The sequence below is a fragment of the Streptomyces sp. TM32 genome, assembly GCF_004122755.1.
GTDB lineage: Bacteria > Actinomycetota > Actinomycetes > Streptomycetales > Streptomycetaceae > Streptomyces > Streptomyces sioyaensis.
Genome location: NZ_SDIG01000016.1, coordinates 1 through 55,026 on the forward strand (window position 1 = coordinate 1; position 55,026 = coordinate 55,026).

Annotated in this window: 60 protein-coding genes and 1 pseudogene (1 of these 61 only partly in view); 41 read left to right on the plus strand and 20 right to left on the minus strand. The window is 71.7% G+C overall.

Annotated features, from left to right (window positions below; genetic code table 11):
* The first annotated feature begins 5 nt into the window (after nt 1-5).
* On the plus strand, nt 6-269 hold the full coding sequence (locus tag EST92_RS31300; protein ID WP_129279957.1) for a hypothetical protein: 264 nt from the start codon (nt 6-8) through the stop codon (nt 267-269).
* 288 nt (nt 270-557) lie between these two features.
* Here EST92_RS31300 and EST92_RS06055 read toward each other — a convergent pair whose 3' ends face one another.
* A complete protein-coding gene (locus EST92_RS06055) occupies nt 558-1,448 on the minus strand; it encodes a pyridoxamine 5'-phosphate oxidase family protein (RefSeq protein WP_129279899.1) in 891 nt (296 codons plus the stop codon).
* Between the two features lie 234 nt (nt 1,449-1,682).
* Here EST92_RS06055 and EST92_RS06060 point away from each other — a divergent pair, with 234 nt between their 5' ends.
* Together EST92_RS06060 and EST92_RS06065 are read left to right on the plus strand one after the other, a co-directional pair.
* Nucleotides 1,683-2,357: a CBS domain-containing protein gene (locus EST92_RS06060; RefSeq protein ID WP_129279900.1), complete on the plus strand. Its 675-nt coding sequence runs from the start codon at nt 1,683-1,685 to the stop codon at nt 2,355-2,357.
* 339 nt (nt 2,358-2,696) lie between these two features.
* The gene (locus tag EST92_RS06065; protein ID WP_129279901.1) at nt 2,697-3,344 is read left to right on the plus strand and encodes a TetR/AcrR family transcriptional regulator; all 648 of its coding nucleotides are present in this window, start codon (nt 2,697-2,699) and stop codon (nt 3,342-3,344) included.
* Nucleotides 3,345-3,586: 242 nt separating this feature from the next.
* Here EST92_RS06065 and EST92_RS31540 read toward each other — a convergent pair whose 3' ends face one another.
* On the minus strand, nt 3,587-4,288 hold the full coding sequence (locus EST92_RS31540) for a DUF6214 family protein (protein WP_343283777.1): 702 nt from the start codon (nt 4,286-4,288) through the stop codon (nt 3,587-3,589).
* Between the two features lie 24 nt (nt 4,289-4,312).
* A pseudogene (locus EST92_RS32675) lies at nt 4,313-4,702 on the minus strand (DUF6214 family protein); the annotation flags it as partial.
* Between the two features lie 136 nt (nt 4,703-4,838).
* Here EST92_RS32675 and EST92_RS06075 point away from each other — a divergent pair.
* Nucleotides 4,839-6,212 (plus strand): FAD-dependent oxidoreductase, encoded by a 1,374-nt coding sequence (locus EST92_RS06075; protein ID WP_254068558.1) that lies wholly within the window; start codon nt 4,839-4,841, stop codon nt 6,210-6,212.
* 63 nt (nt 6,213-6,275) lie between these two features.
* On the opposite strand, the gene EST92_RS06080 is transcribed toward EST92_RS06075, so the two are convergent.
* Entirely contained in the window at nt 6,276-6,647 is a 372-nt protein-coding gene (locus tag EST92_RS06080; RefSeq protein ID WP_129248412.1) for a helix-turn-helix domain-containing protein, read from the minus strand.
* A 169-nt stretch (nt 6,648-6,816) separates the two neighbouring features.
* On the opposite strand from EST92_RS06080, the gene EST92_RS06085 reads away from it, so the two are divergent.
* The 7 genes from EST92_RS06085 (at nt 6,817) to EST92_RS06115 (ending at nt 13,932) form a co-directional block, all read left to right on the plus strand.
* Nucleotides 6,817-7,920, plus strand: coding sequence for an NADH:flavin oxidoreductase/NADH oxidase (locus tag EST92_RS06085; protein WP_129279903.1), 1,104 nt, complete (start codon nt 6,817-6,819; stop codon nt 7,918-7,920).
* Between the two features lie 140 nt (nt 7,921-8,060).
* The gene (locus EST92_RS06090) at nt 8,061-9,146 is read left to right on the plus strand and encodes an exo-alpha-sialidase (RefSeq protein WP_129279904.1); all 1,086 of its coding nucleotides are present in this window, start codon (nt 8,061-8,063) and stop codon (nt 9,144-9,146) included.
* Between the two features lie 206 nt (nt 9,147-9,352).
* Complete coding sequence (locus EST92_RS06095) at nt 9,353-10,030, plus strand: uracil-DNA glycosylase (RefSeq protein ID WP_129248415.1); 678 nt, start codon at nt 9,353-9,355, stop codon at nt 10,028-10,030.
* Between the two features lie 23 nt (nt 10,031-10,053).
* Entirely contained in the window at nt 10,054-11,139 is a 1,086-nt protein-coding gene (locus EST92_RS06100) for a phospholipid scramblase-related protein (RefSeq protein WP_129279905.1), read from the plus strand.
* Entirely contained in the window at nt 11,132-12,163 is a 1,032-nt protein-coding gene (locus EST92_RS06105; protein WP_129279906.1) for a BadF/BadG/BcrA/BcrD ATPase family protein, read from the plus strand. The genes EST92_RS06100 and EST92_RS06105 overlap by 8 nt, the downstream gene beginning before the upstream one ends.
* A gap of 181 nt (nt 12,164-12,344) precedes the next feature.
* The gene (locus EST92_RS06110; protein ID WP_129279907.1) at nt 12,345-13,211 is read left to right on the plus strand and encodes a hypothetical protein; all 867 of its coding nucleotides are present in this window, start codon (nt 12,345-12,347) and stop codon (nt 13,209-13,211) included.
* 379 nt (nt 13,212-13,590) lie between these two features.
* Nucleotides 13,591-13,932, plus strand: a complete 342-nt coding sequence (locus EST92_RS06115) for a nuclear transport factor 2 family protein (RefSeq protein WP_129279908.1) — start codon at nt 13,591-13,593, stop codon at nt 13,930-13,932.
* A 16-nt stretch (nt 13,933-13,948) separates the two neighbouring features.
* Here EST92_RS06115 and EST92_RS06120 read toward each other — a convergent pair whose 3' ends face one another.
* Both EST92_RS06120 and EST92_RS06125 read right to left on the minus strand, forming a co-directional pair.
* Nucleotides 13,949-14,992 (minus strand): lactonase family protein, encoded by a 1,044-nt coding sequence (locus EST92_RS06120; protein WP_129279909.1) that lies wholly within the window; start codon nt 14,990-14,992, stop codon nt 13,949-13,951.
* 151 nt (nt 14,993-15,143) lie between these two features.
* The gene (locus EST92_RS06125; protein ID WP_129279910.1) at nt 15,144-16,652 is read right to left on the minus strand and encodes an FUSC family protein; all 1,509 of its coding nucleotides are present in this window, start codon (nt 16,650-16,652) and stop codon (nt 15,144-15,146) included.
* A 332-nt stretch (nt 16,653-16,984) separates the two neighbouring features.
* On the opposite strand from EST92_RS06125, the gene EST92_RS06130 reads away from it, so the two are divergent.
* Nucleotides 16,985-17,464, plus strand: coding sequence for an Lrp/AsnC family transcriptional regulator (locus EST92_RS06130; protein ID WP_129279911.1), 480 nt, complete (start codon nt 16,985-16,987; stop codon nt 17,462-17,464).
* Between the two features lie 218 nt (nt 17,465-17,682).
* Here EST92_RS06130 and EST92_RS06135 read toward each other — a convergent pair whose 3' ends face one another.
* Both EST92_RS06135 and EST92_RS06140 read right to left on the minus strand, forming a co-directional pair.
* The gene (locus EST92_RS06135) at nt 17,683-18,765 is read right to left on the minus strand and encodes a substrate-binding domain-containing protein (protein ID WP_129279912.1); all 1,083 of its coding nucleotides are present in this window, start codon (nt 18,763-18,765) and stop codon (nt 17,683-17,685) included.
* A gap of 683 nt (nt 18,766-19,448) precedes the next feature.
* Nucleotides 19,449-20,327, minus strand: a complete 879-nt coding sequence (locus EST92_RS06140) for an SDR family oxidoreductase (RefSeq protein ID WP_129279913.1) — start codon at nt 20,325-20,327, stop codon at nt 19,449-19,451.
* Nucleotides 20,328-20,428: 101 nt separating this feature from the next.
* Between EST92_RS06140 and EST92_RS06145 the strand changes: the two genes are divergently transcribed.
* The 6 genes from EST92_RS06145 (at nt 20,429) to EST92_RS06170 (ending at nt 27,763) form a co-directional block, all read left to right on the plus strand.
* Nucleotides 20,429-20,902 carry a MarR family transcriptional regulator gene (locus EST92_RS06145; protein WP_129279914.1) on the plus strand — a complete coding sequence of 158 codons (474 nt, stop codon included), beginning with the start codon at nt 20,429-20,431 and terminating at the stop codon, nt 20,900-20,902.
* A 242-nt stretch (nt 20,903-21,144) separates the two neighbouring features.
* The gene (locus EST92_RS06150) at nt 21,145-22,314 is read left to right on the plus strand and encodes a lactate 2-monooxygenase (protein WP_129279915.1); all 1,170 of its coding nucleotides are present in this window, start codon (nt 21,145-21,147) and stop codon (nt 22,312-22,314) included.
* Nucleotides 22,311-23,324 carry an NAD(P)-dependent oxidoreductase gene (locus tag EST92_RS06155; protein WP_129279916.1) on the plus strand — a complete coding sequence of 338 codons (1,014 nt, stop codon included), beginning with the start codon at nt 22,311-22,313 and terminating at the stop codon, nt 23,322-23,324. Before EST92_RS06150 ends, EST92_RS06155 begins: the two co-directional genes overlap by 4 nt.
* Before the next feature lie 371 nt (nt 23,325-23,695).
* Nucleotides 23,696-24,985 (plus strand): MFS transporter, encoded by a 1,290-nt coding sequence (locus EST92_RS06160; protein WP_174243939.1) that lies wholly within the window; start codon nt 23,696-23,698, stop codon nt 24,983-24,985.
* Between the two features lie 282 nt (nt 24,986-25,267).
* On the plus strand, nt 25,268-26,584 hold the full coding sequence (locus EST92_RS06165; protein ID WP_129279917.1) for a hypothetical protein: 1,317 nt from the start codon (nt 25,268-25,270) through the stop codon (nt 26,582-26,584).
* Nucleotides 26,585-26,617: 33 nt separating this feature from the next.
* Nucleotides 26,618-27,763 carry a UDP-N-acetylmuramate dehydrogenase gene (locus EST92_RS06170; protein ID WP_275540844.1) on the plus strand — a complete coding sequence of 382 codons (1,146 nt, stop codon included), beginning with the start codon at nt 26,618-26,620 and terminating at the stop codon, nt 27,761-27,763.
* A 78-nt stretch (nt 27,764-27,841) separates the two neighbouring features.
* Here the strand turns inward: EST92_RS06170 and EST92_RS06175 are convergent, their stop codons facing one another.
* The 6 genes from EST92_RS06175 to EST92_RS06200 form a co-directional block, all read right to left on the minus strand.
* The gene (locus tag EST92_RS06175) at nt 27,842-28,108 is read right to left on the minus strand and encodes an acylphosphatase (RefSeq protein WP_174243940.1); all 267 of its coding nucleotides are present in this window, start codon (nt 28,106-28,108) and stop codon (nt 27,842-27,844) included.
* A gap of 62 nt (nt 28,109-28,170) precedes the next feature.
* Nucleotides 28,171-28,944 carry a DUF72 domain-containing protein gene (locus tag EST92_RS06180; RefSeq protein WP_129279919.1) on the minus strand — a complete coding sequence of 258 codons (774 nt, stop codon included), beginning with the start codon at nt 28,942-28,944 and terminating at the stop codon, nt 28,171-28,173.
* A gap of 71 nt (nt 28,945-29,015) precedes the next feature.
* Nucleotides 29,016-30,173, minus strand: a complete 1,158-nt coding sequence (locus EST92_RS06185; RefSeq protein ID WP_129279920.1) for an XdhC/CoxI family protein — start codon at nt 30,171-30,173, stop codon at nt 29,016-29,018.
* 61 nt (nt 30,174-30,234) lie between these two features.
* Nucleotides 30,235-32,379 carry a xanthine dehydrogenase family protein molybdopterin-binding subunit gene (locus EST92_RS06190; protein ID WP_129279921.1) on the minus strand — a complete coding sequence of 715 codons (2,145 nt, stop codon included), beginning with the start codon at nt 32,377-32,379 and terminating at the stop codon, nt 30,235-30,237.
* Entirely contained in the window at nt 32,376-33,368 is a 993-nt protein-coding gene (locus EST92_RS06195; protein ID WP_129279922.1) for a xanthine dehydrogenase family protein subunit M, read from the minus strand. The genes EST92_RS06190 and EST92_RS06195 overlap by 4 nt, the downstream gene beginning before the upstream one ends.
* Complete coding sequence (locus EST92_RS06200; protein ID WP_129279923.1) at nt 33,365-33,970, minus strand: 2Fe-2S iron-sulfur cluster-binding protein; 606 nt, start codon at nt 33,968-33,970, stop codon at nt 33,365-33,367. The genes EST92_RS06195 and EST92_RS06200 overlap by 4 nt, the downstream gene beginning before the upstream one ends.
* Nucleotides 33,971-34,358: 388 nt before the next feature.
* Between EST92_RS06200 and EST92_RS06205 the strand changes: the two genes are divergently transcribed.
* The 4 genes from EST92_RS06205 (at nt 34,359) to EST92_RS06220 (ending at nt 37,848) form a co-directional block, all read left to right on the plus strand.
* Nucleotides 34,359-34,937: a TetR/AcrR family transcriptional regulator gene (locus EST92_RS06205; protein ID WP_129279924.1), complete on the plus strand. Its 579-nt coding sequence runs from the start codon at nt 34,359-34,361 to the stop codon at nt 34,935-34,937.
* Between the two features lie 207 nt (nt 34,938-35,144).
* Complete coding sequence (locus EST92_RS06210) at nt 35,145-35,822, plus strand: DUF4232 domain-containing protein (protein WP_129279925.1); 678 nt, start codon at nt 35,145-35,147, stop codon at nt 35,820-35,822.
* Between the two features lie 478 nt (nt 35,823-36,300).
* Nucleotides 36,301-37,248 (plus strand): DUF5996 family protein, encoded by a 948-nt coding sequence (locus tag EST92_RS06215; RefSeq protein ID WP_129279926.1) that lies wholly within the window; start codon nt 36,301-36,303, stop codon nt 37,246-37,248.
* A gap of 114 nt (nt 37,249-37,362) precedes the next feature.
* Entirely contained in the window at nt 37,363-37,848 is a 486-nt protein-coding gene (locus EST92_RS06220) for a VOC family protein (RefSeq protein WP_129279927.1), read from the plus strand.
* On the opposite strand, the gene EST92_RS06225 is transcribed toward EST92_RS06220, so the two are convergent.
* Together EST92_RS06225 and EST92_RS06230 are read right to left on the minus strand one after the other, a co-directional pair.
* Nucleotides 37,834-38,487: a TetR/AcrR family transcriptional regulator gene (locus tag EST92_RS06225; protein WP_129279928.1), complete on the minus strand. Its 654-nt coding sequence runs from the start codon at nt 38,485-38,487 to the stop codon at nt 37,834-37,836. The genes EST92_RS06220 and EST92_RS06225 overlap by 15 nt on opposite strands.
* A gap of 32 nt (nt 38,488-38,519) precedes the next feature.
* Nucleotides 38,520-39,335, minus strand: coding sequence for a HipA family kinase (locus EST92_RS06230; RefSeq protein ID WP_129279929.1), 816 nt, complete (start codon nt 39,333-39,335; stop codon nt 38,520-38,522).
* Nucleotides 39,336-39,494: 159 nt separating this feature from the next.
* Between EST92_RS06230 and EST92_RS06235 the strand changes: the two genes are divergently transcribed.
* The 7 genes from EST92_RS06235 (at nt 39,495) to EST92_RS06260 (ending at nt 43,781) form a co-directional block, all read left to right on the plus strand.
* Nucleotides 39,495-39,725, plus strand: a complete 231-nt coding sequence (locus EST92_RS06235) for a hypothetical protein (RefSeq protein WP_129279930.1) — start codon at nt 39,495-39,497, stop codon at nt 39,723-39,725.
* Nucleotides 39,726-39,929: 204 nt separating this feature from the next.
* Nucleotides 39,930-40,106 (plus strand): hypothetical protein, encoded by a 177-nt coding sequence (locus EST92_RS31545; protein WP_174243941.1) that lies wholly within the window; start codon nt 39,930-39,932, stop codon nt 40,104-40,106.
* Nucleotides 40,103-40,594 carry a monovalent cation/H+ antiporter complex subunit F gene (locus EST92_RS06240; RefSeq protein WP_129279931.1) on the plus strand — a complete coding sequence of 164 codons (492 nt, stop codon included), beginning with the start codon at nt 40,103-40,105 and terminating at the stop codon, nt 40,592-40,594. Before EST92_RS31545 ends, EST92_RS06240 begins: the two co-directional genes overlap by 4 nt.
* A complete protein-coding gene (locus EST92_RS06245; RefSeq protein ID WP_129279932.1) occupies nt 40,587-40,856 on the plus strand; it encodes a DUF4040 domain-containing protein in 270 nt (89 codons plus the stop codon). Before EST92_RS06240 ends, EST92_RS06245 begins: the two co-directional genes overlap by 8 nt.
* Nucleotides 40,853-41,611, plus strand: a complete 759-nt coding sequence (locus EST92_RS06250; protein ID WP_129279933.1) for an MnhB domain-containing protein — start codon at nt 40,853-40,855, stop codon at nt 41,609-41,611. The genes EST92_RS06245 and EST92_RS06250 overlap by 4 nt, the downstream gene beginning before the upstream one ends.
* Complete coding sequence (locus EST92_RS06255) at nt 41,608-41,955, plus strand: sodium:proton antiporter (RefSeq protein WP_006601835.1); 348 nt, start codon at nt 41,608-41,610, stop codon at nt 41,953-41,955. Before EST92_RS06250 ends, EST92_RS06255 begins: the two co-directional genes overlap by 4 nt.
* Nucleotides 41,952-43,781 carry a complex I subunit 5 family protein gene (locus tag EST92_RS06260; protein ID WP_129279934.1) on the plus strand — a complete coding sequence of 610 codons (1,830 nt, stop codon included), beginning with the start codon at nt 41,952-41,954 and terminating at the stop codon, nt 43,779-43,781. Before EST92_RS06255 ends, EST92_RS06260 begins: the two co-directional genes overlap by 4 nt.
* A 77-nt stretch (nt 43,782-43,858) precedes the next feature.
* Here EST92_RS06260 and EST92_RS06265 read toward each other — a convergent pair whose 3' ends face one another.
* The 3 genes from EST92_RS06265 to EST92_RS31990 all read right to left on the minus strand — a co-directional run bounded on the left by EST92_RS06265 (nt 43,859) and on the right by EST92_RS31990 (nt 45,064).
* A complete protein-coding gene (locus EST92_RS06265) occupies nt 43,859-44,209 on the minus strand; it encodes a PRC-barrel domain-containing protein (protein WP_129279935.1) in 351 nt (116 codons plus the stop codon).
* A gap of 241 nt (nt 44,210-44,450) precedes the next feature.
* A complete protein-coding gene (locus EST92_RS06270) occupies nt 44,451-44,621 on the minus strand; it encodes a hydrophobic protein (RefSeq protein ID WP_129279936.1) in 171 nt (56 codons plus the stop codon).
* Between the two features lie 119 nt (nt 44,622-44,740).
* Complete coding sequence (locus EST92_RS31990; protein ID WP_254068560.1) at nt 44,741-45,064, minus strand: hypothetical protein; 324 nt, start codon at nt 45,062-45,064, stop codon at nt 44,741-44,743.
* 314 nt (nt 45,065-45,378) lie between these two features.
* On the opposite strand from EST92_RS31990, the gene EST92_RS06280 reads away from it, so the two are divergent.
* The 11 genes from EST92_RS06280 (at nt 45,379) to EST92_RS31995 (ending at nt 51,465) form a co-directional block, all read left to right on the plus strand.
* Entirely contained in the window at nt 45,379-45,675 is a 297-nt protein-coding gene (locus tag EST92_RS06280; protein WP_129279937.1) for a gas vesicle protein, read from the plus strand.
* An 89-nt stretch (nt 45,676-45,764) separates the two neighbouring features.
* Nucleotides 45,765-46,211, plus strand: a complete 447-nt coding sequence (locus EST92_RS06285; RefSeq protein WP_129279938.1) for a gas vesicle structural protein GvpA — start codon at nt 45,765-45,767, stop codon at nt 46,209-46,211.
* Nucleotides 46,212-46,213: 2 nt separating this feature from the next.
* On the plus strand, nt 46,214-46,927 hold the full coding sequence (locus EST92_RS06290; RefSeq protein WP_129279939.1) for a GvpL/GvpF family gas vesicle protein: 714 nt from the start codon (nt 46,214-46,216) through the stop codon (nt 46,925-46,927).
* A gap of 54 nt (nt 46,928-46,981) precedes the next feature.
* Nucleotides 46,982-47,239 carry a gas vesicle protein GvpG gene (locus tag EST92_RS06295; protein WP_129279940.1) on the plus strand — a complete coding sequence of 86 codons (258 nt, stop codon included), beginning with the start codon at nt 46,982-46,984 and terminating at the stop codon, nt 47,237-47,239.
* Nucleotides 47,240-47,265: 26 nt separating this feature from the next.
* A complete protein-coding gene (locus tag EST92_RS06300) occupies nt 47,266-47,823 on the plus strand; it encodes a hypothetical protein (protein ID WP_153189044.1) in 558 nt (185 codons plus the stop codon).
* Nucleotides 47,816-48,898, plus strand: coding sequence for an SRPBCC family protein (locus tag EST92_RS06305; RefSeq protein ID WP_129279942.1), 1,083 nt, complete (start codon nt 47,816-47,818; stop codon nt 48,896-48,898). The genes EST92_RS06300 and EST92_RS06305 overlap by 8 nt, the downstream gene beginning before the upstream one ends.
* Nucleotides 48,899-48,985: 87 nt before the next feature.
* Complete coding sequence (gene gvpJ, locus EST92_RS06310; RefSeq protein ID WP_254068561.1) at nt 48,986-49,420, plus strand: gas vesicle protein GvpJ; 435 nt, start codon at nt 48,986-48,988, stop codon at nt 49,418-49,420.
* Nucleotides 49,417-50,349 carry a GvpL/GvpF family gas vesicle protein gene (locus tag EST92_RS06315; RefSeq protein ID WP_254068562.1) on the plus strand — a complete coding sequence of 311 codons (933 nt, stop codon included), beginning with the start codon at nt 49,417-49,419 and terminating at the stop codon, nt 50,347-50,349. Before gvpJ ends, EST92_RS06315 begins: the two co-directional genes overlap by 4 nt.
* Nucleotides 50,346-50,570, plus strand: a complete 225-nt coding sequence (locus tag EST92_RS06320) for a gas vesicle protein (protein WP_129279943.1) — start codon at nt 50,346-50,348, stop codon at nt 50,568-50,570. Before EST92_RS06315 ends, EST92_RS06320 begins: the two co-directional genes overlap by 4 nt.
* 74 nt (nt 50,571-50,644) lie before the next feature.
* Entirely contained in the window at nt 50,645-51,073 is a 429-nt protein-coding gene (locus EST92_RS06325; protein WP_129279944.1) for a gas vesicle protein K, read from the plus strand.
* Between the two features lie 263 nt (nt 51,074-51,336).
* Nucleotides 51,337-51,465: an LPFR motif small protein gene (locus tag EST92_RS31995; protein ID WP_006601851.1), complete on the plus strand. Its 129-nt coding sequence runs from the start codon at nt 51,337-51,339 to the stop codon at nt 51,463-51,465.
* Nucleotides 51,466-51,578: 113 nt separating this feature from the next.
* Here the strand turns inward: EST92_RS31995 and EST92_RS06335 are convergent, their stop codons facing one another.
* Entirely contained in the window at nt 51,579-52,718 is a 1,140-nt protein-coding gene (locus EST92_RS06335) for a substrate-binding domain-containing protein (protein WP_129279946.1), read from the minus strand.
* Between the two features lie 605 nt (nt 52,719-53,323).
* On the opposite strand from EST92_RS06335, the gene EST92_RS06340 reads away from it, so the two are divergent.
* Nucleotides 53,324-55,026, plus strand: partial view of an ATP-binding protein gene (locus tag EST92_RS06340; protein ID WP_129279964.1) — the 5' portion only. 703 nt of this gene lie beyond the right edge of the window; only the first 1,703 of its 2,406 coding nucleotides appear in the window; the start codon lies at nt 53,324-53,326; its stop codon lies off the right edge, out of view.

Here is a 55,026-nt window from a genome sequence, read left to right on the forward strand (position 1 = left end):
GCCTTCTGGCACCTGCCTGGGGCGGCGGCTGGTTCATGATGGCTTTGCTGATGGTGGTGTTCTGGGGGCTGGTGATTGCTGCTGTGATCACGGTCGTCCATTACGTCCGTGGCGCCCCCCGGGGCGGCCGGCCCGGTCCGTCCGGTCAGCGGGGGTGGGGTTGGGGGCAGGAGCGCGCCGAGGACCTGCTCGCGGAGCGGTTCGCCCGCGGGGAGATCGACGAGGACGAGTACAAACGGCGGCTCACCCTGCTGAGGGAAAACCGGTGAACGCGAGGCGCCTGCACGGTGTGGGCGCCCGACGGTGATCCTCGCGGACGACCAGCCTCCGGCAACGATGCACGCTTCCGGGAAGTCGGCTCGTCCGGTCGCGTGCGACGGTCGCGATCAAGGTCCGCACGCACGTCGAAGGCGGCTGTGCTGCACCTATCGGGAGTGCCACGGCTGCGCGTGGTGCAGGGACGGGGCGGTGGCGGCGTCATCCGCCACCGCCGCTACGCGCTCCTCGGAGAGCGCTCGTGTGGTCACTGGAGGCTCCCTCGGCTCTCCCCCACCGACTCAGTCGTTCTCGATGCGTCGTCCGGTGACGCGCTTGGGTTCGATCAGCACCCAGAGCGGGCGTTCGCCTCCGGCCCAGGGCTTGGTGTGCGCCCCCTCGGTCAGCCGACGTACCGCCTCGGGTTCGGTGACGGCCCGGGCCGGGCCGAGGGCGAGCACGCTCCAGCCCTGGCTCATGGCGTCGTCCACGTGGTCGACCTCGAAGGCCACGTCCGTTCCCACGGCCGCTGCCGGAGCCGCGCCGGGCGCGGTCCGGAACGCGATCCCGTCCTCGACGACCTCGTAATTCACCGGGAGCACCGCCAGCCCGTCGGCCGTCGCCACGGCGACCCGTCCCACCCCGTGGGTGGACAGTCGGTCCCGGCACTCGTCGGGACCGAGTTCCCGCAGTTCGGGGTGGTAGCCGGCCTCGCCGCCGCCGGGCGGGAGATCGACTCCTCCGCCACGCAACCGGGTCACCGTCGTACCCAGCGCACCGGCCAGCCCGGTGAGCGCGGCGAGATTCGGATTCGCCGGCCGCTCCTCCAGGTAGGCCAGGTAGGACGCGGCCATACCGGCGCGATCGGCCACCTCCGCCCGGGTGAGCCGTTGCCGCCTGCGCTCATGGGCCGCACGGCGGCCTATGTCGCCGGGGTCGAGCGGCCGGCGGGAGGGCTTGTCGGACACCGGCCGCTCGACCCCTGTGGGATCGGCCTCGGGCCGGTACTCGAAGTGCTGGACATGTGCGTCAGCGCCCGGGAACACGAGTGTCACGTCATTCGTGTCCGACCAGCGCACCTCGTAGGGAGGAGTTCCGTCCTCGTGGTGAATTCCGACGATCTCCCCGTCCCGCCTGGTGGCGCCCGTGGCCGGACTTTCCACAACGAGTTGATCGCCCATGTGAGCCCGCATGTCCTCACCGCTCTCCGGCTCTGGGTCCCTGCCATCGATGTTCCTCCTCCAACCTGGCACGGCGGCCCGCCCCAGGCAGGTGCCAGAAGGCCTCATCAGAGGGCCGAACGGACCTGATGAGGCCGTCCGTCCCGGAAGGGGGCCGGTCGGCTCATTCGGCAGGGAACACCTCGGTTCAGGATGGAAGGGCGGCCGGGCGACCGGCTCTCACGATCCGCCCGGAGGGAGAAGGCCATGCAACACCGAACGGTCGGAGAACTCATGACCAGGGGCGTTGTCCGGGTGAGTCCGCAGACGCCGTTCAAGGAGATCGTCAAGACGCTGGCGGAGAACGACGTCACCGCCGTCCCGGTAGTGGATGCCACGGGCCGTCCGATGGGTGTGGTGTCCGAGGCGGACCTGCTCCGCAAATCGGCCGGTCAGGCCGACCCGTCCGGCCGGACGCCGATTCCCCATCTGGAGGCGTGGGAGCGCGCCAAGGCCGAAGGAGCACGGGCGGAGGAGCTGATGTCGGCTCCCGCCGTCTGTGCGCGAGCGGAGTGGACCGTGGTCGAGGCGGCCCGCCTCATGGAGGTCCAGAACGTCAAGCGGCTGCCCGTGGTGGATGAAGCCGACAAGCTGGTGGGCATCGTCAGCCGTGGGGACCTGCTGCGGGTCTTCCTGCGAAAGGACGCGGCGATCCGCGAAGAGATCACACAGGATCTGCTGCACCGGGCCCTGGGCCTCGCCCCTTCCGGGGTGACCGTCGAGGTGCGCGAAGGTCAGGTCACGCTCGCCGGAACGGTCCAGGAGAGAAGCCTGATCCCTCTCATAGAGCGGTTGTGCCGCAGCGTGGACGGCGTGGTCTCGGTCTCCGAACACCTTGCGTACGAGACCGACGACACCCGAAGCACTGTGTTCGGAACATGATCGGCACATGAGAGGTCACAGTGCTTCGTGGACCTCCTCCACACCCTGGCACTCCACGTAACTTGACGGCACGTCAGGAAGTCGGCAAGGAAGTCGGCAAGAGCGCGACCGGACATCGCCGGAGTCGCTCGACCTGCGTCTTGGCACGAGCCGGGATGGGCTTCGCGACCTGGACAGATGCAGGCCGCGAGGCCCACCCCGGCCTCGCCCACGCCCGATTCGGGCGATCCCCCGCGTCGCCCGAATCGGGCAGCTTGACCGGATTCCTGTCCTGGGACGGATTTCCGGAGTCGTCCTGAGTATATTGGCGCTCAGCCAGTCAACGCAGGAGTATTCAGCATGTCCCCCCGCAGCGCATCGGTCAACGAAGAATTGCGGCGGCGCTCCCGCGAGCGGCTGCTGCGGGCGACGGTCGAACTGGTCGGGGAGCGCGGCTTCGAGGCCACCACGCTCGGCGACATCGCCCAACGAGCCGGAGCCGCCCGGGGTTTGATCTCCTACTACTTCCCCGGCAAGCGCCAACTGCTCCAGTCGGCCGTGCACCGGCTGATGCATCTGACCCTGCAGGAGGCGCTGGAGCGGGAGCCGCGGCCGAGCGGACCGGACGCGGGGCGGGAGCTGCTGGCCCGTGCCATCGACGCCGTCCTGGGGCTCGCACATGACCGGCCGTTGCTGATGCGGACGCACATGGCGGGAATTCTGACGGCCGAGGGGTTCATCCAATGCCCCGAGCAGCAAAGGCTGGCGCACTTGCTGCGCGAGACGGTCGTGGCGTACGGATCCCCGGCCCCCGACACCGACTATCCGCTGCTGAGGGCCCTGCTGATGGGCGCGGTGGTGCCGATGCTGCTGCCGGGCGCGCCGATGCCGCGCGTACGACTGCGCGCGGAGTTGTTCCAACGGTACGGGCTGGACTGGGAGTTGGGACTTCCTCCGGGCGAGGAACCGTCCCGGGTGACGCGCTCGCACGGACCGGTACGGGGATAGCCGGTCGGCGATGGGCGGGCAAAGCGGGCGGTCGGCGGCGCGGATCACCGCGCTCCGCGCACGCCGAAACCGGCGCCACGGAAGGTGAGTCGGGCGGCCATGGCACACCCGCACGGCACCTCGACCGATTGATCGTCACGGCGCGGGCGGATGCGTACGGGCGCGGACGGGTACAGGGCGCGGACGGGTACGGACTCAGACGGCCCGGCGTCCCGCCGTCCTGGCGTCGTCGCGGCGCTGCCCTAGCGCTTGTTGTGACGTGGCGTCAGGAGACCCTCGTCGCGGGCGCCGGCGATCAGCCGCAGCGACCTCCGGCGGTTCCGGCCGGTGGCCAGCATGACGGCCAACACCGGATCGTTCCCTTCCCGCTGGGCCTGACGGTAGGCGTCCGCGGCGATCCTGCGGCGCTCACCGGACCGTGACCGGGCCAGGACGGCGGAGCGCGTCCGCTCGGCGGGCGGGACGACGGCGGGGGACGCGGACGGTTCCGGGGAAGTGCCAGGCGTGGCCGACACGGACGACGCGGACGGCGCGGCCGAGGCGCACGGAGGGGACGGTTCGGCGGACGGTCCGGTGGACGGCTCGGCGGAGGTGTCAGCGGGCAGTTCGGCCGACGACCCGACGGAGGGCGTCTCGGCGAAGCGCCCGGCGCCCGATGCCGTCGAGTCGGCCGCACCGTCACCCGGAACCGTGCCCGTCGATGCCACCGACGCCTCCCCCACTGCCGCCGCCTCCGTCCCCGAAGGTGTCGGGCTCTCCCCCACCCCGGCACCGGCCGGTTCCGGCGCGCGCTCCGGGAGCGGCTCGTCCACCGGCTGCGGTGGCGGCGCCGGTTGGTGCGGCGAAGGCGGCCGCGGGTCCGACACCGGGCGGGGCGCCGCGCCGTCGGCCGGCTCCGGGTGCGGCCCGGGCGGCAGTGCCTCGTCGCCCGCCGGGACATCCACGGGGCCGGGCTGACGGGGCGCGGGCCGGGCCTTTTGCGGCCGGCCGGTGGCCGCCCGGAAGGCGTCGTCCAGGGGGCCTTCGATCCAGCGGGCCAGGCCGGCGAGCGCGGCGAGGGTCAGCGGCGGGTCGGCCCGTACGTCTTCGACGGTGAGGCGTTCGTCGGAGACCGTCACCAGCACATCGATCCGGGCGCCGTCGGCGAAGGTCAGCCGGGCGCTGCACCACGGGCCCAGCGGATCGAGCCGGGGTGGCCGGCAGCCGGAACCGTCGGAGCCGGCCGGATCGTAGGGGGTGGCGGACTCGGGGACGGGCGCGGCAGAACCGTGCGCCCGCACTTCCCATGTGGGCCACTCCAGTGGCGCGCCCTGGGCTTCATATCGGTGATTAACGGTATAAAAGTCACTTTCCGACACATTGAAAACCTAGCCTCCAGCTCACCCGGCCCAGTAGCGCGGCACGCTCATCCCACCGGGAGCAACCCCGATAGCGCATCTCCCGTCGCGCGCCCACCGGTGCGACCCTGGGGGTATCCCGCGGAAGGGGCCACCCGTGCTTCGTGTCGCAGTGATCGGTTCCGGACCCAGTGGCGTCTACACCGCCCAGTCCCTGATCGAGCAGCAGGCCGTCCCGGACATCGAGGTCTACGTTCTGGACCGGCTGCCCTGCCCGTACGGCCTGGTGCGCTACGGCGTCGCGCCCGACCACGAGAAGATCAAGTCGCTGCAGAACAATCTGCGGATGGTCCTTGAGCACCCCAGGGTGCACTTCCTGGGCAATGTGGAGGCGGGGGCGCCGGGGCTGGGCGTCGAGGAGCTGCGGGAGATCTTCGATGCGGTGGTGTTCTGTGTGGGCGCCGCCACCGACCGGCATCTGGGCATCCCCGGTGAGGAGCTGCCCGGCAGCCATCCGGCGACCGAGTTCGTCGCCTGGTACAGCGCGCATCCGGATGCGGCCGCGGTCCGCTTCACGCTCGCGGCGCGGTCCGCGGTCGTGATCGGCGTGGGGAACGTGGCGGTGGACGTGGTGCGGATGCTCTCGCGCGGCGCCGCGGAGCTTGCCGCCACCGATATGCCGCAGGGACCGCTCGGCACGCTCGCGGACAGCCGCGTCGAGGACGTCTGGATGGTCGGCAGACGCGGCCCGTCCCAGGCCAAGTTCACCACCAAGGAGCTGCGGGAGCTGGGCTCCCTGCCGGATACGGAGGTATGCGTCCGGCCCGACGAGCTGGCGCTGGATCCGGCGTACCGGGATCCGGGCGAGCTGCCCGCGGTGGCGCGTCGCAACGTCGCGGTGCTGCGCGGCTGGGCGGAGCGGACGGCGGCCGGACCGGCGGACGCGGGGCCGGCGGCCCGCGCCCGGCGCCGCATTCATCTGCGGTTCTTCCTGCGGCCGACCGAGGTGCTCGGGGACGCCTCGGGGGTGCGCGCGGTCCGGTTCGAGCGGACCGCGCCCGACGGGCGTGGCGGGATCACGGGAACCGGTGAATTCGAGGAGATCGAGGGGCAGTTGGTGCTGCGCTCGGTCGGCTACCGGGGCACGCCGCAGCCGGGCCTGCCGTTCGACGAGGCCACCGGGACGGTGCCGCATCTGGCCGGCCGGGTGCTGCGGGACGGGGCACCGCTCCCCGGCGTCTACGTAGCGGGCTGGATCAAGCGCGGGCCCACGGGCGTGATCGGCACCAACCGGCCGTGCGCGAAGGAGACCGCATCGTCGCTGCTGGCGGATGCCCCGATGCTGGCGGAGCGGCACACTGCGGGGGATCCGGTCGCGGCGCTGGCACGGGCGGGACAGCGGCCGGTCCCCTGGCCGGGCTGGCTGGCCATCGAGGCCGCCGAGGCCGCTTGGGGACACGGCCTGGGGCGGGGCACCGTCAAGCTGCCGGACTGGGCGGGGCTGTTGGCGGCGGCACACGCGAACGGGTGAGCCGCCGACCGGACGCGCGGGCCGGGCCGATCCGCCCCGGATCACCGGACCGGAACGGTCCGCTCACTCCTCCCCGAGGCGGCCGGCCTGAAGATCCGCGGCCCGCAGCACGCTGTCGACCAGGCCGGGGAAGAGCTCCTCCAGATCGTCCCGGCGCAGCCCGTTCATCTTGGCCGTGCCGCGGTAGAGCTGGTGGATGACGCCGTGCTCGCGCAGTACCCGGAAGTGGTGGGTGCAGGTCGACTTGCTCACCGGGAGTTCGATGTCGGCGCAGTTCAGCTCGTCCTCGGCGGCCGCCAGCACCCGGACGATCCGCAGCCGCATCGGGTCGGCCAGCGCATGCAGCACATCGGCCAGCCGGATGTCCGCCCGGTCCGGGTGCTCCAGCGACCGGGCACCCGACGGCGCACGCGTGGAGGTCGTTTCGGTCGGCATCACGGCTCCTGACTCGTTCCGCGGGCCCGGTCCGGCCTGGTGCGTTGCCCGCGCGCCCATTGTACGAGAAGCGTCGTAGTTTGACATCCACCGTAGTACGACGCTTATCGTATGAGCCATGGGCCTGGATCCGACCGGACCCGCTCCTCCCCAGGTACAGGAGTCTGTTGTGAGCGCACTGTTCGAGCCCCTCTCCCTCCGCTCGCTGACCGTCCCGAACCGCGTCTGGATGGCACCCATGTGCCAGTACTCCGCGGCCCCCGAGGGTCCGGACGTGGGCGCGCCCGGAGACTGGCACTTCCAGCATCTGGCCGCGCGGGCGGTGGGCGGCACCGGCCTGATCCTGGCGGAGGCGACCGCGGTGAGCCCCGAGGGGCGCATCAGCCCGTACGACCTCGGGCTGTGGAACGACACCCAGAGCGAGGCATTCCGGCGCATCACCGGCTTCCTCAAGGCGCAGGGGACGGTTCCGGGAATTCAGCTCGCGCACGCCGGCCGGAAGGCGTCCACCGAGCGCGGCTGGGTGAACCGTGGCGGGCCGATCCTCCCTGGTCAGCGCTACGGCTGGGAGCCGGTCGGGCCGAGCCCGGTGCCGTTCGACGAGGGGTACCAGGCCCCCGCGGAGCTGTCCGTGGCGCAGATCGGCGAGATCGTCGCGCAGTTCGCCGCCGCCGCGCGGCGAGCGCTGGCGGCGGGCTTCGAGGTGGTCGAGATCCACGGTGCGCACGGCTATCTGATCAATGAGTTCCTCTCGCCGTTCACGAACCGGCGCACCGACGAGTACGGCGGTTCGTACGAGAACCGGACCCGCTTCGCACGGGAGGTCGTGGACGCCGTGCGCGCGGTGTGGCCCGACGAACTGCCGGTCTTCTTCCGGATCTCGGCGACCGACTGGCTCACCGAGGACGAGAGCGATGCGCGCGTGGGCTGGACCGGCGACGACACCGTGCGCTTCGCCCGTGATCTGCGCGAGCGCGGCATCGACCTGCTGGACACCTCCACGGGCGGCAACGCGCCGGACGCGAAGATCGCCACCGGACCCGGCTACCAGGTGCCGTTCGCGGAGCGGGTGAAGAAGGAGAGCGGTCTCGCGGTGGGCGCGGTCGGTCTGATCACCGAGGCGCGGCAGGCGGAGAAGATCCTCGCGGACGGCCAGGCCGACGCCGTGCTGCTCGGCCGCGAGCTGCTGCGCACCCCCAGCTTCGCGCGGGACGCGGCACGGGAGCTGGGGGCGCGGCTCACGGTGCCGCCGCAGTACCTCCGGGCCGCCTGAGCACGCCGACCGCGCGGGCCCGCGGCAGGAGCGGGGCGCACCGTGCGACCTGCGCGGACATCCTTCGGGGCGCCATTGTCAGTGGTCGGGTGCAGACTTGCCACTGTCTGAGACAACGGCGTCCCGGAGGTGTTTCCGGCATGACTGACGTACTCCTCGCGGTGGGCACCCGCAAGGGCCTCTTCCTCGGCCGTCGACGGGGCAGAAGCTGGGAACTGAGCGGTCCGCATTTCCCCGCCCAGGCGGTGTACTCCCTCGGCATCGACACCCGGCGCGCGACGCCCCGACTGCTGGCCGGAGCCGACAGCGCCCATTGGGGCCCGTCGGTGTTCCACTCCGACGACCTGGGCGACACCTGGCACGAGCCCGCCCGCGCCCCGATCAAGTACCCGTCGTACACCGGGACTTCCCTGGAGCGGGTGTGGCAGCTGCATCCGGCCGGCCCCGCCGCCCCCGATGTGATCTACGCGGGCACCGAGCCCGGCGGCCTGTTCCGCTCCGAGGACGCCGGCGAGACCTTCGACCTCGTCCGGGCCCTGTGGGACCACCCGAGCCGGGAGAAGTGGGTCCCGGGCGGCGGCGGACTCGCGGTCCATACGGTGCTCACGGACCCGCGGAACGCCGACGCGGTCACCGTGGCCGTCTCGGCGGCCGGGGTCTTCCGCACCCTCGACGGGGGTGCCAGCTGGGCACCGTCCAACAAGGGAGTCAAGGCGGTCTTCCTGCCGGATCAGCATCCGGAGTTCGGCCAGTGCGTCCACAAGATCGCACCGGACCCGGTCGACCGCGACCGGTTGTATCTGCAGAACCACTGGGGCGTCTACCGCAGCGATGACGCGGGCGCGACATGGCAGGACGTCGGCGGCGGGCTGCCCTCGGACTTCGGCTTCGCGGTGGCCGCTCATCCGCGCACCGGAAACGTGGCCTACCTCTTCCCGATCACCGCCGACATCGACCGGGTGCCTGCCGGGAACCGCTGCCGGGTCTACCGCACCTCCGACGCCGGCGGAAGCTGGGAGCCCCTGAGCGACGGCCTGCCCAAGGAGAACCACTACGGAACAGTGCTCCGGGACGCCTTGTGTGTCGACGACACCGATCCCGCCGGGGTGTATTTCGGCAACCGCAACGGCGAGGTCTACGCCAGTGCGGACGACGGCGACAGCTGGCAGCAGCTCGCCTCCCATCTGCCGGATGTGCTGTGCGTACGGGCGGCCGCCGTGGCCTGAGGAGAGACGGGCCCCAAGGGCCGTGCGGGCGGGGCGATCCGTGTGCCGGACGGCGAGCCGTGTGCCGGACAACGAGGCGTGAAGGAGCGGCAGTTGGGGTCGGAGGCGTGGGAGAGCGGCGGTGCAACCGGGGTCGCGTCCTCATGGGCGACCTGGGCACAGCCATCGATTGAAGGGGAGCGGGTCCGGGCCAGTAGGGTGATCCCGTGGCTGCACGACCTCTCCAAGACATTGTCGAACCAGGCTGGGCCAAGGCACTTGAGCCCGTCGCCGACCGGATCGCCGCGATGGGCGACTTCCTGCGGGCGGAGATCGCCGCGGGACGGAGCTATCTGCCGGCCGGCAACAATGTGCTGCGCGCCTTCCAACAACCCTTCGACGAGGTGCGGGTGCTCATCGTGGGGCAGGACCCCTACCCCACACCGGGGCATGCGGTCGGGCTCAGCTTCTCCGTGGCGCCGGAGGTGCGCCCGCTGCCGCCGAGCCTGGAGAACATCTTCCGCGAACTGCACTCCGACCTCGGACTGCCCCGGCCGTCGAACGGCGACCTGACCCCGTGGACGCGCCAGGGCGTACTCCTGCTGAACAGAGCGCTGACGACGGCGCCCCGCAAACCGGCCGCGCACCGCGGCAAGGGGTGGGAAGAGGTCACCGAGCAGGCCATCCGCGCGCTGGTGGCCCGCGGGCGCCCGCTGGTGTCGGTGCTGTGGGGACGCGATGCGCGCAATCTGCGGCCGCTGCTCGGCGATCTGCCGGCCGTCGAGTCCTCGCACCCCTCCCCCATGTCCGCCGACCGCGGCTTCTTCGGCTCGCGGCCCTTCAGCCGGGTGAACGACCTGCTGGTACGACAGGGCGCCCAGCCCGTCGACTGGAGGCTGCCCTGACACCGGGCGATAGTGTGCCTGGCATGACGAATGCGAACATCCCTGCGGGTTGGTACGCCGACCCTCAGGGCACCCCCCACCAACTGCGCTGGTGGGACGGGTCCCAGTGGACGGAGCACACCCACCCGGGACAACAGCCCACGGCCCCGGCCCAGCACCAGCCACCGCAACCGGGCCCCGGGCCAACTCCCCAGCAGCAGCCGATGCAGCAGCAGGCGCCGCACCAACAGGCCACCCAGCAGCCCCCGCAGCAGATGCCGCACCAGCAGGCGCCGGGCCAGCAGGCGATGCCGCCGGGGCAGCCGGCCCCCGGTCAGGCCCCGGGCCCGCAGCAGGGCGGCGCACCGTACGGGCAGCAGGGCTACGGGCACCCCCAGCAGGCGCCCGGCCAGCCGATGCAGCAGCCGTACGGACAGCAGCCGATGCCGGGGCAGCCCGTCGGGAACCCGGGCGCCGTGCAGCGGCAGGTGCAGCAGCAGGCCGGGGTGGCGCCCGGCGGGCCGGGCGGCGGCAGCCTGTTCACCGAACCGGTGCTGGTGGTCAACCAGAAGGCCAAGCTCATCGAGGTCAGCAACGAGTACAGCGTCTTCGACCAGCACGGCAACACCATCGGTACGGTCGTCCAGGTCGGCCAGAGCACGGCCAAGAAGGTGCTGCGCGTCGTCTCCAGCCTCGACCAGTACATGACCCACAAGCTGGAGATCCGGGACGCCTACGGCCAGCCGCAGCTGGTGCTGACCCGGCCGGCGAAGATCCTCAAGTCCAAGGTGATCGTGCAGCGTCCGGACGGCTCGCCGGTCGGCGAGATCGTGCAGCAGAACGCCATCGGAAAGATCAACTTCGGGATGATGGTCAACGGCCAGCAGATCGGCGCCATCAAGGCCGAGAACTGGCGCGCCTGGAACTTCGCCATCGTCGACCACGCCGACACCGAGATCGCCCGGATCACCAAGACCTGGGAGGGCCTGGCCAAGACGATGTTCACGTCGGCGGACAACTACGTCCTGCAGATCCACCACCAGCTGCCCGACCCGCTGCTGAGCCTGGTCGTCGCCACGGCCCTGACCGTCGACACCGCCCTCAAGCAGGACGCCCGCGGCCTTGGGTGAGCCCTCCGGGCGCGGCCGGGGGGCCGTCGGCGCCGGTCATGTTCTCGGGGTCGACTCGGGCGGGTCGGGCCTGCGGATCGCCGTCGCCCACGCCGCCGACGAGGTGGCCCACCCACTGGCCGTACGCACCTCCCGCGAGCCGGTGCGCCTCGGCCCCGCGGGGATCGACGCCGGACATCTGTTGTCCCAACTACTGCCCGCGGCCGAGGAGTTGCAGCGGGAAGTGGGCGCGGACGGGTTCACCGCGGTGTGCGTGGGCGCGGCCGGTGCGGCCACGCTGGGAGACGAGTTGCGCACCCGGCTGCCCGCCGCGTTGGCCACCGCCTTCGGCGCGCGGCAGTGTGCCCTGGCCGCCGATGCGGTCACCGCGTACGCCGGGGCACTGGGACAGCGGCCCGGTGCCGTGATCGCCGCGGGCACCGGCCTGATCGCCCTGGGCACGGATGCGACCGCGGCGGGCGGCTGGCGCCGCGCGGACGGCTGGGGACATCTGCTGGGCGACTGCGGCGGCGGTGCCTGGATCGGCCGCGCCGGACTGGAGGCCGCGCTGCGGGAGTACGACGGTCGGCCCGGTGGCTCGGCGGCCCTGTTGGCGCGCGCGGAAGCGGTGTTCGGGCCGGCCCGCGCACTGCCCGGCGCGCTCTATCCCCGCGCCGACCGGCCCGCCGTACTCGCCTCGTTCGCCCCGGAGGTGGTCGGCTGCGCCACCCGCGGCGACACGGTGGCGCTCGGCATCCTGCGGGCCGCCGCGGGCCATCTCGCCGATGCCGCGGCCGCGGTCTGCCCGCCGGCCGCGGACAGCGTGGTGGCCTGCACCGGCGGGTTGTTCGGCCTGGGCGAGCCGCTGCTGGCGCCGCTGCGGGAGGCGCTCGCCGAGCGGCTGCCGCGGGCGCGCCGGACGGTCGCCGCCGGGAGCCCGCTCGACGGGGCGCTGGCCATCGCCGCCGCACTGGCCGGTGACCGTCTGACGCTCCCCGCCGACGCCGAGTTGTTGCAGATCACCCGGCCTTCGCCGGGCCCGTGACCCCTGACCCGCGGGATAAAACGGGACGGATACCTCGTCACCGAACCCTCCCTCCGCGCGGGTACGACCCGAGGCGTTAGCATGCGGCGCCATGAGTTCCCCCACTGGGCCCGCACCTGGCTCGCCCCATTTTGACGCCGCACCCCCGAGCCCGGGAGCCGCACCCGGCCTGCCTGTACGAATGCCGCGCGCGCGGCAGTCCGGCCGCCACCGCAAGCCGGAACCCCTGGCCGCGCCCGAGGGCGCGCCCGCCCTGGTGCTGGCCGTGCCCGGCACCCCCTCGTCCGCCGCGCGCAGCCTGGCCGACGAGGTCTCCAGCATCGCCCGCTCCGAACTCCCCGGCCTCGACGCCCGTATCGGCTACGTCGACGGCGGCGACGACGAGTTCCCGTCGCTGGAGGCCGTGCTGGCGCACGCCGCCACGGAGCACAAGGCGCGCGAGGACGCCGACGGACAGCCCGACCCCGGCCCCGTCGCCGTGGTGGTGCCGCTGCTGGCCGGCCCGGACAGCGCCCTGCTGCGCCGGATACGCCAGGCCATCATGAACAGCGGCTCCGGCGCCGAGCTGACCGATGTCCTCGGCCCGCATCCGCTGCTCGCCGAGGCGCTGCACGTCCGGCTCTCCGAGGCCGGTCTGGCGCGCGCCGACCGCGCCCGGCTGTTCACGGTCGCCACGGCCGCCGACGGCATCATCCTCGCCACCGTGGGCGGCGAGGAGGCCGTGCAGGCCGCCGGGATCACCGGCATGCTGCTCTCCGCGCGGCTCGCGGTGCCGGTGCTGGCCGCCGCCCTCGACGAGGAGGGCGCCATCTCCCGTACGGCCGACCAGCTGCGCGAGTCCGGTTCGCAGCAGCTGGCGCTGGCCCCGTACCTGATCGGCCCGGAGATCGCCGACGGCCTTCTGGGGGCGGCCGCGGCGGAGGCGGGCTGCGCCTCGGCCGAGGCGCTGGGCGCCTACAGCACGGTGGGCCGGCTGGTGCTCTCGAACTACGCGGCGACGGTGGGCATCACCCTCCCGACGCAGTCGCAGGGGGTACCGGTCCGCTAGACGACATACTCGTCCAGGACCCCTCCCCTCCCGGAGGCACGGCTTCGAAGGGCCGTCCTCGCGCGCCGCGCGGGGGCGGCCCTTCGCCCTGTCCGGTCGGAGGCGCGGCAAGGCGGCGACGCATGCCGGCGGAGGCACGGAATCCGTTCCCCGTCCCGAGCGGCGCAGATGCCCGTCAGGCGGCCCGGGAGGGCAGTGTCCGAGGCGTCGAGCGACCGCCGGCCGTACGGCTGCCAGAGGAGCACGCAGGGCGCCTGCCGTACGCCTGACGCGCCGGGCGAGGAGTGCGGGCATCCTCCAGCCACTAGCGTCCTGCACAGGTCACTCGCCGGCCGCGCGCTCTCCGGGGCGCGAGCGGGCCGCCCACGGGAGGAAGTTCATGTCGCACGTCGATGTCGTCCGCGCCGCCTTCGAGGCCTATCTCGCCCAGGACCGCACGGCAATGGACCGGCTGCTCGCCGAGGACTACGTCTTCACCAGCCCACAGGACGACCACATCGGCAAGGCCGCGTTCCTGGAGTTCTGTTTCCCCACCGCGGACCGGCTGCGCCGGCAGGTGATCCTCGATGCGGTGCCCCTCGACGACGAGCAGGTCTGCGTGCGCTACGAATACGAGCTGAAGACGGGCGAGCGGCATCGCAATGTCGAGGTGACGACGGTGCGAGGCGGCCGGCTCGCCGAGACGCAGGTGTACTTCGGCGGGCGCTTTCCGCAGGGCTGAGCGGTCGCGCGGCCGCTCAGGCGAAGACGACGCAGGAGGCCGCGGGCGCCGCGACGGATCCGGTGCGGGCGGGGATGCCGGTCGCCGGGTCGACGGTGAACCAGGTGACGTCGCCGGAGCGCTCGTTGGCGGCGTACAGGTGCCGGCCGCCGGGGTGCACCGCCAGGTCCCGGGGCCAGTGGCCGCCGCAGGGGACGGTGGTGACGAGGGCTGCGGCAACGCCGTCGAGGGCGAGGACGGAGAGGCTGTCGTGGCCCCGGTTGGCGGCCCAGGCGAACCGGCCGTCCGGGGAGACGACCAGTCCGGAGGGGAAGGTGCCGTCCGCGGCGGCGCCGTCCGGCAGCAGGCCGGTCTCCGCCACCGGCGTCAGCGCACCGGTGCCGGCGTCCCACCGGCAGACGGTCACGATCGGAGCCAGCTCATGGATGACGTAGGCGAGGTCGCCGCGCGGGTGGAAGGCGAGGTGGCGCGGGCCGCTGCCGGGCCGCAGCCGGGTCTCGCCGCGTACGGTCAGCGCGCCGTCGGCAGCGGTCAGGGTGCAGCTGCGGACCGAGTCGGTGCCCAGGTCGACGCTGAGCAGCCAGCGGCCGCTGGGGTCCGGCAGCACGGCGTGCGCGTGCGGGCCCTCCTGGCGGTCGGTCCGCGGGCCGCTGCCCTCGTGGGCGAGCACGGTGGCGGGGCCGCTCAATGTCCCGTCGGCCCGTACCGGGAGCGTACTGACGCTGCCGGAACTGTAGTTGGCGGTGACGAGATGGCCCGCGGCCAGGGTGAGATGGGTGGGGTCGGCGCCCTGGACGGGCACAGCGGGGGTGAGCAGTTCGGGTCCGCCGGGGGTGAGCGCGAAGGCGGCAGCGGCGCCCTCCGGGGTCTCGCTGACCGCGTAGAGGTACCGGCCGTCGGGACTCGGCACCAGGTAGGAGGGGTTGGGGACGGCATCGGTGGAGTGCAGCGGAGTCAGGGCGCCGGACTCCGGGTCCACGGCCGCAGTGGTGATGCCCAGGCCGCCCGCCGAGGTGAACGATCCGATGTACGCCCGTAGTCCGCGCTCGCCCGTCGCCACGGCTCCACCCTTCGTCCGCCTGCCCGTTGAGGTGCTCGGGCGACGCTAACAGGCGCGGACGGCGCGGACGGGGTGATGACCGGTTCCGCTCACGGGCGCACGCCGCCGTATGAGGCGCGCGCCGCCGTATGAGCGGGACCGTGGCCGTGGATCAGGCGTCGACCAGCGGGGCGCGCGGGGAGCTGCGCAGGGGTGTGGAGAGTTCGGCCAGCGCCCGCTCCAGGCCGTGCAGATGCATCAGCGCGGGTTCCGCCTCGGGAGGGTGCGCCACGGACACCGTGGTGGCGGCCGCGTCGCCCGGCAGCTGTGGGGTGGTGAGCGCCTCGACGGCGGCCTCCACCCGCCGGCAGGCCGCGGTGAGCCGGGCGTCGTGGGAGGCCTCCGGGTCGGCGGCGATCGCAGCCAGCCCGCGCACCTCACGGGCACAGTCGTCGAGCAGGGCGAGCACCTGACGGGCCCGTGCCTTGCGGGCACGCAGCGGGCTCAGGGGGTGCACGAGCGGGGCGAGGGAGAGCCGCACCCTGCTCAGCAGGGGCTCCAGTGCGGCGACGTGCGGGGTGGGGTCGGCGGTCCCGGAGCCCGCGAGGCGGGCGGCGGCCTCGGCGGTGCAGAGGTGCACACAGCGCAGGGCGCGCTGGATCCAGGCATCGGTGGTCGCGTGGGTGGTGACGGGCAGCACGCAGAGCACGGCGAGCGCGGCACCGAGCGCCCCGACACCGGTCTCCGCGAGGCGCAGCGCGAGCAGCGCGGGATCCAGCACCCCCAGGAGCCCGTACAGCAGCCCGGCCAGCAGCGTCACCGCGAGCATCATCCAGGTGTAGGACACCGCGGCCGCGTAGAAGATCCCGAATACGCTGACCGCGAGCAGGGCCACCGTGGGGACGACGGCGCCGTGCAGCGGGACGGCGACGAGCAGGCCGAGGGCGATGCCGAGCACCGTGCCCAGGGCCCGGCGGAAGCCCCGGACCAGGGTTTCGCCGCGCGAGGTGGTGTTGACGAAGATCCACCAGGTGGCGCCCACGGCCCAGTACCAGCGCTGGTCGGAGAGCAGCTGGCCGGCCACGAGGGCGAAGGTGGCGCCGGCGGTCGCCTGGATCGCCTGGCGGGTGGTCGTCCGGGCGAGCCCACGGCCCCCCGGCGGGGCGGGTACGGCAGCCGGGGGCAGCCGGCGCTCGTAGCACCAGAGGCCGAAGCGGACGGTGGAGGAGGCGAGCAGGGCGAGGGTGACCGCGCCGTACAGCACGGGCAGCCGGCCCGGCTCGGTGTGCAGGAACTGCGCCGCGAAGAACGTCATGAACGCGAAGACGCCCAGGGCGTGCCCCCGTGGCCCCCACCTGCGGGCGTAGACCCCGGCACCGACCACGGCGAGGAAGACCGTGTCGCGGGTCACCGGGTGGTCGTGCAGCACCGCCGCGGCGGCGAGCACCGGGAAGCCGACGGCGGGCAGCAGTGCCGTGGTGACCAGCTGGCCGCGGACCGTCGCGTCGGTGACCGTGAAGAGGGCGAGCAGGGCCGCCAGTCCGCCGGTGACGGCGCCGACGAGCGAGTGACCGGCGAGACCGCACACGGTGACCGCCAGGCCGATGCCGAGGACGGCCCGCACGGCGCCGCGCAGCCGCAGCCGCCCCGGATCCGGAGCCACGAACACCCTCTTCAGCACGGCTTTTGCCCCTTCGACGGTTCGGCATGAAAAAGGCGCCGCGGAATCCGCAGCGCCATCGACGGGGACATCAGAGCATCACTACGACAGCTTGCTCAACAGGGGCTGGAATCGCTGTGCCATTGGTATAGAGAGTGCCGGTTCCGTGGGGCCGGAAGGGGGCCATTGGCGGGAGTGCGGCCATCGGCGGCCTCTTCCCGCGGATCGGCACCAGGCGGCCGGGACGGACCCTTGGAAGCAAAGCAGGACCACTGGCCCAGCCATTACCCACATCTCTGAGCCATTGGTAGCGTCATCAGCAGATTTCGCCGACCGTGAGGAGCCCTGGGGCCATGGCCGTGGATGCGCTGGACGCCAAGATCCTTCGGCTGTTGCTGGAGCAGCCGCGCACCAGTGTGCGGGAGTACGCGCGCCTCCTCGGGGTCGCCCGGGGAACCGTGCAGGCGCGCCTGGACCGCCTCGAACGGGACGGTGTGATCACCGCGTACGGCCCCCGACTGTCCCCGGCCGCGCTCGACCACCCCGTACTGGCCTTCGTCCATATCGAGGTCACCCAGGGGCATCTGGAGGAGGTGGCCGACGCACTGGCGGAGGTGCCGCAGATCATCGAGGCGTTCTCGACGACCGGCGGCGGGGATCTGCTGACCCGGGTGGTGGCCCGGGACGCGGCGCATCTGGAGGATGTGATCCAGCAGCTGATCAGCATGCCGGGCGTGGTCCGCACCCGTACGGAGGTGGCGCTGCGCGAGCGGGTGCCGCACCGGATGCTGCCGTTGGTCGAGGCGGTGGGCGGCGCCGCCAGGTCGCGCTGAGGGAGGCGGACGGGCCCGCTGCGCCGGTCGCCGCGTACGGGGACGGAAGCCGCGTACGGGGGACGGGCCCCACAGACGGCTTCGCCCCACAGACGGCTTCGCCCCGCACACGGCTTCGCCCCGTCGGCGGCCGGATGCCGGGCTTGCCGGCATCGGCTGTCGACGGGGCGGTCATCACCTGAGAAATCCGGCACCTACCGAAGGGGGCCGGTGTGCGCTCAGTTCAGGCCGAGGGACTTGCACTGGGCGCTGAGGCCGTTGGCGCAGAGCAGGTCGGTGCGCACGACGCCGTCGCGGACGACGGTGTCCTTCATGTTCTTACGGGTGACGATCTGCGCCTTGAAGAGCTGCGCGGGGATACCGGACTTGCTCTTGCTCTGGGCGGTGGTCGAGGTGAAGGACGTGATGCTCTTCCCGCGCAGGAGGCGGAACGCGATTTCGGCGGCGGTTTCGGCCTCCGGCCGGACTTCCTTGTAAATGGTGAAGGACTGAGTGCCGGCGACCAGCCGCTGCAGAGCGGGGAGTTCGGCGTCCTGACCGCCGAGCACCACGTTCTTGATGCCGGCGGACTTCAGCGCCTCGGCGATGCCGCCCGCCATGCCGTCGTTGGCGGAGTAGACCGCGTCAAATCCCGCCGCTCCGCGAGCGTCGATGAGGTCGCCCATCTCCTTCTTTGCCTTCGCCGCGGACCAGTCGGGGATGCTCTTCTCGTAAACAATCTTGTGGACCTTGCCGTCAAGGACCTGATGGGCGCCCTTCTTGTAGGACGGCGCATTCGGGTCGGTCGGCGAACCGTTCATCATGACGACGTCGGAGGCGGCCGCCTGCGAGCCGAGCGCGGCGAGAATTCCCTGCCCCTGGAGCCGGCCGATCTTCTCGTTGTCGTAGGAGACATAGGCCGCGACATCGCCCTCGGCGAGCCGGTCGTACGCGATGACCTTGACGCCCTTCTTCGCGGCCGAGTCCACCCAGCTCTTGGCCGCCTCGGCGTCGACCGGGTCCAGGATGATGACCTTGACGCCCTTCGTCACCAGGGCTTCGAACTGTCTCTTCTGGGCATCGACCTGCTGCTCGGCATTGCGGTAGTCGACTTTGCATTCGAGGCAGAGGGACGCAATGCGTGCCGAAATGATACGGCGGTCGAACTTCTCGTAGCGGGCCGCTTTGTTTTCCGGGAGCAGCAGACCGACGGTGTCTTTGCCCGCACCGGCATCCTGATGATCACTTCCGCAGGCCGCCAAGGGCGCTGCGAGCGAAAGCGCCATCGCGCCGGTGAGGGCGCGCCGCATTATTGCATTCATTCCCGGTACCTCCAAAGGGGCCTCCTGACCGGCCCAGAACTGCTGAAGTGAACGTCACCCACGGCACATTCGTCAAGAATCGAACCAACAACGATATGAAAGCGAGTTGTGATGTCGCTCTCCGAAGAGGCGTCACTCGACGGGCGTTCCGGACAGTCCCGAAACGTTCAGTTCGTTCCGTATAGCTCCGGAAATTCCGGTTACGGCGACGTCATGCGGTCCGGGGAACGGCAGCGGCGACACGGCAGGTCGGGCGGCTCCCGGGGCGCTCCTGCACCGGTCAATCAGGGGCTGGTGGAGGTGGGTTGTGCGGCGACTGTCGCGCGGTGACCTCCGCCGCGGGCGCGGATTCGGCCCCGGCCCCTGCCTGCCGGACCGAGAGAAGCGAGAGGAAGAGAGGGAAATGCGTGCTGGGCACAGCTTTCCCGGGGCGAGCGCGGCGCCGGTGCGGGCACGGACCGCGCACCGAAGTGGCAGTCCGCGGCGCACCGGCGACGACCGCGGCGAATTTTCCCGCTCCGCAACCAAATGCGGCGGGGATTATGGGGAATCCCTGGCAATCTCTTCAGCTTGATTCCGCGCCGATCGGCCGGGCCGGAAAGCCTCCCGGAGTGACCGGACCGGAAAGCCGCGCGGATTCCGGGTGCGAAACGCAGGTGACGAACAGAGGGCCGCGAAAGTGGTCAGCTCACCCACTGGGCCGTGAGGCCGAGCACCGCCGAGCCGTCCAGGTCGGCGAGCTTGGTGCCGGTGAAGCCGCGCGCCCAGTCCGACGTGTGGATCCGGAACGCGGGCCGGTCCGCGGTGAGCGCCTCCACTACGGCCTCGGCGGCCTCGGCCGGGGACTGTGCGCCGTTGAGGAACTGCGCGGTGGTGCGGTCCAGGTAGGCCCGCAGCGGCTTCGCGTACGGGCCCGCGGCGTCGACCTCGGCCTGCAGATCGATCCCGATGTTGTTGACGAACTCGGTGGCCACGGCGCCCGGTTCGACGACGGACACGGACACCCCGAGGGTGGCCGCGACCGGCGCCAGGCTCTCCATGTAGCCCTCGACGGCGAACTTGGCCGCGCAGTATGCCTCGTTGAAGGGCTGACCGACGACCCCGCCGACGCTGGTGACGGTGATCAGACGGCCACCGGTCGCGCGCAGATGCGGCAGCGCCGCCTTCGACACATGCAGCACGCCGAAGAAGTTGACCTCCATGACCGCGCGGACGTCGGCCACCGACTCGTTCTCCAGGGTGCCGAGGTGCCCGGCACCGGCATTGTTGATCACCGCGTCCAGCCGGCCGTGGTCGGCGATCACCCCGCTGACCGCAGCAGCGACGGAGGCCTCGTCGGTGACGTCGAGCTGCCGGACATCGAGCTCCACCCCCGCCTCGGCGGCGGCCGTGCGCAGCGCCCCCGCACGGCCGGTGTCCCGCAGCGTCGCCACGACCTGCCAGCCGGCCCGCGCGGCGGCGATCGCCGCGGCCAGGCCGATGCCGGAGGACGTACCGGTGATCAGAGCAATCTTGCGAGCGGCGGAAGCGGTGGCAGAGGAGGTGGACGAGGTGGAAGCCATGGTGGTGAGGCCTTTCGGTCTGCTGCGAGGAGCAAGTTAAGTGCGTGTACACACACCTTAAGCATTATGTGTGCGTACACGCAAACGGTAGTCTTGCCCGCATGGCGAAGAGGAAGCTCACCCAGACCGAGATGCCGGCGGCCGATTACGCCTTCTACGGGCTGGTCTGGGCCGGGACCGTGCTGACCGAACGCGTGGACCGCGCCCTGAGCAAGGCCCATGATCTGCCGGTCTCCTGGTTCGAGGTGATGCTCTGGCTCGCCTCCAGCCCGGACCCGGTCCCGGCCTCCGTGCTCGGCAACAGCACCATGCTCAGCCGCAGCCAGGTCTCCCGCGTGGTCGATGCCCTGCAGAGCCGTGGGCTGGTCGTCCGCACCCCCTCGGCGCGTGACGCACGCTCCGTCGAGGTGTCGCTCACGCCGGAGGGCCATCAGCTCTTCCAGGAGGCCGATGCCACCCGCCGCAGCTGCCTGGCACCGGTGTTCACCGACCTCCTCGACGAGGAGGACCTCGAAGCGCTGAGCGCGGTGTGGAAGAAGCTCAAGGCCAATAAGGACGGTCAGGACGGGCCGTAGGGCGGGTTCCGCGAACCGGCTCCGCCACCAACAGGCAGTAAAGGCACGGGAGTTGACTGCCCAGCCGGGCCGCCCGCGCGGTCAGGGCACCGACCGAGGCACGCCGGCTGCGCTCCCGTTCCTTCATCACAGGGTGATGATGTCAGCCGCGCGTTGTGCGCACCGTGGTGGACGGGCCTTGTCACTGTCGCCAGGATCTCGGTGAGCATGCGGTCTCAGCGAACGAGAGGCGGGACGTACGGATGGCGAAGCACTGGGCGGACTTTCAGTACGAGATCTATCTCCGCGGGATGACGGGCGCCGTCCCACGGCTGCCGACCGATCTGTCGCGGCTGGAGGAGCTCACCGAGCAGCGGCTCGGCCCCGGCCCGGTCGGCTATGTGGCCGGCAGCGCGGGTACCGGCAGCACCGCCGACGCCAACCGGGCCGCACTGGACCGCCGGCGGATCGTCCCGCGGATGCTCCGGGACGTGGCCGAACGCGACCTGTCCGTGGAGGTCTTGGGCCACTCGCTGCCCGCGCCGCTCGCGCTGGCTCCGGTGGGCGTGCTGTCGCTGATGCATCCGGACGCCGAGCCCGCCGCCGCCCGGGCCGCCGCCGCGCTGGGCGTGCCGTACATCCTGTCCTCCGCCTCCAGCACCCCCATGGAGCAGGTCGCCGAGGCGATGGGAGACGGGGAGCGCTGGTTCCAGCTGTACTGGGCGAAGGACCGCGAGGTGACCCGGAGCTTTCTGCACCGGGCGAAGGCAGCGGGCTTCACCGCGCTGTTCGTCACCCTCGACACCCCGCTCCTCGCCTGGCGGCCACGCGATCTCGACCAGGCGTACCTCCCGTTCCTGCGCGGCGTGGGCACCGCCAACTACTTCACCGACCCGGCGTTCACCGCCGGGCTCGCCAAGCCGGTGCACGAGGACCCCGACGCGGCCGTGATGCACTTCGTGGGGATGTTCGCCGATCCCGCGAAGACCTGGCCGGACCTGGCCTTCCTTCGCGAGAACTGGGACGGCCCGATCGTCCTCAAGGGCATCCTGCACCCGCAGGACGCGCTGCTGGCCGCCGAGGCCGGTATGGACGGGGTGGTGGTGTCCAACCACGGCGGCCGCCAGGTGGCGGGCTCGGTCGCCGCCGCCGACGCACTGCCCCGGGTCGCGCAGGCGGCCGGGGACCGGCTGACCGTCCTCTTCGACAGCGGGATCCGCACCGGCGACGACATCCTGAAGGCGCTGGCCCTGGGCGCGAAGTCGGTGCTGGTGGGGCGCCCTTACGCCTACGGTCTCGGCCTCGACGGCCAGGCCGGCGTGGAGCACGTCATCCGCTGTCTGCTCGCCGAGTTCGATCTGACGCTCGCCCTGTCCGGGCACTCCCGCCCCACCACCCTGACCGCCGACGACCTCATCGAGGAGCCCGCATGACCCCCACGACAGATCCGGCCGCGGACCCCGGGACGCGGCCGGTGAAGAATGTCCTCGCCGTCATCTCCCCGCACGTCGGCGGCCGTACCGCCGGCGCCGCGCTGACCGGTCTCTTCCCCGGGCAGGCCCGGGTCACGGTCGTCGAGACGGCCGACGAGGACCCCGCGGCCCTGCGCGCGGCGAATGTCCTGATCACCGGTCTGAGCCCGGTCACCGCCGCACACCTCGCCGCCGCGCCGGATCTGGAACTCGTCCAGTGCGCCAGCCACGGCTTCGACTACGTCGATCTGGACGCGGCCCGCGCGCGCTCCGTCCCGGTCTGCACCATCGGCTCCAGCAGCGCCGAGAAGCAGAACGTGGCCGAGCAGACCTTCGCCCTGATGCTCGCCCTCGCCAAGCAACTGGTCCCCGCGCACACCGCCCTGGTCGAGGCCGACTGGGCACTGCCCCGCCTCCAGCAGTCCCTGACCGAACTGTCCGGCAAGACCCTCGGCATCATCGGGCTCGGCCAGATCGGTACGGAAGTGGCCCGGCGCGCGGTCGCGTTCGACATGAGCATCGTCTATGCCGGGCCGAGTCCGCTCGCGCCCGAGGACGCGGCCCGGCTCGGCGGCGCCCGTCATCTGAGCGTCGACGAACTGCTGCGCACCGCCGACTACATCAGCCTGCACGCCCCGCTCACCGAGCGGACCCGCCACCTTCTCGACGCGGAGCGCCTCGCCCTCGTCAAGCCGACCGCGTTCGTCATCAACACCGCCCGCGGCGCCCTCATCGACCAGGACGCCCTCGCGGACGCGCTGGAGGCCGGCACCCTCGCCGGCGCCGGCCTCGATGTCTTCGACCCCGAACCGCCCACGGCGGCCCTGCGCCTGCTCAAGGCCCCGAACGTGGTCCTCTCCCCGCATGTCGCGGGCGTCACCCGCGAGACGCTCGTCCGCATCGCCCTGGCCGCCGTACAGAACGTCCTCGACCATCTGGCGGGCAAGCCCGTGCGGGACGTCGTCACGTAATCGTCTCCTAGTCGTCTCCCAGGGGGAGGCCCGCAGGGGCGTTGGCCCTGGGACGGTGCGCACCGTGCCAGGGCCCTGCCCCGAATTTCGGCCATTGTTTCGACGCGTGGGGTGCGCGGCGTCGCCCACCCGGCGGGGAGAGGCGACGGCAGCCTCCTGACCGGACACCGCCAATTCTCGACACCCCGCGGCTGCCGGCCGCTGCCACAGGAGTAGCGTCCGCCCGGAATCCGGGCGTCCCGCCGGTCGGTTCGGGCCGTCCGGTCCGTTCGTCAGCGGACCGCTGTGCCCGGCGGGACCTCCGGCCCGGACATCCGAGGGCCGTCCCGGTAACCGGCGACGGACGCACCAGGAAAGGCGGACGCACGCTCGTGGAACCCCGTGGACGCACCCGTTGGGCGATCGGCGGATTGCTGGCCGGCGGTATCGTCGTCAACTTCCTCGACCGCACGGCGATATCGGTGGCGAGCTCCTCGATCGCCGAGGACTTCGGGCTGGATCTCCAGCAACTCGGGGTGGTCCTGTCGGCCTTCACCTGGTCGTACTGCCTGGTCCAGTTACCCGCCGGGATGCTGGTCGACCTCCTGGGCGTCTCCCGGCTCACCCGGATCGCCTCGGCGTTATGGGCCGTTGCCGGCCTGCTGACCGCCGTGGCCAGTGGGGTCGGCCCGCTCATCGTGGCCCGGCTGCTGCTCGGGGTGGCCGAGGGGCCGTCGATGGTCGGCGCCTCCAAGGCGACCGCTGCCTGGTTCCCGGTCGGTGAGCGCGGCATGGCGACGGCTCTGTTCGACGGAGCGACCAAGCTCGCCAACATGATCGCTTTCCCGGTGCTCGCCCTCGTGATGAGCGAGTGGGGCTGGCGGGCCGGGTTCCTGTTCAGCGCCGCGGTCAGTGTGCTGTTCACCGCCGTGTGGTGGTGGGGCTACCGGGACCCTTCCGCGCTGCGCTCACTGCGTCCGGCAGAGCGGGACTTCATCCTTGCGGGCGGGGCGCGGGACACCGACCGGGGCGGCGCCCGGCAGTTCCTCGTGGCGCTGCGCTCCGGCAGGATCTGGATCCTGTCCTGCGGCTTCGCCTGTTACGGCTACACCATCAACATCGTGCTGACCTGGATGCCGGAGTTCCTCCAACGGCAGTTCCACGTGCGGCTGCTGCAGTCCGGCCTGTACTCGATGATTCCGTGGGCGGTGGCGACGGTGGCCGAACTCGCCTTCGGTGGCTGGCTGGTGGACCGGCTGGTGCGCCGGGGCCGTCATCCGTGGCGGGTGCGCAAAGCCGTACTGACCTGCGGGCTGGCGCTCGGCGCGACCATCGGCGCCGCGGGGAGCGCGGCCTCGCCGGCGGTCGCGGTCTGCTGGATGTCGGCCTCCCTCGCGGGGCTGGCGATCGCCGCGCCCGTGGCCTGGAGCCTGCCCGGCCTGCTCGCCCCGCCGGGGACGGTGGGGGCGGTCAGCGGGCTGATGAACTTCCTCAATACGGCGGCCACCGCCGGCGGTGTGCTGCTCACCGGCCGGCTGGCGCACGTGACCGGGTCGTTCGCCGCGCCCTTCCTGTTCGCGGTCGCCGTCCTGGCCGTCGGCGTCGCGCTGTACTGGTGGGCGCTGCACCCGTCCTCGGTGCCGGACGACGCCCCGCCGACCCGGCAGCCGGCCCGCGTCTGAGGCCGCGAAGCCGCACTTCCCGCACTGGAAGTGCGACTGCATCGCCCGGGCAAGAGCTGTGGCTGTCGTCACAGATTCCGTGTCCCGCCCCGGGGCATGCCTTGTACGCACCGGTAGTTCTGGCAGGGGAGCGTGGAAAGCAGCTATGCACACCGTCGGCCCGATCCGGCTCAGGTCCGGCCTCACCCGGGGACCGGCCGGGCAGTCGCCGGAAGCGGCCGTCCCCGCTCCGGCGACCAGTGCACCGGCGCCGAGGGCAGCCGCGGCCGAAGGTGTCCGCAGATGACCGATACTTCCTTCTTAGCCTCGTGTCTGGCGCGATTATCCTGGCCGCCGGAGCGGCTGGCCCGTGAGATCAACAGACGCTGCGGCAGCGGCACCATCAGCAGCAAGGCCCCCTACAACTGGCTGAAGGGTTCCTGCCCCCGCCGCCGGCTGCCGCACATCGTCGCCCGGATCCTCTCCGAGCAGCTCGGTGAGCCGATCGCGGTCGAGGCGCTGTGGCCCCAGCACTTCCCGGCCGGCACCCCGCCGCTCCCCCAGGGCCCCGCCCATCGTCCGGTGGCACCCCTCCCTCTGCCCTCCGATCAGGACCCGTTGACGGCATCGGTGGACTGGCTGGTGACCGACGACGCGCCACCGCCCTCGCGCAGCCGCGGCGACGAGGTCCCCGATGCCGCGGTCGGCATGCTGACCGTCCGGATCCAGCAGCTGCGTCAGCTCGACGACAGCGCCAGCAGCGGACTCGTACTGGACTGGGCGCTCCAGGACCTGCAGTGGGCGCAGAAGCTGGCCGCCAAGTACTCCTACGGCGCCGAGACCGGGCTGCAACTGCACCGCATCATCGCCGAGCTCGGCCAGCTCACCGCGTGGCTGACCGCCGATCAGGGCATGGACGCGCTGAGCACCACGCGCTTTCTGAACGCGCTGAGCGCCGCCCGTGCCGCCGGCGACCGGCCGCTCGCCGCGTACATCATCTCCTGCATGAGCTACCGCGCCGGCTGGGCCGGCCGGGCGGAGGAGGCGCTGCGGCTGAGCCGCATCGCCCGCAAGGGGGCGGCGCACGAGGACATGGGCATCGGCCAGGCGCTGCTGGCCACCCGCGAGGCCAGAGCCCATGCGAGCCTCGGCGACGAAGCGGGCTGTCAACGCGCCCTGGAGGAGGCCGCCGAGCTCAGCCGGGCCGGCCGGCCCTCCTGTGAGCCGCCCTGGGCGTACTGGCTCACCCCGGCGGTCATGGTGGCCGACGCCGGACGGGCCTGGCTGGAGCTGGGGCGCCCCCAGCGGGCGGAGTCCCATCTGACCCGCGGGATCGACATGCTCAAGGGCAGCCAGCCGCGCAACCTGCTGCTGCACAGCGCCTCGCTGGCCGAGGCACGGCTGGCGCGCTGTGAGCTCGACGGTGCGGCGCAGGCCACCGCGGACGCGCTGGCGCTGACCGGGAACGTCACCTCACAGCGCGCCCACACCCGGCTGATGAGCCTGCGCCGGAGGTTTCTGCGGTACGACAGCGCGGTGGCGCGCGAGATCGTGCAACGGGCGGACGATCTGCTGCATGCGGGCCGGCCACCGGCGGTGTGCCAGGGCCGGACACCATGAACGCCTTCGGCAGGTCGGCGGCGCGCGCATACAGTGCACGTACGCGCGAGCTCCCCGTGGTCGGCACGGACTGAGCGCGGGCCGAGCCCCGCCGCTGCGCGACCGCGCCCCCCTCTGACACGGAACGGCATCCAGGAGAAACAGGACCCTATGCGAGTCACTCACGCGGTACCGCTTGCCCCGATGACGACACTGGGCATCGGAGGACCGGCCGCGGCCCTGATGGAGCTGCACGATCCGGCGGACTTCCCCGAGTTCGTCGCGCTGGCCGACACCCTGCCCGGCGAGCCGGTCTGCCTGGGCGAGGGCAGCAATGTGCTGGTCGGCGACGCCGGATGCGACTGCGCCGTGCTGCGGATGAGCACCAAGGGCGTACGGATGGCGGGGAACACGGCGGACGGCCGGGTGCGGGTCGAGGTGCAGGCCGGTCATCTGCTCTCCGACCTGGTCGACACCACCATCGCCGAGGGCCTCACCGGTATGGAGATGCTGGTGGGCATTCCGGGGACCGCCGGCGCCACGCCGGTCCAGAACGTCGGTGCCTATGGTCAGGAGACCGCCGACACCCTGGTGGAAGTGACCGCGTGGGACTGGACGTTGCGCCGTATGGTCACCATGGATGCCGCGGCGTGCGGGCTGGGCCATCGCACCAGCGTCTTCAAGCGCTCCCGCCGCTGGACGCTGCTGACCCTGGTCTTCGCGCTGCGCCGGTCCGAACTCAGCGCGCCGGTCGGCTACCGTACGGTCGCCGCCGAGCTCGGCGTGCCGGTCGGGACCCGGGTCCCCCTGGAGGAGGTGGCGCAGGCGGTGCTGGCCGTCCGGCGGAGCAAGGGCATGGTGCTGGGCTGCAGCGGCACCGACGACCGGTCGGTCGGCAGTGTGTTCCTCAGCCCCGAGATCTCCCCCGCCCAGGCCGACAGCCTGCGGGCGCAGAACGCTCCGGTGAACCACTTCCCCGACGGCTCGGTGCGGGTCAGTGCCAGCTGGCTCATCCGGCAGGCCGGCTTCGAGCTGCGCCGCCCGATCGTGCCGGGCGTCCGGCTGTCCTCGCTGCACTACACGCTGGTCGCCGACGAGGGCGCGAGCGCCGCCGGCTTCACCGAGGCGATCGACATCGTCTTCCAGGAGGTCCTGCGCCGCACCGGGGTACGGCTGACCTCGGAGATCGACTTCCTCTGAGCACGGTGTGGCGGCCGGGCACCGGCCGGCGCGATTGTTGGGAGCCGGTGAGCGAGCGGCTACCGAAACTTCGGGCAGCTAGCGGACGGCGAAGCCCGTCAGTCCCTCCGGTTCCTCCTCCTGGACGGAGACGGCGTCGACAGTGGCCAGCGGCGGGCCGTCGTGCGCCCAGTCCACCAGCTTCTGCACCCTCTCGGGCGGCCCCTCGAACACGGCCTCCACCGTCCCGTCCGGGCGGTTGCGCACCCAGCCGGCCACGGCGTGCTCCTCGGCCGTGCGCCGGCAGGTGTCGCGGAAGAACACCCCCTGTACGTCCCCGGAGACCACCACATGTCGGCGGATCATCCGTGTTCTCACCTCGCTTCCTCGCCCTGCGGTACCCGCGCAGATATATCCCGGCACCGTGGTCAGCCAGCGGCGCCACGCCCGGTCGGCGTACGGCTCACACGGCGGCCGGCGGCCGCGACGGCGCGGCCGAAGTGCGCGGCGTCCAGGACGGCCGCGCCGTACACGTCGTTGTTGAAGTACGCATAGATGTCGGCCCGCTCCGGCCAGGTGTCGGTGAGCCGCCGCGCCCAGGTGGTGAGCGCCTGTCGGCCGTAGCGCGGCCAGGGTTCCGCACGGCCCGCGTGGAAGCGCAGATACCCCCAGTCGGCGGTCCGCCAGAGCGGCGTCACGGGCCGGGAGCCGCGGTCGGCCCAGCACAGCGCCGCGCCCCGCCGCTCCAGCACCGTACGGATCTCCGCGGTCCACCACGAATCGTGCCGGGGTTCGACCGCCACCCGTGTGCCGGCCGGGAAGCAGCCGAGGCAGGTGTCGAGCAGCCGGGCGTCCGCGGGCAGGGTGGGCGGCAGTTGGAGCAGGACGGGGCCGAGCCGGGGGCCGAGGGCGGCGGCCCGCGACATCAGCCGCCCGACCGGCTCCTCGGGATCGCGCAGCCGCTTGATGTGGGTGAGGTAGCGACTTGCCTTGACGGCCATCACGAACCCGTCGGGGGTCCGCTCCCGCCAGTCGGCGAAGGTCTTCTCCTCGGGCAGCCGGTAGAAGGCGGCATTGCTCTCGACGGTGGCGAAGTGCCGCGCGTACTCCTCCAGCCACAGCCGCTGCGGCCGGTCGGGCGGGTAGAGGACCGTACGCCAGTCCTTGTACTGCCAGCCGGAGGTTCCGACGAGGACGGTCATGTACGGATCCCTGCCCGGTCGGGGCCCGGTCGTATCAGCCGCCGCCCTTAGGGCGTGCGGCCGGGTGGGCGTCAGGCCGCGGCGGGTGACCCGGCCGCACCGGATCCCCGCTGGTCCGCGTCATGGTGAATCGGTCGCCGCGAGCCGGTCAGCGGCACGCCCGTGCCGCCCCGCCGGGCCGCGACGATCTCCGCCGCGATGGACAGGGCGGTCTCCTCGGGGGTACGGGCGCCCAGGTCGAGGCCGATCGGGGAGTGGAGCCGGGCGAGTTCGGGTGCGGTGAGGCCGGCTTCGCGGAGTCGGCGGTTGCGGTCCTCATGGGTACGGCGTGAGCCCATCGCGCCGACGAACCCGACCGGCAGCCGCAGGGCCACCTCCAGCAGGGGGATATCGAACTTGGCCTCGTGGGTGAGCACGCACAGCACCGTGCGGCCGTCGGTCTCGGTGCGTTGGAGATAGCGGTGCGGCCACTCGACGACGAGCTCGTCGGCCTCGGGGAAGCGGGCCCGGGTGGCGAAGACGGGGCGGGCGTCGCACACGGTGACGTGGTAGCCGAGGAACCTGCCGGCGCGCACCAGCGCCGCGGCGAAGTCGACCGCACCGAAGATGATCATGCGGGGCGGTGGGGCACTCGATTCGACGAACAGCGTCACGGCGGGTTCGCAGCGCGATCCGTCCTCCGCGAGGTCGCAGCTCCCGGTGCGCCCGGCGTCGAGCAGCGCGCGGGCCTGCTCCGCCGCCGCGCGGTCCAGCTCCGGTGGTCCGCCGAGACCGCCCTCGTACGTCCCGTCGGGGTGGACGAGCAGCGGTCTGCCGAGGAGTTCGGACGGGCCCCGGGCGACCCGGGCGAGGGCCGCCGCCGTGCCCTTGGCGGCGGCCGACAGCGCCGCCGCCCACACCCCCCGGTCCGGCGCGGCCGCCGCCACCGGCGTGACCAGGACCTCGATCTCCCCGCCGCAGGTCAGCCCCACCGCGAAGGCGTCCTCGGCGCTGTAGCCGAACCGTTCGCGGACCGTCACTCCGTCGCTGAGCGCCTGGACGCACAGGTCGTAGACGGCCCCCTCCACACAGCCCCCGGAGACCGAGCCGAGAGCCGTGCCCCGGCTGTCGACGGCGAGGGCGGCGCCGGGCCGGCGCGGTGCGCTGCCGCCGACGGCCACGACGGTGGCGACGGCGAAGTCCCGGCCCTGTTCGACCCAGCGGGTCAGCTCGTCGGCGATGTCCAGCATCGTGGTCTCCTCGTGGTTCGTGGTCCGGCGGAGCGGCGGCACCGCGGACGTCCGGACGGGCTCAGCCGGCGGCGCGGTCGCCGCCTCCCGCCAGCAGGACACGGTCGGGGCGGATCGGCAGGTCCCGGTGGCGCACCCCGGTCGCGTGCCAGACCGCGTTGGCGATCGCCGCCGCACCGCCGACGATCCCGATCTCACCGATCCCCTTGATGCCGACCGGGTCGTCCTCGTCGGGGTCGTCGACCCAGTCCGCCTCGATGGCGGGTACGTCGGCGTGCGCGGCGACGTGATAGCCGGCGAGGTCGGCCCCGACCGGGGCGCCAGAGGCCCGGTCCCGGACCGCCTCCTCGTGCAGCGCCATGGAGAGTGCCCAGGTCATGCCGCCGATGAACTGGCTGCGGGCGGTGAGCGGATTGACGATGCGGCCGGCGGCGAAGATGCCGAGCATCCGGCGTACGCGGACCTCACCGCTCGTGACATCGACGGCGACCTCGGCGAACTGGGCCCCGAAGGCGTGCCGTTCCTTCTGGGCCAGCGCGGCGATCGCGGCGGTGGTGTCCGAGCGCACCGTGATCCCCTGCGGGGGTATCCCGCCGCCCAGGGCGAGTTGCTCGCGCAGTTCGCGCGCCGCGGTGGTGACCGCCCAGGCCCAGGAGCGGGTGCCCATCGAGCCGCCGGCGATCATCGCCGGGCCGAAGTCGCTGTCCGCGATCCGCATCCGGATGCGCTCCGGCGTCACCTCCAGCGCGTCCGCGGCGATCAGGGTCAGCGCGGTGCGCGCGCCGGTCCCGATGTCCGCCGCGGCGATCCGTACGGTGAAGTCGCCGTCCGCTTCCGCCGTCACGGACGCCGTGGACGGGGCGGCCCGCGCGCCGAAATGTGCCGCCGCCGTGCCGGTGCCGAGCAGCCAGCGCCCGTCCCGCCGCCGGCCGGGACGCGGGTCCCGGTCCGCCCAGCCGAATCGGCGGGCGCCCTCCTCGAAGCAGGCGAGCAGCTTGTGGCTGCTGAACGGGAGACCGGAGACCGGGCCCGCCGCCGGTTCGTTGCGGGCCCGCAGCTCGATCGGGTCCAGTCCGCACTTCTCGGCGAGTTCGTCGAGCGCGGACTCCAGCGCGAACGAGCCCGGCGCCTCGCCCGGCGCACGCATCCAGCTCGGGGTCGGCACATCGAGCCGTACGACGCGGTTGACGGTGTGGTGCGCGGCGGCGTCGTACATCACCCGCCCCAGGTCGGCGCTGCGCTCGATGAATTCGTGCACCGTCGAGGTGACGGACTCCCCTTGGTGGTCGAAGGCGCGCAGCCGTCCGTCGGCGTCGGCGCCGAGTCTGATCCGCTGCGCGGTGGGGCTGCGGTAGCCGACGACCGAGAACATCTGACGGCGGGTCAGGACCACCCTGACCGGGCGCTGGAGGACGGTCGCCGCCATGGTGGCGAGCACCTGGTGCGGGCGCAGGGCCTTGGAGCCGAAGCCGCCGCCGACGTGCTCGGACCGTACCCGCACCGAGGCCGGGTCCAGGGAAAACAGCTGGGCGAGTTCCTCCGCCACGAATCTGCTGCCCTGGTTGGAGTCGACGACCTCCAGCCGGCCGCCGTCCCAGCGCGCCATCGCCGCATGCGGCTCCAGCGGGTGGTGGTGCTCCTCGGGAGTGGTGTACTGCGCGTCCACCACCACGGCGGACGCCGCGAGTTCGGCCGCCTGGTCGCCCTTCTCGGTCTCCGCCGGGGACTGCGGGGAGTTCTCCGGCGTGTACCTGTCCGGATGCCCGGTGGCGAACGCGACCTCGTGCGGCTCCTGGTCGTAGCGGACCACCAGCCTCTCGGCGGCCTCCCTCGCCTGCTCGGGCGTCTCGGCGACCACCAGCGCCACCGGCCAGCCGGCGTACGGCACCCGGTCGTGCTGGAAGACCTGGACGACCGGGTCGGGCGCCCCGAGGGGCCCGGTGTAGTTGCCGTCCACGCGCGGGGCGTTGCCGTGGTGGAGCACGGCGAGCACTCCGGGCATCGCCAGCACGGGGGCGGACTCCACGGCGATGATGCGCCCGCGGGCGATGGTGGACAACACCAGCCAGCCGTGGGCGAGTTCGGCGAAGGGGATCTCCCCGGCGTAGCGCGCCGCGCCGGTGACCTTGGCCAGGCCCTCCACGCGGGTGTGCGCGACGCCGACGGCCCCCGTCGCCGCGGTGGTTGCCGTGGTCGTCGTGGTCATCGCGTGGCCTCCTCGGTGAGCTCGGTCAGCAGGGCGACGACGAGGTTGCGCATCAGCGTCACCTTGTAGCCGTTGTGGGGCAGCGCCTCGGCGGCCGCCAGCTCGGCATCCGCGGCGGCGGCGAACGCCTCGGCGCTCGCCGGCCCCCCGGTCAGCACCCGCTCGGCCGTCCGGGCCCGCCACGGCCGGGACGCCACCGCCCCGAAGGCGAGCCGGACCTCGCGGACCGTGCCGTCGTGGACGTCGAGGGCGGCGGCGAGCGAGCCGATCGCGAAGGCGTACGAGGCGCGCTCGCGCACCTTGCGGTAACGGGAGACGGCGGCGACCGGAGCCGGCGGGAGTCGGAGGGCGGTGATCAGCGCGCCGGACGGCAGCGCGGTCTCCAGATGCGGGGTGTCCCCCACCGGGAGGTAGAACTCTGCCAGGGGCAACTCTCCTGGCCCGTCTGCCGTTTCGTACCCGACGACGGCGTCGAAGGCGGCGAGTGCCACCCCCATGTCCGAGGGGTGCACGGCGACACAGTGCCCGGAGGCCCCGAGGATCGCGTGGTTGTGGTGCTCGCCCTCGATGGCCGGACAGCCGGCGCCCGGGACGCGCTTGTTGCACGCCGCGGCCGGATCGGTGAAGTAGCCGCAGCGGGTGCGCTGGAGCAGATTGCCGCCGACCGTGGCCATGTTGCGCAACTGCCCCGAGGCACCGGACAGCACGGCCTGCGCCAGCGCCGGATAGCGGCGCCGGACCTCGGGATCGGCGGCGAGTGCGCTGTTGGTGACCGTCGCGCCGATGCGCAGACCCCCGTCCTGGGTGACCTCGATCCGGTCGAGGGGGAGGTCCTGTACGTCGATGAGCAGCGCGGGCCGCTCCACCCCGGTCTTCATCAGGTCGACGAGATTGGTGCCGCCGCCGAGCAGGCGCGCCTCGGGCTCGGCAGCGAGCAGCGCGACCGCCCCCTGGACGTCGTGCGCCCGCCGATAGCCGAACTCCCTCATGCCGCCGCCTCCCCGTCCGCCGGGGCGCCGGCGTCGCCCGGGCCGGTCCCCTGCCGCGGCACCGCCGGGGCGCCCGCGGCCTCGGCCGCCCGGGCCACCGCCTGGACGATCGACACATATGCGCCGCAGCGGCACAGATTGCCGCTCATCCGCTCCCGGATCTCGTCGGCGGTGAGCGCCGGCACGCCCGCCTCGGGCCGTACATCGGCGGTCACAGCGCTCGGCCAGCCGGCCGCATGCTCCTCGATCACCGCGAGGGCCGAACAGATCTGCCCCGGCGTGCAGTAGCCGCACTGGTAGCCGTCGAGGTCGAGGAAGGCCTGCTGCACCGGATGCAGCCGCTCGCCGTCCGCCACCCCCTCGATGGTGGTGATCTCGCGTCCCTCGGCGGCGACCGCGAGCTGGAGGCAGGACACCGCCCGGCGCCCGTCGAGCAGCACCGTGCAGGCGCCGCACTGGCCCTGGTCACAGCCCTTCTTGGTGCCGGTCAGATCGAGCTGCTCGCGCAGCGCGTCGAGCAGGGTGGTGCGGTGATCGACGGGCAGCGTGTGCTTCTCGCCGTTGATGCGCAGGGTGACGGCGCTGGACGTCGGTGGGGCCATGGTCAGCCTTCTTTCGCGTGTGTCAGGCGCGGCGGGCGTCGGGGCGCGGGCCTGATGCCGGCGGGTCCCTCGGAAGTCGGACGGTCCCGTGCCGCGGAACCGGGAGCGCCGGGCGGGAACCTCACGGGCAGTCAGGGAGGAAGGGCTCTGTACAGGACGGCTCTGTGCGGGCGGCGTCAGCTCGGCGGCCACGGCGGGGGGGCGACAGGAGACGGACCGGCGGCGGGCACCCCGGTCACCCCTCACCGACCCCCGTCACCGACCACCACTCCGGCCGTATCTGCCGCTATGGTGGACCTAAGCGGACAACTGTCCACTCCATTGAAACTACCGGACAACTGTCCGGTTAGCAAGACCGGCTTTCCCGTGATCGCCGGAAGGAGGACGAGTGCAGCAGCACAAGGACGCACCCCTGCGCTCGGACGCGCAACGGAATCGCGAGCGCATCCTGGAGGTGGCACTGGCGGAGCTGACGCACTCCGCGGACGCCCCGCTGAGCGCGATCGCGAAGAAGGCAGGCGTCGGGCAAGGAACGTTCTACCGGAACTTCCCCAACCGCGAGTCACTCGTCCTGGAGGTCTACCGCTACGAGGTGCAGCAGGTCGCCGACGCCGCCTCCCAGTTGCTCGAAACCCGCGCACCCGAGCAGGCCCTGCGGGAGTGGATGGACCGGCTCGCCCAGTACGCCATGGCCAAGGCCGGCCTGGCGGATGCCATGCGCAAGGCCACCAGCGCCCGCGGCAGCCTGGCCGGTCTGGGCCACGGCCCGGTGACCTCGGCCGTGGCCCTCCTCCTGAAGGCGAACGAGGAGGCCGGCACCATCCGCCCCGACGTGACGCCCGACGACTTCGTCCTCGCCATCGCCGGCCTCTGGCAGATCGACCCGCACAGCGACTGGCAGTCACGCGCCGGCCGCCTCCTCGACCTGGTCATGGACGGGCTCCGGACGGGCGCTCCGGGGGCGTGAGGGATCGGCACCGCACCGCGGCAGCCGGACGTTAGCGCTCCGTTAGTGAACCGACAGTGATCGCCGGAAGGGTAGTCCCTGCTCGCCGCAACACCCGGCCCCACCTGACCGCCGTACGCGTCAGGGGTGTTGTGGCGCCTGTCCCCCAGGGGGCAGGTACCCGAGTGCAGTACAGCTCATCTGCCAGGCTCGAAGATCAGGAGCACCATGTCCCCCCAGCCCTCCCCCCGCCACACCCGCACCCTCGCTGCCGCGCTGCTCGCCGTGACGGCCGCGGCCGCGCTCACGGCGTGCCAGGACGGCAAGCCCGACAGCGCGAAGAGCCCGTCGTCCGCCGCCTCGAACAGCAGCTCTTCGGGCGCGGCGTCCGGTGCCAACGGGGGCGGCACCGGTGCCGGTGCGCAGCACACCGGCGGATCGGTGGACTCGGGGCAGCCCACCGCCGCACGGGGCGCCGCGTCCACGGACCACTCGTCGAACCGCTGCACCGCGGCGTCGCTGCGCATGTCGCTGGGGCAGCCCGACCAGGGCGCGGGCAACATCCGCTACGCGCTGACCTTCACCAACAGCGGCAAGGCGTCCTGCACCCTGCGCGGCTTCCCCGGGGTCTCGCTGCTGGCCAAGAACGGGCAGTCGGTCGGCAAGCCGGCCACCCGGCAGGGCGCGGCGGGCGCGGCCGTCACGCTCGCTCCCGGCAAGAGCGCCCACGCGGTGCTGCACACGATCGCCGAGGGGACGAAGGGCTCCGGCTGCTGGCCGGCCGGGGCCTCGGTGCAGGCGTACCCGCCCGGTTCCAAGGAGTCGATGACCGCTCGCGCCTCCGGACTGCAGGTCTGCGGCGACGAGTTCGGCGTCACCTCCCTGACACCCGGCGCGGCGGCGTAACTCCGCACTCCGCATCCGGGGGCGTGCCGTCTCCCGCCGCGTAAGCGACCAACGCGGCCTCGGCACGAGGCTCGGCACTGCGATGCCCGCCCCGTACCGGCTCCGGCCGGCGTACGGGCCCGTACGGAGGGCGGGCCCGCACACCACGGGCGGGCGTCGCCAGGCACCACGCACCCGGCACCGGCACCGGCACCGGCCTGACCCGCCGGTGCCGAGTTGCCGGAGGTCACGGGCCCTGGGCAAGGTGGAGAGCGGACGGGGGTGCGGCCCACCGCCGTCGGAACGGCGTGGCGGCCGGGCGGTGACACACCGCGCAGGTCCGGCTGTGTCGCCGGTCCGGCTCCGTCACCGGTCCCCCGACCGCCCCGGCCTGCACGGGCCCGCCCGGGGTGCCGTGCCGGGGAGACGTCCCGCCGAGGAACGTCCAGCCCTGGAGCGTCCTGCCCTGGAGCGTCCGACGCCACGGAGCGGAGGAACCATGGCGACAACGCACACCTCCCGCACACGTACGGAGTGGCCGCAGTTGCGGGTGGCCGACTGGACCGACACCCGCGAGACGCTGCACATGTGGACCCAGATCGTCGGCAAGGTCCGGCTGGCGCACGCGCCGCTCGTCAACCACTGGTGGCAGGTGACGCTCTACGTCAGCCCGCGCGGACTGACCACCTCCGCCGTCCCGCACGGCACGGGCGCCTTCGACATCGAATTCGACTTCCTCGACCACACGCTGCACCTGCGCACCAGCGACGGCGGCACCCGCCGCATCACGCTGGAATCCATGCCGGTGGCCGACTTCCACGCCCGTGTCCTGCGGGCCCTGGAGGAGCTGGACGTCCCCACCACGATCCAGGGGCATCCCAATGAGATCGAGCCGGCGATCCCGTTCGCGGAGGACTACCGGCACCACACCTACGACCCGCGTGCGGCGCAGTTGTTCTGGCGTCAACTCCTCCAGGCCAACCGGGTGTTGGGGGAATTCCGCAGCGCCTTCGCCGGAAAGGTCAGCCCGGTCCACTTCTTCTGGGGCGCCATGGACCTGGCCTGCACCCGCTTCTCCGGGCGCGGCGCCCCCCGGCACCCCGGCGGCGCGCCGAACTGCGGCGACTGGGTCATGGTGGAGGGCTACTCCCGCGAGCTGAGCAGTTGCGGATTCTGGCCCGGCGGCGGGGACGAGGGCGCCTTCTACGCCTACGCCTACCCCGAACCGGACGGCTTCGCGGACGCTCCGGTGGCCCCCTCCGAGGCGTTCTACAGCCGGGAAAACGGTCAGTTCCTGCTGCCGTACGAGACGGTGCGCGGCGCCGATGACCCCGACCGGACGCTCTCCCGCTTCCTGTACAGCACCTACGAGGCAGCCGCCGACCGGGCCGGATGGGACCGGGCGGCGCTGGAGATCGATCCGGAGCGCTGGAACGCCGTCCGGTAGCGGGCGGCCCGCCACGGTGTGGGACGTACACGGGGTTGGCGCACGGGCGCCGGACGGCTTCGACAGCACCACGGGGAACGACAGCGCGCCCAGCCCCGCCGAAGGGAGCACCTGATGACGCAGCACGACGACTGGCCGACACCCGCTCAGGGGCTCGTCCTGACCCACTTCCTGACCGTGCGGGACGTCGCCGTGTCCCGTCGCTTCTACGCGGAGGTGTTCGGCGGTGAGGTGGTGCTGGCCGAGAACCCCTGCATCGTGAAGATCGCCAACGGCTGGATCATCATGAACCCCGGCGGCGGCCCGACCCCCGACAAGCCCGAGGTCACCCTCACCCCGCCCGAGCCCGGCGACCCGGTGTCGGCGTTCCTCAACGTACGGGTGGCCGACATCGCGGCCTTCTACGAGCAGGCCGTCGCCAAGGGCGCGCGGTTCCTGACCGAGCCGATCGACCGCAAGGCCGAGATCCGCTGCTACCTCCGCGATCCGGACGGCCATCTGATCGAGGTGGGCCAGGCCACCGGGATGCTGGAGGGCGTCTTCGCGGATCCGGGCGGCCCGCCCGCAGCCGCCCCGGAAGACCCGTCAAGCAGAAGGTGACGAGTCCCTGCGGAGGGCGTAGGTGAGCGTGCGTTCCCCCAGCAGCTCCTCGACGAGATCGAGGAGCTCCAGCACGGCCGCCGCGATGGTGTCCGGCTTTTCGCCCGCCACGAGGCGTCGGCCGATCTCGCTGTAGACCAGCGAGTGGAACCACCCGATCTGGGAGGCCACCGCGCGCGGCGTCTGGTCGTCCGGCCCGGCCCCGGTCTCCTCGGCCAGGACGACGCCGAGTGCCTCGGTCATCTGCCGGCCGAGGTCCTCCAGGCGGGCGGTGAGCGTGGGGGCGGCCCGCATCATGGCGAAGACCGGTCCGAAGCCCGCGGTCAGGCCCACGGTGCGGTCGCGGCGGCGCAGTTCGTCCCGGAGGTGGGCGAGCACGGCCCGGGCCGCGGACTCCCCGGGCTGCCGGGCGCGCACGATATCGGCGAGCCGTTGCGGGGAGGCCTCGTCCGGGGGCAGGACGAGATCTTCCTTGGCCTCGTAATAGTTGTAGAGGGTGTTGACCGAGACCTCGGCCGCCGCCGCGACCTCGGCGATGGTGACCCGGTCGAAGCCACGCTCCACGAACAGGCCGATGGCCACCTCGGAAAGGTGTTGCCGTGTCCGCCGCTTCTTGCGCTCCCGCAGCCCTTCGCTCATGGAAGGACCCTGACCGCGCTGCTCATGGGAGTTCATGCACCGAGCTGCCCGTCCGCGCGGACGTTCCCCGGAAGCCACCGGGCGGAGACTTTCGCGCGCGCCGCGAGGTGGGCGACATAGGCATCCCGGACCTCGTCCGGCGTGGCGAAGCCCGGCTCCTCGCGGAGCCATTCGTCCGGGACGGCCGCGACGACCTCGCGCAACAGCCGTGCACTCACCCGGGGCGCGAGGTCGGCGTCCGCCGCCGCCACGTCCGGGAACGGGGAGCCGAGCACGTGATGACGGAAGTCGTAGGCCTTCCCCACCGCGTCCGCCGCGCTCTCCCACCTGTGGTGGAAGACGAGCGCGGCACCGTGGTCGATGAGCCACAAGCGGGGCTCCTGGTGACCGGAGGTCGGCCAGACCATGAGGTTCGAGCTGTGCACCGTACGGTCCACATTGGCGGTGAACGCGTCCAGCCAGATGATCCTGGCGGCCTCCACCGGATCGGCGTGCGGCGCGTGCGGCGTGACGTCGGCAGCTCCCGGCAGGTAGTCCATCCCGAGGTTGAGTCCCGCACTGGAGCGCAGCAGGTCCTGCACTTCTTGGTGCGGTTCCGCCTCGGCCACCGCGGGGTCGAACTGCACCAGCACCAACTCCGGTACCCGCAGCCCGAGTCGTCGCGCCAGCTCCCCCACGATGACCTCGGCGACGAGCGCCTTGCGCCCCTGCGCCGAGCCGGTGAATTTGACGACGTACGTCCCCAGGTCGTCGGCCTCGACGATGCCGGGGACCGAGCCGCCGCTCCTGAGCGGGGTCACATACCGGACGGCCGTCACCGTACGCAGCTCGTGCGTTGCCGTGGCCATGTGTGCCCCCGGTTCCCTCATGAAGTGCCGCCCCGCCCCGGAAAGTCGACGGCCGAGAAATGCACTCTACTCCAAATATGCAGTCCATTATAGTTTTCTGGGACGGCGTCAGGTCCGGCCGTCAGCACAGGACGGACCGCTTCGACAGGAGATCCGAGCATGGCAACGCCACAGGCGCACGACGCGGCGGTCACCCGCGCCAACGAGGCCCTCCGGACGTACACCCTCTCCGCCGAGGGCTGGCACCGCAGCCCCGGCGAGACCTTGCAGCACGTCCTCACCGACTTGCTGCACTGGTGCGACGACACACAGCGCGACTTCGACGCCGCCCTGGAGCGCGCACGACGCCGGCACGCCGGGGACACGGGTCAGACGGACGGCACGGCCTGACGGTTTGCGGGCCGTCACATGCGCTGTGGTGGCCCGCAGTTGTCTCTGCGGGCCACCACAGCGCTCCGCGGTCACGCGGTGACCCCGGACCGGGACCCCCCGGATGCCCGCCCCGACGGAGTAACGCGCGGCGCGGTGACGGGGCGGCCGGGCCGCCGCATGTGAGCCTGAGACCGGGGTACCCGGGCGGCAGGAGGTGCGCGGATGACGCGACGGCTGACGGCGGGCGCCGAACTCCTCGGCTGGTGGGCGGTGTTGACCGGGTTGTGGATCGTACTGATCGGTCCGGTGGACACCCTGGAGTGGGCGGTCGGCGCCGGCGCCGCGCTGCTCAGTGCCGCCGCGGGCTGCGGGGCGCGCCGCGCCGCCGGGCGCCGGTGAACGGCTGGACCGCCGCGGGGACGGCGCTGCTGGTGGGCGGCGTCGCCCCGGCCGCATGGGGCGCGGCCACCGGCCCGGTCCGCCGGCGGGTGCCCGCGCAGAATCTCACGACCACCCTGCTCAGCCTGGTCGTCCTGCTGCTGGCGCAGGGCTACGCGCGCTCGGCGTATGTGGATCCGGCGCTGGTGCTCTCGGTGCTCGGACCGGCCGGGACGCTGCTGTATGTGCGACTGCTCGCCGACCGGCTGGCGGCGCGTCCGCCGCGGCCTCGGGCGCTGCGCACGGTGACGGCGCTGAGCTATGCGGCCGTGCTCGCCGTGGTACCGCCGCTGTGTGCGGCCACCGGCCCCAGCAGGGCGATGGTGAAACTGCTGGTCATCGGAGGGCTGTTGATACTGGGGAGCTGGGCGGCCGCCCGGGCGGTGGACGCCGCCGTCGTCGCGGGCCACGACCGTACCGGGCCGGCGGATGGGATGTCCGATGGCTGACGAACTGCCGCTGCTGTGCGGCCTGGTCCTGGTGGCCGGTGCCGGGACCGCCACGGTCCTGGTCCGCGATCCGGTACGGCAGTCCTTTCTGCTCTCGTTGCTCGGCCTGGCGCTGGCCACCGTCTTCCTGCTGCTCCAGGCCCCCGATGTCGCACTCTCCCAACTGGCCGTCGGCTCCGCGCTGACCCCGTTGATGGTGCTGCTGTCGGTCCGCAAGGTGCGCCGCTCGGCCCGCAGCGAGCGCCGGGAGGAGCACGAATGAGCAGCAGAGTGCGGCGGTGGGTGCTGGCCATCGGGGTTCTGGGGGTGGCCGCCCTCTTCGTGCCGGCCTGCTGGGAGCTGCCCGCGTTCGGCGGCTCGTGGCACCCCTACGGCGCCCGGGCCGTGCATGCCGCGCTCGCCCGGCACACCGCCAACACCGTCTCCTCCGTCAACTTCGACCAGCGCGCCTTCGACACGCTCGGCGAGGAGTCCATCCTGTTCGGCTCGGTCGTGGGCACCGTCGTCCTGCTGCGGCAGACCCGCGAGGAGAACCGGCTGCCGCCCGCGCCGGCCCGGGTCGCCCCTCCCGTACGCCGCTATGCCCTGCTCGCGCTGCCCGTCACCCTGCTGATCGGCCTGTACGTCATCGCGCACGGCCAGCTCAGTCCCGGGGGCGGCTTCCAGGGCGGGGTGGTGGTCGCCACCGCGCTGCATCTGCTCTATATCGCCGTGGACTACCGTGCGCTGGAGCGGATCCGGCCGGTCGGCATGTACGAGGTGGCGGATGCCGCGGGTGAGGCCGCCTATCTGCTGGTGGGCGCGGCCGCACTGGTCACCGGGGCCGCTTTTTTGACCAACTTCCTTCCCTACGGCACCTTCAACACACTCTCCTCCGGCGGCACCGTTCCCCTGCTCAATGCCGCGATCGGCGTGGAGGTGGCCTGCGGGGTGGTCGTCCTGCTGGCGCGGTTCCTGGACCAGGCCGTGGAGATCGAGGGCGCGGGGCGCGACGACGAAGCGGGGGCCGGGACATGAGTGTGCTGCCGTACCTGATCGCCGGATGGCTGTTCCTGATCGGCTGTTACGGGCTGGCCACCAGCCGCAACCTCCTCCACGCGGTGGGCTGTCTCGCCGTGTGCCAGTCCTCGACCTATGTGCTGCTGCTCGCGATCGGATACCGGCGCGGCGGTACCGCCCCGGTCTTCTCCGACATCGCGCCGGGCTCCCGCCCGGTCGTCGACCCCGTGGTGCAGGCCCTCACCCTCACGGACATCGTCATCGGGGCGACCGTCACCGCGCTGTTGCTCTCGCTGGTCATCCAGATCGCCAAACGGCACCGGACGGTGGACCCGGACGAGCTCTCGGAGCTGCGGGGGTGACCGTCGCAGAGAGCCTCCCGCTGATCGTGGCCGCACCGCTCTTCGGCGCGGCGCTGCTGGTCGGCGCGGGCCGACGGCTTCCGCGGTACGCCGCGGAAGTGCTGGGGTGCCTCTTCGCCGCGGGTACGGCAGCGCTCGCTCTGGCCGCCTCGGCCGCGACACCGTCGTCCACCGCGCGGCCCGTCGAATGGCTGGGCGGCTGGCGGCCGCACGGCGGCGCAAGCGTGGGCATCGTGCTGGTCGGTGACCGCATCGGCCTGGGCCTGGCCGCGCTGGTCTCGCTGCTGTCCCTGGCCGCCCTCGCCTACGCCTGGCGGTACTTCGACGAACCGCCGCGGCGCCACGCGGGCTCCTTCCCCGCCCTGGTGCTGCTCTTCCAGGCGGGCATGTGCGGGTTCGCGCTCGCCGGTGACCTGTTCAACGCCTTCGTCTTCTTCGAGCTGATGGGTGTCGTCGCCTACGCGCTCACCGGCTACCGCGTCGAAGAGGCCCGCGCCGTCCAGGGGGCGCTGGTGTTCGGCATCGTCAACTCCCTCGGCGCCTACGCCACGTTGCTGGGCATCGGGCTGCTCTACGCCCGGACCGGGGAACTCGGCCTCGCCCAGATCGGCAGCGTCCTCCACGCCCGGCCCGGCGGCCCGGATGGGCTGGTGATCGCCGCCTTCGTCCTCGTCCTCACCGGTCTGCTGGTCAAGGCCGCCGCGGTGCCGTTCCACTTCTGGCTCGCCGATGCGCATGCGGTGGCCCCCACCCCGGTGTGCATGCTGCTGTCCGGGGTCATGGTCGAGCTGGGACTGTACGGCGTGGCCCGCATCTACTGGACCGTCTTCGCGGGCCCGGGCGGCATTCCGGCGCCCGACGCGCACCGCGCGCTGCTGGCCCTGGGGGTGCTCACCGCCGTGCTGGGCGCGGTGATGTGCTGGCAGCAGCGCCACCTCAAGCGGCTGCTCGCCTACTCGACGGTGGCGCACACCGGGCTGTTTCTGCTGGGCATCGCGGTGCTCACACCGGAGGGACTCGGCGGAGTCGTCCTGTACGTACTGGCGCACGCCGGGGTCAAGGCCGCACTCTTCGCCTGCGTCGGCATCCTCCTGGACCGGTTCGGCAGCGTCGACGAATACCAACTGCACGGCAAGGGACGTGACCTCCCGTGGGCCGGCGCCCTGTTCGGGATCGGCGGACTGGCGCTGGCGGGACTGCCCCCGTTCGGCACCGCGCTGGGCAAGGCCGTCACCGAAGAGGCTGCCGGCGGCTGGGCGACGGCGCTGTTCGTGCTGGTCTCGGCGGCCACCGGGGGCGCGGTGCTACGGGCCGGGGCGCGGGTGTTCCTGGGGGCGGGGCCGGCCGTGGAGACCGCGGCGGGGTCCTCGCCGGCCGGCTCGGCCGAGGAGACGACCGGGGATGCGGAGGAGCCGGAGACCCGTGGCGGGCGGCTCTCCCGGGTGCCGGACAGCATGCTCGCCGTGCCCACGGTGCTGCTCGCCGGGGCGCTCGCGGTGGGGCTGGTCCCGGGACTGTGGACGGGCGTAGGCGCCGCGGCCGACGCCTTCACCGACCACGCCGGCTATCTGGCCACCGTGCTGGGCGGCCGTACGACGGAGCCCGCGGCCACTCCCCCGCCGCACTGGACCGCACCCGGCGTGCTGTGGGGCCTGCTGGCCACCGCTCTGGCCGCGGCGTTCGCCCTGGCTGCCGTGCGGCAGCCCGTGCCGGAGGAACCGGCCCGCTGGGCCGGGCCGCTGCGCCGGCTGCACTCCGGCCATGCCGGGGACTATGTCGCCTGGTTCCTGGCGGGCGTCACCCTGCTGGGGGCGCTGGTCGTGTGACGACCCGGGGCCGCCCCCGCGGTGCCGCCCACGGAGCCGGAGCGATGCCCGGGGTTTTCGGGAGGACACCTGGCCGGTCAGGAGTGGGGAGCGCCGTAGTAGCCCGTGAGCCTCTGGTGGTAGTCGTCATCGTCGATGTGCTTGTCCTTGTCGAACTCGGGGGCGTGCTCGATGTCGTCCTTGGTGCGGGAGAGGTAGATCGTGGTCGCTTCGGCGTCGATGGAGGAGATGGTGCCGGCCGGCAGCAGGACATGCCTGCCGAAGATCCATATCCCGGTGTCGACGACCAGGTAAGCGGTGCCGACCTCCTCGGAGTGCTTGTCGACCTTGCCGATCCTGCCGTCGATCGCCTCGACGTCGAAGCCGGTCAGGTCGGTGCCTGCCCGGTAGCCCGTCTTTCCTTCGAAGCTCCAGATGGTGTCCGTCATGGGAACCCTCCCGTCGTGGTGGGCCGCCCGGCGGCCGGAAGGGCGGAACGCCGGCGGCTGCGTATTTCCAGGGAAATTCATCGGCCTTTTTGCACGCGGTCTTTTTGTGCACGATCTTCTTGCACGCAGTCTCTTTGTGCGCGGCCTCTTTGTGCCCGCCGAATCGGTTTTCTTCATTCTATTGCGGCGGCGCGGGCTCCCCGCAGCAGTCATCTGCGAGGAGCCCGCGCGGACGGTGAAGTCACCAGCGGTACCAGCGGCTGCGTCGACCGGCGGCGCCCGTCGACCGCATCAGGAAACCGAGCAGCCAGAACGCCAGCACGACGACGGCGACGATCCATAGGGCCTTCAAAGCGAATCCGGCACCGAAGAGAAGGAGCGCCAGAAGCAGGACGAGAAGCAGGGGAACCATGAGAGTCAACCTCCGAACAGGGGACTTCGACTCCACGCGGTGAGAGTTCGACCTCCGACGGAAAGCGCCGGGTGGGGCGACGGGGAGTATTCAGGTGTGGTGAGGGAGACGGGGACGGCTCAGATACGGCCGTGGGAAAGTCGCGTCAGGGGGCCGGTCCGTGGCTTCGCGGTGGCGCGCCCCGCGGCGAATGCCGCTCCGACGGCGCCGATCAGCCCGGCGCCGACACTCGCGGCAAGGGCCTTGCGCTCCTTGACGACCTTCCACGTGGTGACGGCCGTGGCAGCGAGATTTTCCGTCGCGGCCATCGCGGCCTGCCGCCCGCTTTCGATACTCGCCTTGGCACGATCACCCGCCGCCGCGGTTTCCTCGGTGGCGACACGAGCCGTTTGTTCGGCAGCCTTCCTTCCCTTGGAGGCAGCCGCCTTGGATTCGCGCTGCACCGTCCCCGAGGGGCCGTCGGACTTCTTTCGTTCGTCACTCATACCATTCGTCTCGCCACTCCTGCCTTTTTGAAACCCCGGATGTTTGCGCGCTGTTACCGGTATCCGTTGATTCCTCGTCGGTGACGCTGTCACCAGCGATCATCCACTGCCGTCAGATGGTGCTCCAGGGGCGGCAGGGAGCGGCGAGCCGCCGCCACGCATATGTTCGACGCCGTCGGGCAAGCGGTGTTCTACCGCCCAAACAGCCACCCGTACTTGGTACTTGGGACTTCAACCAGACCAACCACACCACGACGTGCAACGGACGGATCATGGAAACGACGGAGAGCACGGAAGGAAAGAGCGGCCCGAAACGTATCGGCGCTCCCGCGGCGATGCGGCACGCCGCCGCGCAACTCGCCCAGATGCTCCCCTGCGAGCCCGACTCGGTATCCGCACTCAAAGGCACCGACGACGGTTGGTCGGCGGATGTGGAAGTAGTGGAGATCCGACGGGTGCCGGACACCACGAGCGTGATGGCTTCCTACCGCGTCCACCTCGACGAACAGGGTGAACTCGTGGGATACGAGCGCACCCGCCGCTATGCCAGGGGCCACATCGACCGGTGAGGTGAACGGAAAGACGCTCACCAGATATCACGAACGTGCCCACGAACGTGCCAAGCCCCGCTCCAACGCACGGGAAGGAGAGATCGACCGTGACTGTCGTCCAGCAATCCAATGCACCGAGCAGTGGGAGTGGTTCAGGAAATCTCTACGATGTCCTGGAGCTGATACTCGACCGAGGACTCGTCATCGACGCCTTTGTCCGCGTCTCCCTCGTCGGGATCGAGATACTCAAGATCGATGTACGTGTCGTCGTGGCGAGCGTGGACACCTATCTGCGTTTCGCCGAGGCATGCAACCGACTGGATCTGGAATCGGGCCGCAAGGCGCCCAGTCAACTCACGGACCTGGTCGGCGAGGTGACCGAGGACGGCGCCAAAGGAAAGTCCAAAGGCGCACTGACCGGCGCCATCGAGGCTTTCAGTGATTCCTTTCAGAAGGGTCACGAGGAACCCGAGCAGGAGGAGGAAGCGGAGCGCCCGGCGCGCGCATCTTCCGCGTCCGGCAAGCGCCGAACGGCCCGCCGCCGGGAGGAGTGACCGTGCCGACCTACGTCTACGCCATCACCGATGCCGACCACCCGCTCCGTCTGGACGGCATCGCAGGGGTCGGCGACCCCGCAGCGGAGCTGCGCACCGTCCGGACCGAGCAGCTCAGCGCAGTGGTCAGCGACGCGCCGGCGGATCTGCGGGCCAAGCGCAGGGATGTTCTCGCCCACCAGAGCGTGCAGGAGCGTCTGCTCGCCGACGGCACCGCGCTGCCGATGCGGTTCGGCCTGGTGGGGCCCGACGACGACCAGGTCGCGGCCGTCTTGGAGGAGCAGCGCGATGCCTACACCGAACGCCTCAAGGAGATCGCCGGCTGCCTGGAGTTCCATCTCAAGGTCGCCCGCGACGAGGACGACCTGCTGCGGGAGATCATGGCGGAGTCCGTCACCGTACGGCGGCTCAACGAGCGCACCCGGCACGATCCCGGTGCGCACCACGACCGGGTGGCGCTCGGCGAACTGGTCTCCCAGGAGGTCCATGCCCGGCAGGACCGTATGTGCGCCGAGATAGTGGCCCGCCTCACGCCGGCAACGGAACGTACCTCGGTCGCCGACCCGACCAAGTCCCACTTCCTGAACGTGTCGTTCCTGGTCAGGCGGGAAAAGGCCGCAGCGTTCTCCGAGGCCGTCCAGCAGGAGGCCGCACAGCGCGGCGTGGCCTACACGTTCCGCCTGAACGGCCCGCTGCCGCCGTACAGCTTCGTCTGAACCGGCTGTCCACACCCGCCATACCCGCCCACGCCGTCGAGCGGAGACACCCCCATGGGCCTCCTCACGAACATCCTGACCCTTCCGCTGGCCCCGGTGCGGGGCACGGTCTGGGTACTCGACCAGGTGCTGCTCACCGCGGAGCGCGAGTACTACGACCCGGAGCCCGTGCGCCAGGAACTGCGGGACGCGGAAGGGCAATTGCTCGACGGAAGCCTGACGCCTGAGGAGTTCGACCGGCGCGAAGACGAACTACTGGACCGCCTGGAGTGGCTGGAGGCCCACCAGCAGCGGCTGCGTACCAACTCCTGATCCGAGGAGAACGAGGTGTACGAGAGATGATGAGCAACGCCAAGATAGGTGTGGCCCTCGTAGGGGGCTACATCCTGGGACGTACGAAGAAGGCCAAGCTGGCCATCGGACTGGGCATGTACCTCGCCGGAAAGCGGCTGCCCCTGGACCCGAAGCAGCTGAGCAAACTGGTGGCCAATTCACCGGTCCTCGGTCCGCTCAACGACCAGGTACGCAGCGAACTCGTGGACGCCACGAGGTCGGCGGTCAGCACCGCGCTCACCCAGCGCATGTCCGCTCTCACCGACTCCTTGCAGGAGCGGACCCTGGAACTCAGCGACACGGAGAGCGAGAGCCGCACCGGCCGCACCGCGGAGCCGGCGGAGGAGCCGGCTGACGGAGAAAAGCCGGCCGGTGGCGCCAAGACCGCCAAGTCGGGACAGTCCGCCACGGACAAGGCGGCTCAGGGGACGGGAAAGACCACCTCGGGTGCGCGCAAGTCGGCCTCGGGTGCGCGAAAGACCGCCACGGGCGCCCGGAAGAAGGCCTCCAAGGCCTCCGGTGCGGCACGCAGGACGGCTGACCGCGGGGGCCGCAATGACTGAGTCCACTTTCAGCAAGGTGAAGGACGACGTGGTGGCGAGCCCGGCCGCCGACGAACTCAAGGAAGAATTCCAGCGGTACCTCCAGGCCCGGGCGCAGCACGCCATCACCGGTCTCGGCCGCCGGCTGGGCGAAAGCGTCGCCCGACTCGGCGAGCCCGGCCACGGTTCGGGCGCGCTCCTCAACGGCCTCGCCAAGGGCGGCAAGGCGCTCGGTGCGGGCAGCTCACCGGCACAGGCCGCGCTGACCGCTGGCGCCTCGCAGCTCAAGGACACCGTCAAGGACAAGGTCAAGGGCCTGTTCGGCACGGGCCGCAAGAGCGGGGGCGGCGCGTCCAAGAGCGTGACGATCGTCGAGGACATCGATGTGGGTGTGCCGGTGCGCGAGGCGTACGACCAGTGGACGCAATTCCAGGAATTCAGCACCTTCGCCAAGGGTGTCGTGAGCGTCGAGCCGTCCGACGACACCACCAGCAACTGGAAGGTGAAGGTCGCCAAGTCCACCCGCAGTTGGCGGGCGAACGTCACCGAGCAAGTGCCCGACGAGCGCATCACCTGGACCACCGAGGGCGCCAAGGGAACGGTCAAGGGTGTGGTGACCTTCCACCCCCTCACCGAAGACCTGACGCGAGTGCTGCTGGTCCTTGAGTACTTCCCCAAGGGCCTCTTCGAGAAGACCGGCAACCTCTGGCGCGCCCAGGGCCGGCGGGCCCGCCTCGACCTCAAGCAGTACCGGAAGTTCCTCATGATGCGGGGCGAGGCCACCGACGGCTGGCGGGGCGAAATCCGCGACGGCAAGGTCGTCGTCGAGCACGCCGACGCCGTGGAAGACGAAGAGCGCGCCGCCGAGGACGAGGCCGCCGAGGACGAGGCCGGCGAGGACGAGGCCGGCGAGGACAAGGCCGGCGTCGAAGAGGACCAGGACGACCTTGACGAGGACGAGCCGGCCGGGGACGAGCCGGACGAAGACGAACCCGGCCTCGAAGAGGAAGAGGAGGGTGAGGAGGAGGACCTCGGCGAGGAGGACGACCCACCCGCCGCGCGTCCACGACGCCGCCCCGCCGCGACCCGTCACTGACCCTGTCAGCGGCGCGTCACTGGCCCTGTCAGCAACCCCTCGCTAGCCCAGTCCCACCTGAACTGACGTACAGACGAGGCTGATCACGTGTCTGATTCACTGGCCGGCCGTATGGGGCCGTCCTCCGGGATGTCCCCGTACGGCGGGCAAGGCTCGTCCGCCAACCTGGCTGACATTCTCGAACGCGTCCTGGACAAGGGCGTCGTCATCGCGGGCGACATTCAGATCAACCTGCTCGACATCGAGTTGCTGACCATCAAACTGCGGCTGCTCGTCGCCTCCGTCGACAAGGCCAAGGAGATGGGCATCGACTGGTGGGAGCACGATCCTTCGCTCTCCTCCCGTGCCCGGCCCCGCCAGGAGGTCGCGGACCCACCCGCCCCGGCGGCGGGCAGCGACCGCCTGACCGAGGAGAACTCTCGGCTGCGCGCCGAACTCGCCGAACTGCGGGCTGCCGTCGGTCTGCCGAAGAGCTCCCTCAGCGACGGAACGCCGCAGCCGCCGCACGAGGAGGAACGGTGAACACGGTGAACACCGACGCCCAGATCACCGAAGTGGACGCCACTGCGACCGAAGCAGAGGCCACTCCGACCGAAGCAGACTCCAGTCCGACCGCCCGCCCCGACACCCCCACGGATCCCGGCACCACGGTCTCGTACGTCTACGCCCTCAGCCGCGCAGGCACGGCACTCGATACGTGGGCCCCGCAACTCACCGGGTTGGACAACGGCCCCCTCCGGGCGGTCACCTGCGGTGAGTTGTCCGCACTCGTGTCCTCCGTGCCGGCCGACGCATACAGCGAGGAGGGCATGCGGGCACGGCTGGAGGACCTGTCCGAGCTGGAGGCCGTCGCCCGTACGCATCACGCCGTGATCGAAGCGGCTTACGCCACCACCACCGTGCTCCCCATGCGGCTGGCCACGGTCTACCTGGACGACGCCCGGGTCCGGTCGATGCTCCACGAACGCCGAGCGGACTTCGGCGAGCTGCTCTCGTGGCTCCAAGGCCATGTCGAGCTGGGGGTCAAGGTCTACGCGGACCCTCGCGAGGCGGCCGCGACCCCACCCGCCCCGACCCCGGCACCGGCCCCCGGATCCGCCTCCACGCCGGCCCGCTCCGGCCGCGCGTACCTGCAACAACGCCGGGCGCAGCGGCGCCATCACCGCGATGCGTACCGTGCGGCGGGGGCGGTCGCGGGCGCCGTACCGGACCGGGTGTCCGCGCTCGCCCGGGCGAGGGTCGCGCACCGTCCACAGCAGGGCGATCTGGCTTCGGGCCCGGGCGAGAACATCTCCAACGAGGCCTACCTGGTACCCGCCGAGCGGACAGGACAGTTCCACCAGGCGTTGACGGGTCTGGCCGATGACGTGCCCGGCGTTCACGTCGAGATCACCGGCCCGTGGGCACCGTATTCCTTCGCCACACCCCCCACAGCGGGCGCGGGCACATGAACGACATCGAGAACGACATCGAGGTGGCGACGGACCGGTCCGTGGCGGAGCCGCTCGCCGGACGTCAGGTCGCCCTGATCGACCTTCTCGACCGCCTGCTGAACGGTGGCGCGGTCCTCACCGGAGACCTCGTCCTGTCGATCGCCGATGTCGATCTGGTCCGGATAAATCTGCGTGCGGTCATTCACTCGATCACGCCCGACGACCCGGCGCCGTGGTGATCCGACGGACCCCAACTCCGTTGCGGTGCACGGCCGTTCTCTACAACGACGACAACGACAAGGAGGACGGCCCCGTGCCGGAAGACCCTCACACCCCACCCCACCCCGCCTTCGCGGAGGTCGCCCGAGCCGCGGCCCGGGCGTTCGATCTGCTACCGGCCGGGACGAACGACCGGCGGTCGGGCAGCGACCTGACCCAGCGGCTGAAGACCGATCCGGAGACCGTCGAGCGAGATCTCATCAGATTGGTGCTGACCATCGTCGAGCTCTTGCGGCAGCTCATGGAGCGCACCGCAGTGCACCGCGTCGACCAGGGCGATCTGAGTGCGGACCAGGAGGAGCGGATCGGAATGACGCTGATGATTCTCGAAGACCGGATGTCGGAACTCTGCCGCCGCTACGGACTCACCATGAGCGACCTCAATCTGGACCTGGGACCGCTGGGCTCACTGCTTCCCAGCACAACTCCGGACTCGACCGCGACCCCACACTCGACCAAATAACTCGACCCACCTTGGGTAATCGATTCGTTGCCATGAGTGAGAAGCGCATGGGCGGGGACGTGGGCAGGCATCTGCCCCCCTCGATGCCGCTTTCCGCTGAAATGCCGACATCGGAACGCGCACCTATAGTGAAGCGGGACCGTTCGCAGGGCTGTCAGGCGAGTTCTCCCAGGTCATGCCTGACAGCCGGGCAACATCGCGCGGACGGCCGCGCAGTGGCACCGACGCCCGGCTCGCCGGGCAGTCAGGACGGAGGTCCGCCCATGTTGAGCGCGATCGCAGATGTGATCCGGGCGATCGGCGGCGCCATCGCCACCGTCGTCACCCTTCCCTTCCGCGCGGTAGGCCGGCTCTTCGGAGGAGCCGCAGACTCTGCACACGGCCGCCACTGAGGCGCTTCGCCACCGAGACGACTGCCCGCCCGCCGTAACCGGACCGCGAGCGGTGCGAAGTGGCAGGCCCTCCCACTCGGCACGTCAGACCTCCACCCAGGAGGACATGTCCATCAATCGCCCCAGATCTTGCGGTAGGCCTGCCGGTAGCCCTCGGAGTCCCAGGACAGCGCGCCGCCGCTGTTGGCGTCGGTCGTGATGTGGACGGGGGCGACGTACCCGCTGTCCTTGGCGCCGCTGAAGGCGCGGTTGAACTCGTCGACGATCTGCCAGCCCTGTTCCGAGAGCGGCTCGGGCACGGTGGCCGCCTGGAACTCCTTGCCGTTCACGCGCTGGAAGGCCGACGGGTCGCCGTCACCGGCACCGATGTTGAAGGGGGCACCGGCGCCGTCCTTGCCCGCGGCACGCAGGGCGGGGGCGGCGTGCTGGAAGTACAGGTCGTTGATGGCGGCGGAGTAGGTCCACTTGCGGCCGAAACGGGCCATCAGGGAGCGGACTTCCCCGATGGCGCGGCTGTTGACCTGGGGTATGGGCATGTTGGTGTAGCTCAGCAGCTTGGTGTCGGAGCAGGTGGCGAGTTCCTTCTTGATCAGGTCGGACTTGTGCTTCGCGAAGGGCACCGTGGCGTCGGTGAACAGGACGACACCCGCGCGGCCGTTGGACCGGGCGATGATCCAGTCGGCGCTGATCTTCGCGACGTCCTCCACACGGGAGGTGACGTTGCTGAAGAGTTTCGGGTCGTCAACGGGACCGGGGGCCGGGTTGGCGTGCCAGCCGATCAGCGGAATTCCCGCAGAATTCGCCTTTTTGACCTCGTCCGGGGCGACCCCGGGATCGAAACCGCTGATGACGATGCCGTCCGGCTTGAGGTGAAGGGCCTGCTTGAAGGCGGCCCGGAGGCCGTCGGGCGTGCCTTGGCCGTTGAGGGTGCGGGCGTGCCATCCGACGATCTTGGCGGCTTCCTGGACACCTTGGGCGACTCCGGCGACGCCGGGGTTGGTCAGGGTCTGGGCGATGTAGACGACGGACTTGCCGTGGACGGCCTTGGGCCCGGTGGTGGGACCCCTCCAGGGGGCGTTGACCGCCTCGGCCTTCTTGACGGCTTCCTTGGCTCTGGACAGGGCGGTGGGGCACCCCGGCTTGGCGGAGCTCCGGTGGGACGCGGTGGCGCCGCCGCCGGGTTCGCAGCCGGCGGCAGTGGCCATGACCAGGAGTGCGGCGGCTGTCACGACCGCCTTGCGGGTGGGGTGCACGGGTCTCCTCGCAGGGCAGGATGAGGATACGGGTTGGGGTGGGGGGAGACAGGTTACGGGTGACGATTCCCCGAGAGGCATCCGCCTTGGGGAGAGTCGGTGTAGCCGCCTGGGTCCGGACCCCGTACGGGGCGAGTCGGCCGGGGCCTGCCCTACTCCTCTGGACACCGGCCCCCTCTGGACACCGGCCCCCCCTAGGGACACCGGCCGCCCTCGCCTCGTCCGGCGCTGCTCGCGCCGTGGGGGCAACGTGCCAAAAGTGACAAAGAGTTGAATACCTCTTGGCCATTACTGAGGCACGTCTTGCATGCCCGTGCCCACGCGGTAGTGTTCACGGCCGGTTGGACATGTGGCGCGATCTTTTCGCTCTCATTTCGGGCGAATTTCGCAAGCGTCGCAGTCCCCCCGTCGTCGGCGGTCGGCAACAACACCACCTCGGTCACCGCTCAGGAGCACGTCGTAAGGAGGCCTGGGTGTCTGTGGACACAGTGGACCCGCCACACGGACCGGACCCGTCCCGGCGTTCACCGTGGAGGCCGAGGTTCCGTCAGCAGACGAGTGTCCTCCTGGACAGGTGGCCGTTCCGGCGGAAACTCAACGTGCTGGTGATCGCGCCCGTCGCGGTCGTCGGCGTACTGCTGGGCATCGGCGTCGACACGCAGATCGACAAGGCCATGGACGCCAGCCGGACCGCGGAGCTGGTGCGGGACAGCGAGCACGTCACGAGGCTGATCAACGACGTCGAGGCCGAACACCGGCAGGCGCTGCTGCTGTCCGTGGAACAGGAGTCGGCCCGGCCCGGCGCCGCGCTGCCGTCGACCGCCGCCTACCGTCGTACGCAGCAGGACACCGACGAACAGGTCACCGCCGTGCGTGCCGCGTTCGGCGCGGGGCTGTCGAAGGACGAGGCGCGGGCCCTCGCGTACATCAGGAGCCTTGCGGTGCTGCGCGACAAGGTCGAACGGGGATCGGTTCCGGCCGCCACCATCGACCCCGCCTACGCCGCCGCGGTCGGCTACCTGATCGACGGCATCGGCCTCGACCGCTTCGTCGGCACCTCGTCGTCCTCGGTCACCAACCTCCTCGACACGGTACTGCGCGCCGACGCCGCCCACGCGGCCTTCGAGAGCGGCGTGTTCTCCGCCCAGACCCGGGATGCCAACGCGCTCACCGAGTACACCCGCGCGGTCGGCGCCCACAAGCTCTACGAGGAGCAGTCCGCACGCTTCGGCCGGATCGCCGCCCCGGACCAGGTCCTGCGCCTGAGCGGGATCGAGCGGGACGCCGAGGCGAACGGCATCGCGGCCCAGTACGCGGAGCTCCAGATCGATCCGGGCTCCCTTCAGGGCCAGACCCCGCATGAGCTGCGTAAGGCGATGGCCGCCGGAACCCGGCAGGCCGAGGCCCGCCTCACCATCACCCGGACGCTGATCGACCAGATCGCCGCCCGGTCCGACAGCCTCTCCCGCAGCGCCCTGGACAACGCGCTGGCGATGCTCGCCCTCGCCCTGGTCGGCTTCACCTCCTGGCTGACCTTCTCCGTCCTGGTCCGGCGCTCGGTCGTCCGTCCCCTGGCGGCCCTGACCGGCGCCGCCCAGCAGGTGGTCGACGTGGCCGGCGAGGAACTCGCCAGGGTCGAGGACGACGAGTCGGCGGACGGCACCCCGCTGCAGCCGCGGCCGATCCCCGTCCCGGTCCGCGACGAGATCGGCCACCTGGCCGAGGCGTTCAACCAGGTGCAGGTCACCGCGGCGGCCCTGCTGGAGCGGCAGGTGCTCAGCCGCCGCAACGTCGCCGAGATGTTCGGCAACGTCGGACGCCGGGTCAGCAACCTCACCTCCCGCCAGCTCATCCTGATCGACGCCGTGGAACGCGAGGAGACCGACCCCGACGTCCTGGAGCGGATGTACCGCATCGACCACATCGCCGTACGCCTCCAGCGCAACGCCGACAGTCTGATGCTGCTCGCCGGAATCCGGGACGCCGAGCTGGAGGCCCGGCCGACCAGTCTGGTCAACGTCATCCGGGCCGGGCTCGGCCAGATCGAGGGGTACCAGCGGGTCTCCCTGCGGTCCGAGACGGAGGTCACCGTCGCGCCCGACATCACCGACGACCTGACCCTGATGCTCGCCGAACTGCTGGAGAACGCGGTCTCGTTCTCCCCGTCCGACACCCCCGTCGAAGTGGTCGTCCGGCCCGGCACCGACGTCACCTCGGACGGTGGCGCCCTGATCGAGGTCATCGACCACGGCCTCGGCATGAGCGCGGAACGGCTCGACGAGGAGAACTCCCGGCTGATCCGCCGGGA

Excerpts from the sequence above, each read along its gene's own strand:
- EST92_RS06055 (WP_129279899.1), bottom strand. The coding sequence starts at position 1,448 with ATGCGGGCTCACATGGGCGATCAACTCGTTGTGGAAAGTCCGGCCACG.
- EST92_RS06060 (WP_129279900.1), top strand. The coding sequence starts at position 1,683 with ATGCAACACCGAACGGTCGGAGAACTCATGACCAGGGGCGTTGTCCGG.
- EST92_RS06065 (WP_129279901.1), top strand. The coding sequence starts at position 2,697 with ATGTCCCCCCGCAGCGCATCGGTCAACGAAGAATTGCGGCGGCGCTCC.
- EST92_RS06080 (WP_129248412.1), bottom strand. The coding sequence starts at position 6,647 with ATGCCGACCGAAACGACCTCCACGCGTGCGCCGTCGGGTGCCCGGTCG.
- EST92_RS06090 (WP_129279904.1), top strand. The coding sequence starts at position 8,061 with ATGACTGACGTACTCCTCGCGGTGGGCACCCGCAAGGGCCTCTTCCTC.
- EST92_RS06100 (WP_129279905.1), top strand. The coding sequence starts at position 10,054 with ATGACGAATGCGAACATCCCTGCGGGTTGGTACGCCGACCCTCAGGGC.
- EST92_RS06110 (WP_129279907.1), top strand. The coding sequence starts at position 12,345 with ATGCCGCGCGCGCGGCAGTCCGGCCGCCACCGCAAGCCGGAACCCCTG.
- EST92_RS06115 (WP_129279908.1), top strand. The coding sequence starts at position 13,591 with ATGTCGCACGTCGATGTCGTCCGCGCCGCCTTCGAGGCCTATCTCGCC.
- EST92_RS06130 (WP_129279911.1), top strand. The coding sequence starts at position 16,985 with ATGGCCGTGGATGCGCTGGACGCCAAGATCCTTCGGCTGTTGCTGGAG.
- EST92_RS06135 (WP_129279912.1), bottom strand. The coding sequence starts at position 18,765 with ATGAATGCAATAATGCGGCGCGCCCTCACCGGCGCGATGGCGCTTTCG.
- EST92_RS06140 (WP_129279913.1), bottom strand. The coding sequence starts at position 20,327 with ATGGCTTCCACCTCGTCCACCTCCTCTGCCACCGCTTCCGCCGCTCGC.
- EST92_RS06145 (WP_129279914.1), top strand. The coding sequence starts at position 20,429 with ATGGCGAAGAGGAAGCTCACCCAGACCGAGATGCCGGCGGCCGATTAC.
- EST92_RS06150 (WP_129279915.1), top strand. The coding sequence starts at position 21,145 with ATGGCGAAGCACTGGGCGGACTTTCAGTACGAGATCTATCTCCGCGGG.
- EST92_RS06155 (WP_129279916.1), top strand. The coding sequence starts at position 22,311 with ATGACCCCCACGACAGATCCGGCCGCGGACCCCGGGACGCGGCCGGTG.
- EST92_RS06165 (WP_129279917.1), top strand. The coding sequence starts at position 25,268 with ATGACCGATACTTCCTTCTTAGCCTCGTGTCTGGCGCGATTATCCTGG.
- EST92_RS06175 (WP_174243940.1), bottom strand. The coding sequence starts at position 28,108 with ATGATCCGCCGACATGTGGTGGTCTCCGGGGACGTACAGGGGGTGTTC.
- EST92_RS06180 (WP_129279919.1), bottom strand. The coding sequence starts at position 28,944 with ATGACCGTCCTCGTCGGAACCTCCGGCTGGCAGTACAAGGACTGGCGT.
- EST92_RS06185 (WP_129279920.1), bottom strand. The coding sequence starts at position 30,173 with ATGCTGGACATCGCCGACGAGCTGACCCGCTGGGTCGAACAGGGCCGG.
- EST92_RS06190 (WP_129279921.1), bottom strand. The coding sequence starts at position 32,379 with ATGACCACGACGACCACGGCAACCACCGCGGCGACGGGGGCCGTCGGC.
- EST92_RS06195 (WP_129279922.1), bottom strand. The coding sequence starts at position 33,368 with ATGAGGGAGTTCGGCTATCGGCGGGCGCACGACGTCCAGGGGGCGGTC.
- EST92_RS06200 (WP_129279923.1), bottom strand. The coding sequence starts at position 33,970 with ATGGCCCCACCGACGTCCAGCGCCGTCACCCTGCGCATCAACGGCGAG.
- EST92_RS06210 (WP_129279925.1), top strand. The coding sequence starts at position 35,145 with ATGTCCCCCCAGCCCTCCCCCCGCCACACCCGCACCCTCGCTGCCGCG.
- EST92_RS06215 (WP_129279926.1), top strand. The coding sequence starts at position 36,301 with ATGGCGACAACGCACACCTCCCGCACACGTACGGAGTGGCCGCAGTTG.
- EST92_RS06220 (WP_129279927.1), top strand. The coding sequence starts at position 37,363 with ATGACGCAGCACGACGACTGGCCGACACCCGCTCAGGGGCTCGTCCTG.
- EST92_RS06225 (WP_129279928.1), bottom strand. The coding sequence starts at position 38,487 with ATGAGCGAAGGGCTGCGGGAGCGCAAGAAGCGGCGGACACGGCAACAC.
- EST92_RS06230 (WP_129279929.1), bottom strand. The coding sequence starts at position 39,335 with ATGGCCACGGCAACGCACGAGCTGCGTACGGTGACGGCCGTCCGGTAT.
- EST92_RS06235 (WP_129279930.1), top strand. The coding sequence starts at position 39,495 with ATGGCAACGCCACAGGCGCACGACGCGGCGGTCACCCGCGCCAACGAG.
- EST92_RS31545 (WP_174243941.1), top strand. The coding sequence starts at position 39,930 with ATGACGCGACGGCTGACGGCGGGCGCCGAACTCCTCGGCTGGTGGGCG.
- EST92_RS06245 (WP_129279932.1), top strand. The coding sequence starts at position 40,587 with ATGGCTGACGAACTGCCGCTGCTGTGCGGCCTGGTCCTGGTGGCCGGT.
- EST92_RS06250 (WP_129279933.1), top strand. The coding sequence starts at position 40,853 with ATGAGCAGCAGAGTGCGGCGGTGGGTGCTGGCCATCGGGGTTCTGGGG.
- EST92_RS06255 (WP_006601835.1), top strand. The coding sequence starts at position 41,608 with ATGAGTGTGCTGCCGTACCTGATCGCCGGATGGCTGTTCCTGATCGGC.
- EST92_RS06265 (WP_129279935.1), bottom strand. The coding sequence starts at position 44,209 with ATGACGGACACCATCTGGAGCTTCGAAGGAAAGACGGGCTACCGGGCA.
- EST92_RS06270 (WP_129279936.1), bottom strand. The coding sequence starts at position 44,621 with ATGGTTCCCCTGCTTCTCGTCCTGCTTCTGGCGCTCCTTCTCTTCGGT.
- EST92_RS06280 (WP_129279937.1), top strand. The coding sequence starts at position 45,379 with ATGGAAACGACGGAGAGCACGGAAGGAAAGAGCGGCCCGAAACGTATC.
- EST92_RS06295 (WP_129279940.1), top strand. The coding sequence starts at position 46,982 with ATGGGCCTCCTCACGAACATCCTGACCCTTCCGCTGGCCCCGGTGCGG.
- EST92_RS06300 (WP_153189044.1), top strand. The coding sequence starts at position 47,266 with ATGATGAGCAACGCCAAGATAGGTGTGGCCCTCGTAGGGGGCTACATC.
- EST92_RS06305 (WP_129279942.1), top strand. The coding sequence starts at position 47,816 with ATGACTGAGTCCACTTTCAGCAAGGTGAAGGACGACGTGGTGGCGAGC.
- EST92_RS06320 (WP_129279943.1), top strand. The coding sequence starts at position 50,346 with ATGAACGACATCGAGAACGACATCGAGGTGGCGACGGACCGGTCCGTG.
- EST92_RS31995 (WP_006601851.1), top strand. The coding sequence starts at position 51,337 with ATGTTGAGCGCGATCGCAGATGTGATCCGGGCGATCGGCGGCGCCATC.